This is a genomic window from Methylobacterium sp. E-016 (assembly GCF_022829745.1).
In the GTDB taxonomy this organism is placed as follows: domain Bacteria; phylum Pseudomonadota; class Alphaproteobacteria; order Rhizobiales; family Beijerinckiaceae; genus Methylobacterium.
The window spans coordinates 1-50,477 of record NZ_JAKSYF010000082.1; the positions used below are offsets into that span (position 1 = coordinate 1).

A 50,477-nucleotide genomic window follows, 5' to 3' on the forward strand; every position below is an offset into this window, starting at 1 on the left:
GCGCTGCTGGCCTTCGGCGCCACCGGCCCGGCCTTCCTCACCGCGGGCATCCCGATCGACCGCGACGCCCTCGTGGCGGAAGCCGGCCTCGACCTGCGGGTCTCGGCCGCCGCCACCCTGGGCATCGCCTACACCGGCCAAGTCGGGTCCCGCGCCGAGGACCACGCCGTCAAGGGAAACTTCACCTACCGGTTCTGAGCCATGAACCGCCTCACTGGGCCGGATCGGCGGCCTGATCCACCGGTTCGCGATGCCTATGCGTACCGTTCTTCCGGTCTTGCGCTGCGAGATTCGCCAACCGTTTTGGTGTCATACCAAGTAAATCCAATCAATGATCATCATATCTGCCTCGCATCGAAACGACGATGCTTGGCTGTTCCAGCATCCTTTGCCGCTCCGATCCATGAGATGCCACGATGAAACGTTGTGCCAAGACGGCCCTCTCCGCGGCCGCGATGCTGTCATGGCTTCCGGAACGCGCGAGCGCCCAGAGCTTCCCGGCGTTCTCGATTCCGGATCGGTCGGACCTGGCTTCGATCCGATTCCTAAGCCAAACCGACATTCCGACCGGCACGACCTTCGGCGGCACGACGATCGGCGGCCTGTCCGGGATCGACTACAACCCGATCAGCAACACGTTCATCAGCCAATCCGACCACGGCGCCGCAGGCCAGGATACGCATTACTACACGTTGGTCCCGAACTTTGCGCCGGGGCAACCCGGGTTCGGGCTCAGCATCACCGGTGTCACGCGCCTGGGACAGGACGACATCGAATCGATCCGCTACGACCCGACCGGGAATGGCGTCTGGTACACGACGGAAGGGTCGCCGCCGGGCGTGCATCACCGGCAGGCCGACGGCACGACAATCTCCGCCGCCATACCGGCCAACATCGCCGGGCGCTCCCTGGTCAACAGCAGCCTGGAAGGCTCGACCTTCACACCCTCCGGCCGCTACGCGATCTCGATGGAGAACGCGCTTTCCGGCGACGCATCCAACCTCACCCGGATCACGGTGTTCGCCAAGGACGGAACCACGACGCAATACGCCTACAAGCTGGATTCCCTGCCGGGCATCGGCAATCCGCCCGTCGGGATCGGGAGCACGAACAACGGCGTATCGGAGATCCTCTCCCTCGGCGACACGTCCTTCCTCGTGATGGAGCGCGCCTTCGACGGCACGAGCGCGACGGCCAATCCGCAGGGCGTCTCGCACAATTCCATTCGGATCTATCGGGTCGACACGGCCGGAGCCACGGACGTTCAGGCCATCGATAAGTTGAATGGCACCGGCGCCTTCGACCTGACGCGGAAGACGCTGATCTTCGACAGCGCCAGCCTTGCCGGCACGCTCAACACCTACCGAACGAAGATCGACAACGTCGAAGGCATGACCTTCGGACCGAAACTGCCGGACGGGCATGACAGCCTGGTCCTCGTCTCGGACAACAACTACAGCGCCTCACAGGGAAAAACGCAATTTCTCGTCTTCCGCGTGGCGACGCCGATCCCGGAGGTGCAGGCCTGGGATGGCGACACCGCGATGGCCGATGGCCGGGCCGGCGGGGGCGGCGGCACCTGGACCGCCGCTACCTCCGCGGAGAACTGGGCCCGGGCCGGCGGCTCGATCAACGACGAGTGGAACGGCCGGTCCGCCGTGTTCGGAACGGTCGGCGGCTCCGTGAGCCTCGACGCCTCGAGCGGTCCGATCCTCGCCTCCCGGCTTCGGTTCGACGTGGGCGGGTACGTCCTCTCCGGCGATCCGCTGACGCTTGCCGCGAATACGACCCCCATCGAGGTCGTCGCCACCGGCGACACGGCGACGATCGCCAGCCCGGTCGCCGGCACCGCCGGCCTCGTCAAGCTCGGCTCCGGCACGCTGGTCCTGACCGGCACCAACACCTACTCGGGCAACACCACGGTTGCGGCCGGCACGCTCTCGGTGTCGCGCGAAGCCAATCTCGGCGCCCCTTCCGGGGGGCTGAGCTTCGACGGCGGCATCCTGCGGGTCACCGGAACCGGCTTTGCCGCCACCGCCCGCGCCATCACCTGGGGACCGGGCGGTGGCGGCTTCGACATCGCCGAGGCGGGCCACACCTTCACCGTCGGCCAAGCGCTGTCAGGACCCGGCGGCCTGGTCAAACTGGGTGCCGGCACGCTGACGCTGTCGGGCCTCAATACCTTCACCGGGACGACCGTCGTCGCGGGCGGCACGCTCGCCAACAGCGGAAGCTTGGCCGGCGGCGTGGGCAACGCGGCGCGCTTCACCACCTCGGGCACGATCGCGGGCGGGCTGACCAACACCGGCACGGTGACGGCGTCGGCCGGGCGCATCGACGGGGCCATCGCTGCGGATGGCGACCGCGTCCTCCGCCAGCCCCAGGCGCTCCCCGAGCGTGCCGACGAGATCCGCCGGCCCGGCGACCGACAGCGTCGCGTAGCGGCCCTCCGCCGTCAGGGGAGACACGATCGCCGTCAGCTCGCGGAGAGCTTCGCGGCGCAGGCCCTCCGCCAGGAACGGCAGCAGGACGCGGGCCGTGCTTTCGGCGAGCCGGTCTTCCAGGGCGCGGATCGCTTCGGAGAAGCCGGCGGCGAGGGTCGCGGCCTCGGCCTCCGCCCAGCGGCGGCGTTCCGCCGCCAGCGCATCGACGTGGGCCTGCGCGCTGGCGGCCAGGGCCTGATCTCCGGCGAGGCGCGCGCGTGCCTCGCCTTCGCGGCGCCCCTCGGCCCGCGCCGCCGCCACGAGCGCTGCCGGATCCGGCGCCTGCTCCGGTTCGGCCACGGGCCTGTCCCTGCCCGCGAGCTTGGTGGTGAGCGGTGCGAACGGCGAGGCCGGGCGGGCGATGCGCGACGAGAAGTCCGTCCAGGCGGGTACGGCCATGGCCATCACGCGATCTCCTCGCGGGTGAGCCACTGCTTGAGGACCTTGGCGACCTGCTCCTCATCCTGCTCGACCATCTGCTCCAGTCGCCGGACGGGAGAGCGGATCACCTTCTCCGTCAGGTTCTCGAGGAGGTTCGGGGCGACCGGCGGCTCGCTGCTCGGCGCCTGCAACGCTTCGAGCACGGACACGTGGTCCGGTGCCGGGAGCGCTGCCTCGATCTCGGCTTCCGACGGGCGGGCGAGGATCGCGGTGACGGCGGGGCGCAGGCCGAACCAGATCAGAAGGCACCCGACGATCAGGATCGTCGCAGCGTTGATGAGGGTCCCGGACTGACGCATCAGGATCTCGGACGGATTCAGGGACGGAACCGGCTCCAGGGGCTGCCCATCGTTGACGAAGCCGACCGCGGCCACCTTGAGCTGGTCGCCGCGCGCCAGGTTGACGCCTGCCGCGGACGCGACGAGCTGCTCGATCTCCGTGATCTGCGCCTCGGGCTTCTTCTCCGCCGCCGCGGCGGGGCTCCCGTCTGAGAGGGCCTGGAGCCGGGCGCGGTTCACGAGCACGGCGATCGAGAGGTTCTTGACGGCGTAGCCGTCGCTCACGGTCTGGGTGGTGCGCGAGGAGATCTCGTAGTTCGTCAGCTCCTCCCGACGCTGGTTGTCCGCGCTGGAAGTCTCGCCGCCCTCCGCCCGGACCCGCTGATCCGGCAGGTTCTGCTGCGCCGTCGTCGGCTTCTGGGCACCGCGATTCTGCGTGGTCTCCGCCTCCTTCACGGCGCGGACGGACCGCTCGACCTTCTGGTCCGGATTGAAGACCGTCTCGTTGGTCTGGACCTTGTCCGTGTTCAGCCGCGCGACGACGCTCACCTCGAAGTTGTTCACGCCGAGATAGGGTGTGAGCGTGCGACGGATGTTGTCCTGGATCTCGCTGTTGACGAGATGCTCCAGCGTCGCCATCCGGCCGGCCGGCGCGCTGGAGGGATCGTCGCCCGACAGCAGCACCGTCCCGTCGGTATTGAGCACGGTCACCTTGCTCGACTTCATGCTGGGAATGGCGGTCGCGACGAGCTGTCGGATGGCCTGGGCGGAGCCGACATCGTTCGGCGGCTCGGTCCGGACCACCACCGAAGCCGTGGCCGGCTGCTGCTCGCGCCGGAACGAGCCCGGATCCGGCATGACGATGTGAACCCGGGCGGCCTTGACCCCCTTCAGTGCGCGCCGACCCCGCCGAGGAAGCGGTCGACGTCGGCGACTTTGCCGCCGTCGGCATCGAGTTTCGCGCGCCCGACGGCTCCGGCATCGATTTCGGGCGGGTTCCCGGTCTGCAGCAGACCGGGATGGACGCCCACGGTGCCTGGCTCGCCGGCCCCCTTGGTGGCTCGGCCCGCACCCTCCCCGACCTACGCCTGTGCTTCCATCTACCCGCGCCCGCGTGCCAGGTCGTCGTCACGATCCGCAGCTGGCGTAACAGCCACGTCGTCCATGTCGCCGATCCGATCCTGCGGCAGATGCCCGTCGATATGCCCGGATCCGGCGCGGAGGCCGGGACGACGCCCCCCCTCGGGCGCAATCGCATCGTCCTGGGCCGTGAGCCGACGTGGTTCCATTACGGCCTGGTGCCGGGCCGGCCGATCACGCTCAGGGGGCAGCTCGTTCGCACGGAAGCGTCGGACGGGGCCTTCGTCGCCATCGCCTACCGCGACCGGGCCGGCGCCTTGATCGCCCCGCCCTACCCCGACGTCATGGCGACGCCGTCGCTCCCGGCCTTCGTCGGCATTCCTGTCCATGGCGACGCCTACCGCTTCACCGTCGCGCTCGTCCCCCCGCCGGGGGCCGTCACCCTGGATGCCGGGTTCGCCGCCTGGGACGATTCTGCGATCCTGGCGATGCCCTCGGCGCCCGAGGTGTCGCTCGGCCACGACCTGCGCCTCGAAGCGCTCGCGAACGCGGCGGGCACGTCCGTCGAATCGGTGCTCGCGCACGCGCTGAGTCGTCTGGCTCCCGCCGACGGCACGACGCAAGGTCCGCCGTCGACCGCGCCGCTTCGGCTCGACCTCGATCACGTCGCGTCGGCGGAACCGCACGCGCCCCTCCGATCGTGCGATGTCGCCAGAGCCGGGCCCGACGCGACGGGCTGGACGGCGGAGCATCTTCGGCTGGCCCACTGGCCGGCCTGGCCCCTTCCCGAGCACCCGGATTGGCGGGCCGATCCGTTCTCGGCGCCGGCCTGGCGAATCGCCTTTCAATCCCTGTCGTGGCTGCACCCGGCGACCGCCGGCGAAGATCGCGCAATGCGCAGGCGCGCGGTCGAGCTTTGCCTCGCGTGGTCGCGTGCCAACCCATGGGGGCAGCCCGCCGATCCGCTGAGCCTGCATCCGGCCTGCCTCGCGCGACGCGCGGAAGCGCTTCTCGGCGTGCTGGCAGGTGTCCTGGCTGCCGCCGACGAAGCCGATGCGACGGGGCTCGGCATTCTCGGCGGCGAGGTCGTCCAGCACGGCCTCGCGCTGGCCGAGATCCTCGGCCAGAACACGCTGGCAGGCAATTTGCTCGAGCTCCAGGCCGCCGCCTCGCTGCTCGGGATTGCCCGTGCGCTTCCGACCTTTCCCCTGGCGGCGCATTGGGAGGCGCTGGCGATGGCCGCCCTCCGGCGCGGCTTCGACGCGCGTCTCGGACCCGACGCGCCCCTGGCGGAGCCGTCCTACCATCAGAGCCTCGAGCTGCTGACGCTCGCCCTCGCCATGGTCCCGATCCTGCGTGCCCGTCCCGCATCCATCGCCCTGGCCGATCATCTCGAGGACCGCCTCGCGCCAGCGTGGCAAGGCTTCGTCGGGTGCCTCGAGCCGGATGGGACGCTGCCGCCCTTCGGGGATGCGCCCGCACGCGTCGACTGCAAAGGGTGGATCGCGCGCCTGACCGCAGCATATGGCCGCCCTTGGATGGCGTTTCCGCCACGCGGCGCAACGAATCACGCACCGGCAGATCCGGTCGTGCAGGGCGTTCTCGCCCGCCGCCGCGGCGGCCCGACGGGCTGGGCTTCGTTCACCAGCGACTTCAGCCCGCGGCACGATCCGCAGGACCATCGCGACTGTACCTCCTTCACCTTCGGAACCGGCGCGGTTCGCTGGATCACGGAGGCCGGCGGCTCCCAGAGTCAGCAGCCGCGACGGCTCGGGCGCTACCTCGCGAGCGGGCGGGCGCACAACGTCGTGCTGCCCGACGGCCGGGAGCCGACCGCCGGGGCGGGCGTGCCGCGAACCACGGCCCGGATCGGGGACGCCTCGATCCACATCATCGACACCACGGTGCACGGCCCGGATTACCGCCACGCGCGAGCCTTCGTCCTCCTCGACGATCTGTCCGGAATCGCGGTGCTCGACGCCTTCGCCACCGCGGATCGCCCCCTGTTTCTCGAAGGGTTCCTGCATGTCCCGCCCGAGGTCGTGGTCGCGTTGACCGATCCGCAGCGCGCCTTCGGCCTGCGCGACGGGCGGCGGCTCTCGATCGTCGGGCGCATGCTGGTGGGCCGGTTCGGCGGGTTGAGCGTCACCAGCGGCTGGAACGGCCCGTCCCCGGCGGTCCAGGGCTTCGTCGCGGGACCGACGGAGGCGATGCAGCCGGCGGCCGTGCTGAGCTACGGCATGTCGGGGCAGCGGCGGGTCTGCGGCGGCGTCCTGATCGCGGCGAGCCGGCGGAGCCTCGATGCGCTCGTGCGGACGGTCGACGACGTGCGCTTCGCCCCCCTCATCGTCGGCTGAGGCGGGCGCCTCCGACGATCACGACCGATTCTTGAAGACGAAGACGAGAAGGTTGGCCACCGCGCGATAGAAGTCCGGTGGGATGGCCTGATCGATCTCGACGCTGCGGTACATCGCCTGCGCGAGCGGCTTGTCCTCGATCACGGTGATCCCGTGCTTCTCGGCGATCTCGCGGATGCGCAGGGCGATCAGATCCTGTCCCTTGGCGAGCACGATGGGGGCATCGTTCTCGCTCCGGTCGTAACGCAGGGCGATCGCGTAGTGCGTCGGATTGGCGAGCACCATCGTGGCGCGCGGCACGGCCGAAAGCATCCGCCGGCGGGCACGGTCCTGCGCGAGGGAGCGCAGCCGCCCCTTCACGAGCGGATCCCCCTCGGACTGCTTGAACTCGTCCTTGATGTCCTGGCGCGACATCATGAGGTCGCGTCGCCAGCGCACGCGGCGCCAGACCAGGTCGCCGGCGACGAGAAGGATGGTGGCCACGCTCACCGCGGAGACCAGCCGGATCGAGAGCGTCAGCAGAAGTTCCGGCAGCCCGGCGGGGTCAACGAACATGGCATCCACGATTCTCTGTCGATCGGCGTGCAGGACCAGCGCCGACATCGCGCCGATCGTCAGGAACTTGAAGACGGACTTCGCGAACTCGATGAAGCCTTGAACGCCGAAGATCCGCTTCCACCCGGCCGCCGGCGAGACGCGCGACCATTTCGGCTGAATGCGACTGCCGACGACGCGCGGCATGTTCTGGAAGGCCGAGCTGGCGAGGCCCGCGATCAGGAAGACGAGCAGCGCAGGCAGGAGCGCCGCCCCCATCTCCAGGGCGACGGCGTGGATGAGGCGGCTCGCATCCTGCGCATTGTCGAGGGAGAAGCTGCGCGGCTGCTCGATCAGGAGCGCGAGACGCTCGACGAACACGCGCGTCCGTTCGCGCGCCGAGAAGACGAGGACGACGAGCAGGCCGAGGATCGATGCGAAGATCGTCGCTTCCCGCGAGAACGGGATGTTTCCTTCCTCGATCGCATCGTGGACCTTCTTCTCGCTCGGGGCTTCGGTCTTGCTCTCCTTGTCGTCGGACATGAGGATCGGGCGTCCTGGACCACGGTTCCGGCAAGGTGGACGCCGCCGCGCGCGACGAGGATGCGATCGCGCGGCAGCGGAGGGCCGATCCCGCGGGACGCGGATCGTGCGCCCGTGGGTGGCTAGCTGATGTAGGTGCTGTCCGCCTCGGCGGCGTTCAGCTCGATCTCGCCCCTGGCCGCCATCTCGAGCGCCTGATCGGTGATCGCGCGACGCGCTTCGAGCACCTCCTTCTGCGAGGCGGGCTCGCCGCCGTCGAGCTCGTGCTCCACTAGGCGGCGGACGCGGGAGGCGAGGGCTCCCAGCACGACGTCGCGCAGGGGCTTGTCGGTGCCCTTGAGCGCCAGGATCAGGCGATCGTTGGTGATCTGGTCGAACAGGGTGGTGCGCGCGCGAGGCGTCATGTGGACGATGTCGTCGAAGGTGAAGAGCAGCCCCTTCAGGATCTCGGCGGATTTCGGGCGCGACTTCGCGAGATTGTCGAGCACTTCCTCCATGCGGTTGCGCTCCATCTTGTTGATGATGTCGGCCATGCGCGCATGCGTGTCGGTTCCGGCGTTGCGCGACACGTTGATCATGAAATCCTCGTGGATCGTCTTCTCGATGATGAGCATCGTGTCGTCGACGATCGGCTTGAATGTCAGCATGCGGCGCATGACCGAGTTGCTGAACTCCGCCGGGAGCTGCGTCATCACCTTCGCGGCGCAGGCCGGCCTGACCTTCGACAGGATCAGGGCCGCCGTCTGCGGATGCTCCCGCATCAGGTAGGCCGCGAGCGCGAGCTCGGAGCCGTTGGAGATGCGTTCCCAGATCGACTGGTTGGTGTGGCTCAGGACGTCCGCCATGATGTCGGCGACCTGATCGGCCGGGAGGATCCCTTCGAGCAGCTTCTCGACCTCCCTGGCGGTGCCGATCAAGCCGGCGCCGTCCGAGAGCGCGTCCGCGAACCGCTCGACGAGCGCCTCGATCTGCGGCCGCGAGATCGGGCCGAGCTGCGCGGCGGCGCGCGTGATCTGCTTGAGCTCACGCGTGTCGAAGTACTTGACCAGGCGGCTCGCCGAGGCCTTGCTCATCGAGATGAGGAGCGCGGCGACCTCCTCGACGGCCCTCATCGGCCTCGGAACGGCATTACCCACAGCGGTGACGGCCATCTCCTCAGCTCCCCGTCAGGCGTTGGGTTCGGTGGCCAGGGGCCCCATGATCTCCGTCAGGGAGACGCCGAAGCGGGAATTGTCGTCCTCGACGACGACGACCTCGCCGCGGGCGATGACGCGGCCGTTGACCACGACGTCGACCGGCTCGCCGACGCGGTGGTCGAGGGGCACGATGGCGCCGCGACCGAGCTTCATCAGGCTGGATACCGCCATCGTCGCCGTGCCCAGGACCACCTGGATCATCACGGGGACGCGCAGGATCGAGTCGAGGTTGCGGCCATGGCCGAGCAGCTCCTCACGGGTTCGTCCCTCGCGGGACCCCATGTCGATCTTGGAGAAGACCGCCTCGTTGTGGCCCCCGGCCGGCTCGGCGGCGGACGTCATGGTGTCGGTCATGATGGACTCCTGATGGCAAGGGGAATCGGAGCGCGTCGCCGCCCTCAGGCGGCGGCGTCGCCGGGGCCGGCAAGTGGCGGCGCGGCCGTGGCGGCCAGCCGCTCCGCCCTCAGGCGTCGGAGAGCCGCGTCAGCGAGGTCGATCTCGCGGGAGAGGCGTTCGAGGATCGACCGGCCATCCACGGAGAAGCCCTGCACGGCGTTGGCCGCCTGCGTCAGCGTGTGCGAGGTCGCGCCGATCATCTCGCCGTACTGCGCGTTGTACTGGTCCAGGCGCTTGAGCCGGAGGTACATCGGCAGGAGGCAGGCCGTCGTCACGACGAGGGCGACGAACAGGGCGCCCTCAACGAGCGAGAACATCATCGACAAACTCCTGTTCCTGATCGATGAAGCTGTCGATGCGGAGCACGACGGAGCCATCCGCCTGCCCGACGTCGCACCAGAACAGGCCCTGCTCGTTGCCCTCGAGCTTGACGAGGCTGCGGGGCGTCGCCTGCAGGTTGAGGATCTGGCCGACCTTGAGATCGGCGATCTCGCCGAGGCTCAGGTACTTCTCCTCCAGGATGGCGCGGAGCGACACGGAGGTCTTCTGGACCTCGCCGACCATCTGCTTCGTCCAGCGCGAATCCCGCGCGGAGGCTTCGCCGACGCGCACGCGCGCCAGGCTCTGGCGCATCGGGTTGAGCACGGTCTGCGGGATGATGATGAACATCTCGCCGCCGCGATTGAGCGCCTGCAACAGGAACCGGGCGACGACGGCCTGGTTGTTGCGCCGGCCGATGACGGCGAAGTCCATGCGCGTCTCGATGCGCTCGAGCGCGAACGGCGTGCTCGCGACGAGGGCGAAGGAGGCCTGCATCGCCTTGCCGATCTGATCGAAGATCAGCTGCGCCGCGCGCAGCTCGATGTTGGAGAAGTTCCGCTCCTCGTCCGACGGAGGCTCGGATCCGTCCGAGCCGAGAAGGACCTCGATGATCGTGAAGATGAAGTCCCGATCGAAGCCAACGAGGACGTGGCTGTCCCACTCCGGGGCGTGGAAGATGCCGGCGATGGCGTTCGACTCGTAGGGGTCGAGGATGTCGCCGAGCCGCTGGCTCGTGACGTCGCTCAGCGAGAAGTAGATCGGCGAGGCGGCGAAGTGCCGAAGCTGGTCGGCGCTGTACGTCGCGATGCGGTCGAGGATGACGTGCAGCATCGGCAGGCGGTCGAGCGACAGCCCGGCCGCATCGAGAAGCCGGTCGCGGATCTCGTTCGCGGGAAGGATCTTGTCCATGCTCAAGCGGCCTCTCGCTCGCGCTGCGCCGTCTCGCCACGCGAGCCGCCGGAGGTGGTGGCGTTCTCGACCTCGTCGATGGTCGGGCGCTCGGCCGACGAGATCGCCTTTCGGCCGTGCTCGACCGCGATCTGCGGCAGGGCGCCGTTCATGTAGGCGAGCAGGGTCTGCTTCACGATGATGTAGGCGCGCCACTGGGATTCGCGCGTGGCCTTCACCTTGTGCGCCAGCGGGCTGACGATGCCGTAGGAGACGAAGATCCCCGTGAAGGTCCCGATCAGAGCCGCCCCGATCAGGCTCCCGAGCAGGGCGGGCGACTGGTCGAGGGCGCCCATCGCCTTCACGATCCCGAGCACCGCCGCGACGATGCCGAGGGCGGGGAGCCCTTCCGCGACGGTCATGAGCGAGCTGTAGACCTTCAGGCGATCGCGCCGATGGGTGCCGATCTCCTCGTCCATCAGCGCCTCGATCTCATGAGGGCGCGCATTGCCGATCAGGATCAGGCGGGCATAGTCGCAGATGAAGGTCGTCAGGCCGGGATCCCGGGTGACGGACGGGAACGCCTTGAAGATCTCGGACTGCGCCGGGTTCTCGAGGTGCTGCTCGACCTCGTTCCTCGGCTTGGCCCGCAGCTCGCGCATCAGGGCGTAGAGGAGCCGGAGCAGCCCGAGGTGATCGGCGTGGCTCGGCACCCTGCCGACGAGCGCGTCGACGAGCGCCCTGCCGGAGTCGCGCACGACCTTCGCCGGATTGGCGATCACGAAGGCGCCGAAGGCGACCCCGCCGATGATCAGGAACTCGAACGGTTGCCAGATGGCACCGAGATGGCCGCCCATCCCGTAGAAGCTGCCGAGCAGGCAGCTGACCGCGATGATGAAGCCGATGATCACGCCCACGGATCGTATCCCTCCCTGCGGCAACCTCTGCCGCGGCAGGTTCTAGATCCGCTTGCTTGCGCCGGGCTGGCGCGCGATGCCCGGCCGTCCCTCGAAGCCCGGCAAGGCTCGGGCAAGCCAGCGGCGATAGATCATCGCGGGTTCCCGAGGATGCCTGCGATGTCATCGACTTTCACGGATTACCGGCGGATCTCCGCCAACATGCCGAAGGCGCTGGACCGCACGGCATCGGAGAGTTCCGTCAAGCGGGAGGTCGACTACTACAACAGCCACATCGGAGACGTGAAGTCGATCGACGATCTGCTCGCCGACACGCGCCTCTACACGTTCGCGATGAAGGCATATGGCCTCGACGACATGATCTACGCCAAGGCTTTCATGAAGAAGGCCCTCACCGGGGGCCTCACGGACGCCAACAGCTTCGCCAACCGCCTGTCGGATTCGCGCTACAAGGACTTCGTCGCCGCGTTCGACTTCAACACATACGGCGACAAGACCACCGCGCGGCCCGAGGCCGGAAAGAACACCGTCGCGGCGTACGTTCAGCAGACCCTGGAATCCGATGCCGGCGCGGACGACGAGGGCGTGCGCCTGGCGCTCTACTTCACGCGCAAGGCGCCGCAGATCAAGTCCATCTTCGGCATCCTCGCCGACAAGGCGCTCGGCGAGGTCGTCCGCACCGCGCTCGGGCTGCCGGCCGAGGTGGCCGGGTCCAACATCGATGCGCAAGCGGCCCTGATCGGGCGCAAGCTCGACGTCGCGAGCCTGAAGGACCCCGTCGCGCTCGACGCCTTCATCGGCCGCTTCACGGCGATCTGGGACGTACGGAACGACACGACGCAATCGCCGGCCCTGATGCTCTTCAATCCGTCGGGCCCGGACATGGATACCGATCTTCTGCTCAAGCTACAGAACATTCGGCTCGGAGCTCTCTGACATGCAATCCGCCCTCTACGTGACCCTCTCCGCCCAGGTCGCCCTCGAGCAGCGCCTGAACACGGTGGCGAGCAACGTCGCGAACCTCGCGACGAGCGGCTACCGGGCCGAGGAGGTGAAGTTCGAGTCGATCCTGTCGCGGGCGGGCGGGCGCGACGTCGCCTTCTCGACGCCGGGCTCGACCTTCGTCTCGCGCAAGACGGGTCCCCTGATCAAGACGGACGCGCCCCTCGACGTGGCGGTCCAGGGCGACGGCTGGCTGTCGGTCAGAGGTCCGTCCGGCCCGGTGTACACGCGCGACGGCCGGATGAAGCTCTCCGCCGCCGGCGAGCTTCAGGACCTCGAGGGGCGCGCCCTGCTGGATCCCGGCGGATCGCCGCTCTCCGTCAACCCCGAGAACGGCCCGATCGCGATCGGACGCGACGGGATGATCTCCCAAAGCCGTGACCAGATCGGCGCGCTCGGCGTGTTCCGCCTCGATCCCGGAGCGGTCCTGACGCGGGTGAATGGTGCGGCGGTCTCGTCCAGCACGCCCGGACAGGCGGTCCTCGACTTCAATCAGGTCGGCGCGACCTCCGTCTCCGTGCAGCAGGGCTTCCAGGAGGGCGCGAACGTCAATCCGGTGATGGAGATGTCCCGGCTCATCATGATCACGCGGAACTTCGAGAGCGCGGCCGCCGCGGTCGCCGAGACCGAATCCTCGATGCAGAACGCGATCCGCACCCTCGGCCCGGCCTCCTGAGGCCGGCGCCGGCCGCGCCTCCCGCCCGGGGAGTCCCGCCGGGAGCAGGCTCGACCCGGCTCCGCCGATGGCCTCCTCGCGCGGGATGCGAGCGCGGCCCGCTCGAAGCGATCACCGCCAGACACGGCCCGGAGAGGTACGGAATTGTCCATCAACGCGCTCGACAGGTTGGCGCAGGCGCTGGCCGAACGGCAGCAGCAGCCCCTGGTCCGCATCGGCGGCCCGGTGCGCGAGGTCGGCGCCGCGCATTGCCGGATCGGCATCAGCTCTCCACTGCTGAAGCTCGGGGATCGCATGCAGGTCTCGGCGGGCGATCGGCCCCAGCAGGGCGAGGTGATCCGCATCGACCGCGACGGCGTGCTGCTCAAGCTCTTCGACGCGAAGGTGGAGGTCGGCCTGGACATGCTGGCCTACCGTGTCGGCGCCCGCGACCCTCGCCCCTGCGAGGCGTGGAAGGGCCGGGTCGTCGACGCCCTCGGGCAGCCCGTCGACGGGCTGGGCGACCTGCCCGCCGGCGGGCATCCGATGCCGCTCGACGCCGACCCGCCGCCCGCGATGCAGCGGTCGCGGGTCGAGCGCCCGCTCAGGACCGGGGTACGGGCCGTCGACCTGTTCACGCCGCTCTGCGCGGCGCAGCGCATCGGCATCTTCGCCGGATCGGGCGTGGGGAAATCGACCCTGCTCGCGATGCTTGCCCGGTGCGAGGGGTTCGACACCGTCGTGGTCGCCCTGGTCGGCGAGCGCGGACGCGAGGTGCGCGAGTTTCTCGAAGGCCCGATCCAGGCGAGCCGCGCGCGATCCGTCGTCGTCGTCGCGACCGGCGACGAGAGCCCGATGATGCGTCGTCAGGCGCCGAAGACGGCCATGGCGGTCGCGGAATACTTTCGCGACCGCGGGCAATCGGTTCTGCTGATCGTGGATTCCGTCACCCGCTTCGCCCATGCCGCGCGCGATGTGGCGCTGGCGGCGGGCGAGCCCCCCGTGGCACGCGGCTATCCGCCCAGCGTGTTCGGCGATCTGCCGCGGCTCCTCGAACGGGCCGGGCCGGGCATCGAGGGCGGCGGGACGATCTCGGGCATCTTCTCGGTCCTGGTCGATGGCGACGACCACAACGACCCCGTAGCCGACAGCATCCGCGGCACGCTCGACGGCCACATCGTGCTCGACCGGGCGATCGCCGACCAGGGCCGCTATCCGGCGATCAGCCTGCTCGGCTCGATCTCCCGGCTCGCCGACCTGGTCTGGACACGGGAGCAGAGGGACCTCGTCCGCGCCCTGAAGAACCTGATCATGCGCTACGAGGACACCCGCGACCTGCGCGTGATGGGCGGCTATCACGCCGGCTCGGACCCCGAGCTCGACCAGGCCGTGATCGTCATTCCGAGGATCTACGCGGCCTTGCGGCAAGACCCCTGGCAACCCGCGAGCACCGACGCCTTCGCCGAGCTCGCAGCGGCACTTCGCGATTAGCGCCGTTCCCGTTCGATCCGCTTCCGAACCTGCGACGGCGAAGGCCTCCGCACACGCGTCGGCGACAACGTCGACGACGAGGCGGCCTTTCGCAGCGGCGAATCCTCGTCGGCCGGTGCCGTTGATGCGTCGCGTCGCAGGCCTATGAAGCTCGCGCTTCTGAAATATCTTCGGCGTTTCCCGCCCGTCGAATTGTGCACGAGAGGCGCGAAGGACGAGATGTCGCCGGTCCCATCGATCCGCATCTGAGCTCGGCGCCCTATGTCGACAGATCTCATCATGCGAGATCGCGACCATGTGGTATCTCTACGGCTTCGTGCTTCTCGCCGGCGTCGCCAACGCCGTCCAGGCCGGGCAGAACGGCGCGCTGTCGAAGGGCTTGGACGAATCGTTGACGGCGGGCCTGATCGTCGTCGCCGGCACGGCCACCTGCATCCTCGTGGTCGGCCTGCTCGCGGGCAAGCTCGCGTGGCCGACCGTGGCGCAGGCCGCGGCGATGCCGTGGTGGGCGTGGCTCGGCGGCATCCTCGGCGGATGCATCATCCTCGCGCAGTTCGTCGTCGCGCGTCAGATCGGTGCGGCTCCGTTCCTCGGCCTGCTGGTGACGGCGGGCGTGACCACCTCGATCGTCCTGGACAATTTCGGCTGGGTCGGGTTCGAGCGCCATCCCGCGAGCCTTTGGCGCATCCTCGGCGGGGTGCTGATGGTCCTCGGCGTCGGGCTCGTCGCGCTCTTCTAGATGCGAAACGACGGATGCGCGCGAACTCGTACCCGCGCGCATCCGTTCGATCGGTTTGCGCAAGGAGTCTCAGGTCGGCTGAACCTCGGTGTCCTTGACCTCGGGATCGTCTTCCGTCGGGACGTTGGGCTGGGGCTGCGGATCGGCCTCGATGTCCTCCTCGGTCGCCGGGACGACCTCGTCGAGGCGGGCGGGATCTTCGATCAGGGCGCCGGGATCCTCTCCCGGCATCGGCGTATCGGCGTGGATCATGGCAGGGCTCGTTCTTCGAGGGACGTTCTCTGGGGGAACGTTGGGGAAGCGTTCGGGGGTGAAGCCGTTCCGGGGATGCTAGGCGGCGTCGGCGTCGTCGGCATCGAGGATGCCGTCGAGGTCGCCCACGAGCGCGTCGAGCTGCTCGGACGTCGAGCGGATCTTGAACCGCGTCCCGTCCTCAGCCTCAACCGCGATCTCGACGTGGTCGCCGACCTTGGCCGCCAGTGCCTGCTTCAGGATGTACGTCGTCACGTCTGCCTTGTCAGCCATGCCAGCTCCTTCACGTTCGCCGCGGGCAACGCCGCACCACACGCTTCGTCGGTGCGGCAGAACCTCGCGGCACCGTGCCGGGGATCACTTTAGGCGGCACGGCATCTCGTCGGCGGCGATCAGGGCCTGGGCGATCGCCACCGTACGGCGGCTCTGATGACGGATGGCATCGAGATCCTCCGGCCGCGGATCGGCGTTCTCGGCTCCGACGATGGCCGACGCGCCGTAAGGGGAGCCGGCCTCGAGCATCGCCTCGTCGGTGTAGCCCGGCGGGAGGATGACCATGCCGAGATGGGCCATCGGCGCGTAGAGCGACAACGTCACCACCTCGGATCCGCCATGCGGCCACGAGGCGACGGCGAAGGCGCCACCGACCTTGCCCGACAGCGCGCCGCGCTTCCATTGCGGGCCGAGCCGATCGAGAAAGGCCTTCAGCTCCGTGGCCATCGCGCCGAAGTAGCACGGCGTGCCGAACAGGATCGCGTCCGCCCACTCCGCATCCTCATGGGTCGGCTCCGGATAGAGCGCGTTCTGTCGCGCGGCGTTCTCGGCCCAGCCGTCGACCTTCGCCATCGCATCGGCGTCGACGACCTCGCGGGCCCGGCGCAGCCGCACCTCGGCGCCGGCCGCACGCGCCGCGTCGGCTGCGGCCAGGGCCAGCGCTTCGACCGAACCGGAGCGGGAATAGAAGGCGATCAGCACGCGGGCCGGATCGAGATCGGATTGGGACACGATGATTTCCTCTTCGAGATCACTCGAAGTAGGGCCGGAAACATCCATGGAACCGAGAGCTGCCAAAGGGCCGCGCCACGATGACGTCGATCCGAACCGTCGCGGCGAATGTTGCAGAGACCCGGCGCGAGGTTTGCCCGTCGTGCCGGATCGACGGTCGATAGCGCCACAGGGGCGGACCTATCGCGCGAGCCGCAAGTTACTTGCTCGATGTCCGGCAAGATCGGACGAGCGAGGTTTCACGGTGGCAGAACAACTCTCCGGGCAGTCCGGTCGACAGGGCAAGCGCGGCAAGCCCGCACTCTACGTTCTGGTGGCCAGCGTCGGGCTGATGATCGCGGCCCTGGTCGGCCTCATGGTGTGGCAGGGAGCCAGTGCGCCGCCCGATTATGCCAGCCAGAGCCAGGCGGCCTCGCGGGCGGAGGTCACGGGATCGACGACCGGCAAGGACGGCGGCACGTCGTCCGCGAACACCGGCGCCGTGCCGGCCGGAAATCCGGCCTACCCGCAGCCCGCGAAGCGAAACGCCAACTGAACCGCACTCGGATCCGGGCGTTCCCGGTGCCGACGTCCAGCTTGGGAAAACCCGCAATGACCCTTCGTTCCGAAACGCCACCCGCCCCGGGCAACCTCGATTTCGGCGAGGCGCCGGACAGCGTGAATCCGACCTCGGCGCAGCTGAAGGCCGACATCGACAGCGGCCGGACGGGCGACAAGGCGAGCCACGGCGATGTCGGGGCGGCACCGCTCGGAACCTGCGACGAGGCCGGGGATAAGCCCCCGACCCCGCAGCGGATCAAGCTGGCCCGCGAGACCGAGGCGGCATCCGAGCAGGTTCGGGCGGCGGCCGACGTGCACGGCGAACGATCCTGGGTCATGCCGGTGTTCTACAGCGCGATCGTCGCCATCCCCGTGGTGATCGGCGGCGCACTGCTGTTGCTGCGCTGACCGACGGGATTTGTGTCGGCGCGCTTGGTGCCGAGCCCGTCTCGACCGACGATCGGCTCGGCAGGACGGACGGTGCTGGGTACGCTTGGTCGGGGAAGATTTTCGGTCGGCCAAGGACCTCGCGATCAGGAACATACGAACGTGATGCCGGAGCCTTTGTAGATTTGGCGCACCCGCCGAAACGGCATGATCCGGTCGCCCGACGCAGCCGCCGGTGTCTCGCATCACCGACCGTTGCCGCTCTCAGGTGGCGGGTACCAGCCTTCGGGTCGGTCGGCGGGCTTCGCGTGCCGCCTGCTCGACCGCTCACGGTCGACCGCGAGCGAAATTTCAGGACATCGGCCGTCATCGGTATCGCAGCCGGTGCATCGCCCTTTCCCTGTCGGGTGAGATCGACGAACTACAGGGATTGAGCTTTTCCGATTGGTGATCTCGAAAGCAGCCTTCGAATTCCAAGTGCAGCGACGATATCCATGCTTCGCGAAGCTGCGTCTGCCTTCACGCGACCATGCGGCCAATGCGAGCGAAGCCGGCAACCAAAGACGTCGACTTCTGTTGGACAACCATGCCGGTGAAGCGCGACCTCGACCACTCCTTCGTTCTCGTCGTCGAGGACGACGACCTCGTGCGCATGTACGCGGTCGAGATGCTGGAGGATGCCGGCTTCGCGGTGATCGAGGCCCGTCAAGCGGACGAGGCCTGGTTCATCCTGCACGAGCGCTCGGATATCGCGGCGATCTTCACCGACGTCGACATGCCGGGGACGATGTGCGGCGTCACCCTGGCCGAACGCGTGTCCGCGGCTTGGCCGGACATCCGGCTCGTCCTGACCTCGGGGCGGCATCGGCTCGCCGACACGGAGGTGCCGGACCACGGCCTGTTCGTGCCGAAACCCTACAAGGCAGCCCAGGTCGTCGACGCGCTGCACCACGCGGCCTGAGATCGACCGGCCGCTCGGCCGCCTGCATGGCTCTCATCTGATTCTGCGCGGGAACAGCGCCCGCGATCGTCGCATCACGCGATCCGTCGCGGCGCGCCATCCCCGGGATTCGCCCCGATCGCGGAGCGGTTCTTCAATCGATCACCTCGACGATGCGACGGGTGCCCGGCTCAACCAGCACCGGATGGTCGTTGACGATGGTATAGTTGAAGCCCACGAGCTCGAACTCGCGAGGAACGTCGTAGTAGACGATGCCATCCTCCGGCAGCACGGTCCCGACGCGAACCGGGCCGCCATAAGCGAACGACGGCCGTCGCTCGGCGTGGGCGTAGATCCGGAAGCGTTCGCGGCGGTCGATCCCGAGGATGCCGTTGGCGGTGCCGACGGCCGCACCGATCGCGCCGCCGACGACGGCTCCGAGTGGGCCGGCCATCTCCTCGCCGCGCCGCGAGCCCTCTCGTGCCCCCTGTTGCAGACCCTGCGCCTGCGCGGCCGTGCCGAGGAGGACGAGGAGTGCGGCCGAGGCCAGGGGGTGACGCATCGAATCGATCCTTAGGGGAGTGGCTTCCGACGGCGAGAGTCCGCGAACGCCGGCACGGTAGCACCGATCGCGCCGGAGCCGGTGGCGAACGTCATCGACCCGCGAGACGAAGTCGGCGTCCCGCGATCCGATGCAGCCCGGCGATGTCAACGCTGGCCGTTTCGCTCCTGGGCCGCCCGCAGCCGGTCGAGGAGGTCCATGGCCAGGGCGGCGCGTTCCGTCGGCTCGGTGACGGAGCGGCGCAGGACGACGCGTCCCTCGCGGACGACGAGGTCGTCCTCGGCCGGCATCGGCCCGGCCTTGATGCCGGGCCTGAGGTCGGCTGCGATACCCTGCGGGCCGCCGCTCAACCGGGCGACGCCTAGCGCACGGCAGGCCGCACGCAGGCGCCCGAGGGCGAACAGCGCCGAGACGGGTTCCGGCGGAGCGCCGAAGCGATCCTCGACCTCGCTCGAAAGCGCCTCGATCGCTTCGATGTCCCGGAGGCGCAGCAGGCGGGTGTAGAGGCTGAGCCTGATCTCGGGCTCGGGCACGTAATCGCCCGGGATGCCGCCGGGAAGCCCGATCTCGATCTCGGGGCACCAATCCTCGGCCTCCTCGCCCTTGGCGAGGCGGAGTGCGAGCTCGAGAAGATGCCGGTAGAGACCGAGGCCGACGAGCTTGGCGTGGCCGGCCTGATCCTCGCCCACGAGATCGCCCGCGCCGCGCAGGTCGAGGTCGCGGGCGCTGATCGCGAAGCCTGCGCCGAGACGGTCCATCGCCTCCAGCGCCCGCATGCGCTGCTCGGCGGCCGGGCTCGGGGGGGCATCGGGATCAAAGAGCAGGTGGACGACGCCGCGGCGCTGGCCGCGCCCGACCCGGCCGCGCAGCTGGTGGAGCTGCGCCAGCCCGAACTTGGCCGCCTCCCAGACCAGCATCGTGTTGGCGCGCGGCACGTCGAGCCCGCTCTCGATGATCGCGGTGGCGAGGAGCACGTCCCCGTCGCCGTCGGCGAAGCGCACCATCGCCTCGTCCATCTCCGACGGTTTCAGGCCGCCATGCGCGACGACGACCTCGAGGTCGGGAACGAGGGCGCGCAGGCGCTCGGCCATCGGCCCAATATCCTCGACGCGAGGACAGACCACGAAGCTCTGCCCGCCGCGCCGGTGCTCGCGAACGAGCGCGTCCTGCAGGGTATCGGGATTGAACGCGGCGACGATCGTGCGGACCGGCTGACGCAGCGCCGGCGGCGTCGCCAGGATGCTGAGGCTCTGAAGGCCGACGAGGGCGGATTGCAGCGTGCGCGGGATCGGCGTCGCGGTGAGCGTCAGCACGTGGCCGCCGCCTGCGAGACGACGCAGGTCCGCCTTGGTCTTTACGCCGAAGCGCTGTTCCTCGTCGATCACCGTGAGGCCGAGATCGGCGAAGGCGACGCCGCGCCCGGCCAGGGCGTGGGTGCCGACGGCCAGCCGCACCGTGCCGTCGGCGAGGCCCGCCTTCACGCGCCTGGCCTCGGCCGGGGATACCAGGCGGGAGAGTTGCGCCACCGCGATGCCGAAGCGGCCGAAGCGTCGGCGCAGCGTCTCGGCGTGCTGGCGCGCGAGCACCGTGGTCGGCGCGATGAGCACCGCCTGCCGCCCGGCGAACACCGCTGCCGCCAGCGCGCGCAGGGCCACCTCGGTCTTGCCGAAGCCGACGTCGCCGCAGACGAGCCGGTCCATCGGCACTCCGGAAGCGAGATCCGTCGACACGGCCTCGAAGGCCGCGGCCTGGTCGTGCGTCGGCGGAAAGCCGAAACCGGCCGCGAAGCGCTCCATCTCCCGAGCCGGAGGCCGGATCGCCGGGACGCCCGCCTCGCGACGTTCGCGGGCCGTCTCCAGCATGTGGCGGGCGGTCCGCGCCATCGTCGCCTCGGCCTCCAGGCGGCGGCGGGCCCACGTGCCACCGTCGAGCTTGTCCAGGGTGACGGCGCTCGGCTCGGAGCCGTAGCGCCAGATCCGGTCGGCCTGGGCGACGGGCACCATCAGGACGGCGTCGTCGGCGAACCGCAGGCGCAGGGCTTCCGTCGCCGGCCTGTCGCCGACCGCAGCGACCTGCTCCAAGCCCTCGAAGACGCACAGGCCGCGGTCGCGGTCGACCGCGACGTCGCCGGGGCGCAGATCGACCTCGCACAGCGGCAGGACGTGGCCTGCGGGACCGACCGGCGCGGCGTCCGGGCCGTAGAGGTCGGCCGCCGCGATCACGGTGGCGCCGTCGGCGTGGAAACCCGCCCCGAGGGGCGCCTGCAGGGCGAGGACCTCCCCCGGTTTGGCCGAGGCCACCTCCGCCCAACCGTCGATCAGGCGAACCGCGCGGTCGGCCACCGCGGATGCTTCGCGCACGAGCCGGCGCAGCGGAAGCGTCGGGCCGGCCAGGACGATCCGCCGCCCGGCCTTCAACTCCGCGCGGAGAACCTTGGCGAAGGCAGCCGTCGGACGCGTGGCCCCCGCCAGGCTCGGCAGGGCGATGTCCTTGGCCGCGTCCCGGGTCGCCGCGGAGAGCGTCCGCGCCTCGACCGCCTTCGTCCAGTCCGAGAGCGACAGATACAGGTCGTCTCCGCGCCCCGCGTCGCTCCGGCCGTTCCGCCCGGCGCGCTTCATCGCGCGCGCCTCGTCGATCTGTTCGAAGAAGGCGGCCATCCGCGCGGACGCTCCCTCCTCGACCACGAGGCCGGCATCGGGAAGATAGTCGAGGGGCGTCACCAGGCGTGGGTAGAATCGGGCGAGGGCGTGCTCCTGGCCGGTGAAGGGGCGCAGCCGCTCTTCCGAACCCGCGGCGAGGACGATTTCGGTGGCCGGATCGATCACGAGGCGGTCGACATCTCCGACCGATCGCTGGGTGATCGGATCGTAGACCCGGATCGCCGTGACGCGGCCGTCCGCGTGCTCGATGCGGGACGGCCTGGCCGCGTAGGCCGGGAACACCTCGATGGTGCGGCCGCGCACGGCGACCTCGCCCGGCTCGTCGACGCGCTCGTCCACGACGTAGCCGAGACGGACCATGGCGGCGGTGATCCGCTCCGAATCGATCCGGTCGCCGATCGCGAGGGGCACGTGCGCGTCGTCCCAGGTCGCTAGTGGCGGGACGCGCTGGGCGAGCGCCGGCCCCGTGGTCATGACGAAGTCCGGCGGCGCTCCCTTACCGCTCAGCCGGCGGAGCACCGCGGCGCGCGCTCCCATCGTCGCCCGGGACGGCGACGCGTGGTCGAACGGCAGGCAGTCCCATTCGGGGTAGACGAGGATCTCGGCGTTCGGAGCGAGCGCGCGCAGGACGCGGGCGAGGTCGTCGAGACGACGCGCGTCGCGCGCGACGTGCACGACCGGCTTCGACGCGTTCGACCGGCTCGATCCGACCTGCGCAGCAATGTCCAGGAGCGAAACCGCGAGCGCCCCAATCGGAACGAGGGGGGCGTCGTTCAGCTGCGCAGGTGCCGGCTCTGCCACCTTCCGTCGACGCTCGGCCATTCCGCACTCCGTCCGCAACCCTTGGGACTCCGGCAACGCGGTTCGGTCCGGACCGGTCCCATCCGAAAGGCGGCTATTCACAGCTCAAGCGTGCGGCGTGCCGCCGCTCGCACCGCCCGCCGTCGAGCCCGCGCCACGGTGGCACGGTCGCGCGGCAGGGCGTCGAACTAGCCGCAGCGTTAGGGCATCTCGGCCTCGACGTGGGCACGGAGAGGAGATGCCGCCAGAAGATCGGCACCGCTCTTGGGGAACGCACCGCACCGATCCACAAGCTATCCTATGTTAGTGCGAATCCCCTCCGAAGGTGCAGTTCTAGACCATCGCTGACCAGAATCCCGGCCGTCAGCGCCTGCGAGACGCTCGTGCTCCCGCCGTTTCCAGCGCGGCAAATCCCATGGCGGGTCCCGACAACGACGTTCGTGCGGATGGCGCGGGTCGGCGCATCGACGGTGGACGCGCCCCGATCGCCCGGGCGCGCCCATCGATCACGGGATCGGGGCCCGGCCGATGAGCGGGCCGCCGTCGGCAGAACCGGAGGGCGTGCCGTGTTACCGGGCGATGATGTTCGGCGCGGACGGCCGGATGGTCCTGCAGGCCGTGATCGCCGCGGCGGGCGACGACGACGCCAAGGCGCAGGTGCAGGCCCTGGTGGATGGTCACGGTATCGATCTATGGGATCAGCTACGCTTCATCGCTCGGTTCGAGCCGGACCCGGCGCCACCGCAAGTCCGAGACGCCGCGGCGCGATCCTCCGATCGCGCAGGGATGCAGATCAGGCCCAACGAAGATCAGTGAACGCATGGACGACGACGACGCACCGATCCCGATCGAGCAGATCCGGCAGCGGGCCTACGACCTCTGGGACCGCAATCACCGCCCCGAAGGCCAGGAGATGCGATTCTGGGTTCTGGCCGAGCGGGAATTGAAGGCGGAACGGAAGAACCGAGGCGAAAACCGGAACACCGATCCGCATCATACGTGAGGCTCCGGCGGCCCAAGGCCCCCGGACCGACCAGATCGTCCCGAGGGACGGCCCGCTAGCCCCCTGCGGCGATTTCTTCGAGGCGCTCGGCCGCGTACCGGGCGCGTGCCGCGCCGTCGCTCGCCGACCCCGTGCACACGCACCAGTCGGTGAACGCGCCCGGTTCGATCGGCACGCGAACGACGTCGACGCCGCTGCGCTGCACCTCACGCTCGACCTGCTCGGCGGAGATGCGCCACGCCTCGTACGACGCCGGCAGCTTGCCGCCGTCGACGAGGCCGTGACGGAGCGCGTCGTAGTGCTCCGGGCCGTACCAAGGCAGACCGACGCGGCGCGGGCGACTCATCGGGTACCCTGTGTGTGAAGCGGTCGACATGCGGCGTTCTCTGCGCGTCAGCTACCCGGTCACGGCCGCGGTGACCATCCGGCGCTCGCCGCATCCGCGGCAGAACCGCTCGAACGTGCTCTTGCGCTGGGAACAGGCCGAGCAGCGCTCGAACACCCCGAGCCCGCAATGCGGGCAGAAGTTCGTGGCGGGATCGTCGAGGGCGATCCCGCGCTCGCAGCCGGGACAGACTTTCCGGGCGAGGCGCGCGAGCGCTTCGTCGGTGGCGATCTCGGTGCGGCGCTCGGCATCCGGCCGCGCTTCCACCAGGGCTTGCCGCTCGCGGTAGGCGTGCAGCGCGTTGATCGCGGCGCGGCCGCCCACGAGCGTCAGGACCGCGCCGACGCCGTACTGCACGTAGCCGCCGTAGCTCGGCAGGTAGGGCACCAGCTCGACGAAGAACGCGAAGGCCGCGGCGAAGGCGAATCCCCAGACGAACGGCCAGTTGCGCGTGCGCCGGCGCTTCAACAGAAGCCAACCGGCGAGGATCAGGAGAGGCAGCGTGAGGGCGAGCCGATAGCCGAACACGCGGAGTTCCTGACCGCGCTCGGCCGAATCGAGCCGGGCCTGCGCCTCGGCCTGCAGGGCGCCGTCGGCGGCCGAGAGCGCCGCCTCCCGCTCGCCGAGCTCGAAGGCCGTGCGGTTCAGGCCTTCGAGCCGCTCCTCGACGGCGCGCTCGGCCGCCTTGAGCTGATCCAGCCCCTCGGTGCGGGCGACGAGACCCGGATCCTGGTCGACGCGCTGGGTGGCGTTGCGGGTCTTCAGCCAGTTCGCGAAGGTCTCGCGCGCCGACTCGGTCGCCGAGCGGGCGGCGTCGAGGGCCAGTTGCGCCGCCTCCGCCTGCCGCCGTGCGTCGTCCTGCTCGCGCCGGATCTGCTTGAGGGCGGCGGCCGAGGCGCGCGCCGGCTCCGGGTCGAGGAACTGATCCACGGTGTAGCGGTGCTCGACCTGCGGCAGGTCGCCGACCACGAGCGAGCCCAGACCGATCAGGAAGCCCGCAAACAGCAGGGCGACGAGCCACAGGGCGGCGTTGAACCAACGCTCGGATACGCGGGTGCCGTTGGCCACTCAGATCGGTCCTTATCTCTGGAGAAGCTTTGGGCATTCCGGCACCCCGGAGCTCGCCGTACCCCGCGCGCAGGCCCCGAGGAACGCGTCGAAGCCGTCGATCCCGACGGAGGCGACCGGCATCTCGGCCGCCGCCGGCGTTCCCATCACGACGGCAAGCCGAGCCGCGACGCGCCGAACGGCGTCCGGTCCGCCGGCAACGCGCCTCGTCGGCCGGCTCACAGGTTGCGCAGGGCCAGGAGCGGCACAAGGGCGGCGAGCGCCACGAGGACGGACCAGTATTCCATCCGGATCCAGAACAGCTTGTGGACCCTGTGCAGCAGCACGCGCTGGTTGGTGGCCGGATCGAGGAGTTCGCGGGGCGACGTGCCGTTGAGGTTTCGGCCGACGAACCAGTTGGCTGCCGCGGCGGCGAGCAGGCCGAGGCTGACGGCGAGGAACGTCAGCTCCGGATGGCCGAGTGCGCGCAGCGCCAGCCCGCCCGAGGCGCCGACGAGAAGGGCGGTGCCGAAAACCACGGGCAGGACCAAAATGCCCCAGCCGGACCAGATGAGCAGCATCACCACCGCCTGAGATTCAATCCAGGTCGCCGCCGAACAGACGACCGCGCCGGCACGATCCGGTCGATCGGTGGCCGCCCGCGCAGGACCATCGAAGTCTCTTGGGCTTGGGATTGAGGCGATGCTGTGTTCACGGTCGCGTGAGCATCGGAGCCGGATGGCAGTGGACGAGGTCAGTTCCGGGCGGCATGCTCCGTCCGCGCCAGCGCGTACACGGCTTCGCAGCGTTCCAGCCAGAGATCGCGGGTGAACAGTCGCGAGACCCGTCCATGCGGGACGGTGCGGGGAATGGCGCGTGCCTCGCCGATCGCGCGGGCGAGCACCGCCACGTCGTTCACGGGCGCGAGGCGGCCGGCCTCGCCGACGACCTCCCCGGCCGCGCCCATGGCGAAGCCCGCGACCGGCACGCCGCAGGCCATGGCCTCCACCGCCACGAGGCCGAAGGGTTCGTCCCAGCAGGGCGTGAACAGGAAGACCGAGGCGCGGCCGATCTCGCGCGCCAGCGCGGCGCCGGAGAGGTGGCCGCCGTATCGGATCGAACCGCCGATCTGGGGCGCGACCTCCGCCTCCCAGTACGCCCGGTCCTCGATCGGGCCGAACACGGTCAGCGGCATGCCGGCACGCCGTGCCGCCGCGACCGCGAGATGCGTGCCCTTGATCGGCGCGATGCGCCCGGACCAGACGGCGGTCCCGTCGCCGCGCTCACGATACGGCCAGGCGCCAGGATCGACGCCGTTGTGGAGGACGGACACGCCCGCCGGCACCGCGTCCGGCCACCACAGCGTGCGCTGCGCCTCCGACGTGACGGTGATCCGATGACCGGGCCCGAGGCTTTCGTCCACGAACCAGCGCAGCGCGTCGTAGGGCGGGACATGGAGCGACGTCACGGTCGGCACCACCGCGATGCGCCGGCGTTCCAGGGGCAGCCGGCTCAGGCTGTTGTTGTGGAGCACATCGAACCCGCCGGCCGCGATCCGGTCGCAAGCGGCGGCGTATCCGGCGTCGACATGGGCGACGAGGCCGGCGTCGCCGCGATGCTCCAGGCCGGGAAAGCTGCGCTCATGATGCACCGGGATCACGGGATCGACGGCGAAGCGCGGATCGCTGTCGCCGGCGGCGAACAGCACCACTTCGTGCCCGCGTGCCATCAACCCGTCGGCGAGGGCCCAGCTCTGGGCTTCCATCCCGCCCGCGAAGGGGCGCGCCACCGGATGCCGGAGATGGGCGAGGAGCGCGATCCTCACGCAGTCGCCGCCGGGGCGGCCTGGGCTTCGAGGAAGCGGATGACGGACGCCGCGTTGCTGTAGGGCTGGTGGCTCTGCTGGCCGGTGAGCGCGAGATCGCCGGCCTCGGGGTGGCGCAGGATGCGGATCGGCCGATCGGGGGCGTCGTCGATCAGCCCCATCACCTTGAACGCGTAGAGCCAGTGCCCCATGGTGCGGTAGCCCCACTTGGCCTCGAACAGCTCGGCATTGCGCACCACGCTGGCGAGGTGGTGGACCGGCGGCATGTGGTGCGGGTGGTACTGGTGGTAGGCCAGCCCGCCCTTCATCCAGGCGATGGGAATGCCGGCCTGATCGAGGATCTTGCCGAAATCGGTGTCCTCGCCGCCGTAGCCGACGTAGCGCTCGTCGAAGCCGCCGGTGGCGAGGAAGGTGGCGCGCCGGATGGCGAAGTTCAGCGACCAGAAGCAGCGGTAGTCGCGGCAGATCTCGATGCCGGAAGCCGGGGGGCCGCGACGGTCCGAGTGGCGCTCGGCGACCGCGGCGAAGGCCTCGCAGGTCCAGGCGCCCGCCGTGGCCTTCTCGGGCAGGTGCAGGACCTCGCCCATCAGCAGGCCGTCGAGCTCGGCGAGCCCGCGCGCGTAGTCGGCCACGAGGTCGGGGGCCGGGATGCAGTCGACGTCGAGGAAGACGACGGCGTCGCCGCTCGCGGCCGCGACGCCGCGATTGCGCGCGGCCGCGAGCGGCAGCTCGGTGCCGGGGACCAGGATCTGACGGACCGGGAAGGCCACCTCGGGGAGGTCGTAGGGGGCGTCCTGCATCACCGCGACGATGAACTCGACGGGGGCCTGCGTCTGGCGCTCGAGGCCGAGGAGCACGTTGCGCAGGTGCGCGGGCCGCCCCTTGGCGAGGGTCACGACGGAAACGGTGGACATCGGGCGGTCTGGCTCCTGGACGATCGAGCGCGGGATTGAGCGGGCGGTCAGCGAGCGACGACGGCGAGCGCCGGTCGCTCGGCCGCGCCGCTCCAGAGTTCGTCGGCGAGCCCTTCGAGCCAGCCGGCGGCGCGGGCGGCGGCGTCCGGCGCGTAGAGGCTGCCCAGCGGGGCGGGATCGAGGGTGCGGGCCCGGGCGAGGAGATCGCGCCAGCCCTGCAGATCGCCGGGCCAGACCGGGGCCTGGACCGCGGCGCCCAAACGGACCAGGGCTTCGGCCTTGCGCGTCTGCTCCCCGAAGTAGCGCCATTCCGGCATCACGATCAGGCGGCCGCCCACGCGGGCGACCTCGTGGACCGTGTTGTCGCCGGCCGAGGCCAGCACGATGTCCGCGGCGGCGAGGTAGTCGGTCACCGAGGGCACCCAGCCGAGCTCGCGCAGGTTGGAGAAGTCGGTCTCGTGGCCCTCGCGATGGGTCGGCCCGAGGGTGAGCCACAGGGTCTCGGGGGCGGCGCGCGCGGCCACCGTCAGCGGCGCGTAGGGCGTGCCGCTGCCCCCGCCGCCCGTCACGGCCACGACGATCTCGCGCGCCGGATCGAGGCCGAGCCGTGCGCGCGCCTCGGCGCGACCGGGCACGCCGTCGACGCTGGTGCAGAGGCCGCCGCTGTAGAAGGTCTTGGCCCGCAGGTACGCCGGATAGTCGTCCTGCTCCATCCGCTCGTCGAAGGGGGCGAGCATCCCGACGCAGGCCTCGTAGGCGCCGACATGGCCGATGTCGGAGCGGTCGCCGTGCATGCGGATCTGCACCGCCGGCACGCTGGCGATGCGCGCGAGCAGCGCGATCTCCGCCGAGACGTCGACCACGAAGAGGCCGACCTCGCGCTCGTCGAGGTGGTCGAGGATCCGCCGCATGGTCCGTCGCATCTCGGCGAGGCCGAGGGGCACGCAGTGCATCACCTGCGGCGTCGGCTCCGCGTAAAGCCGCGGCGTCGGCACGGACGCGCCGATCATGTTCGGCAGCGGCACGATCTCGATGTCGCGGGAGAAGCCGTCGAACAGCTGGGGGCCGGCCGTGAGCACGGAGACGGGCCGGTCGCGGGCGAATTCGGCGGCGATCGCCATGGTGCGGTTGGCATGGCCCCGTCCCTGATGATGGACGAAGAACGCGATGGGCTTCTTCATGGCTGGAGTGTTCGCAAACCGTCAGGAGAACAGGGCGTCGGGCCGCAGGGCGGCGGCGACCTCGTCGGCGCGCGGCCGGCGGACGAGCCGGATCGCCGGGGCGTCCGCGTCCCAGGCGATCAGCCCGGCGGCCCGGAACTGGTCGAGCCAGTAGGTCATGCACCAGCGTCCGTGCCTTCTGTGGAAGCGGGCGGCGTTGGCGAGGATCGCCTCGAAGTGCTGCAGCGGCGGCACGTGGACCGGGTGGTGCTGGTGGTAGGCGCAAGCCCCCGCCACCCAAAAGGTCGGCAACCCGCCGGCCGCGAGGCGGACAGCGAGGTCGGTCTCCTCCCCGCCATAGCCGGCGTAAGCCTCGTCCATGCCCCCGACGGCGTGCCAGGCGCGGGCCGGCAGAGCGAAGGACAGGCCCCAGAGCTGGCCGGGATCCGGCTCCGGGCGCAGGCCCGTTGGCGGCACCGCCGGCCGCGCCGGATGCCTCTGCCCGGCCCGCGCGAGCGCCGCATCGTCGGCGGCATTCCCCGCCTCGGACCCGGGCGGCAGATACAGCACCTCGCCGAGGAACAGGCCCTCGGCCTGCGCCGCCGCTCGGCGATAGGCCGCGACGAGGCCGGGAGACGGGATGCAGTCGACGTCGAGGAAGATCAGCAGCTCGCCGAGGGCGGCCTCGGCCGCGCGGTTGCGGGCGGCGGCGAGCGGCATCGGCTCGCCCGCCACGTGGAGGTGACGGACGGGACAGCCCGGGTCGGGCAGGTCCGGCGCGGGTTCCGGCTGCATCCAGGCGATCACCAGCTCCCGCGGGGACGCGGACTGGCGCGCCAACCCATGCATGAGGTTGCGCAGACGGTCGGCCCGGCCGCGGACCAGCGTCAGCACGCTCGCGGAGGGCACATGCGAAGGCTCAACCGGCATCGGCCAGCATCCGGCGGAAATGGCCGACGCCCTCGATGATGCCGCGGGCGTGCGAGGTGCGGGCGACGTAGGAATGCTTCAGCGCGGCATGGCTCGCCAGATCGTCGGAGTAGTTGGCCACGATGATCGCCTGCGCCTGGGCGCGCAGCATCTCGACGTCGTTCCCGGAATCGCCGGCGACGAACACGGCCCGCTCCGGCAGGCCGTAGAGCGCCCGGACGTGGGCGACCGCCGTTCCTTTCGAGGCCGCTGCGGGCAGCACGTCGAGGTAGCGTCCGTGGCTGTGGATCACGCTGGCGCGGTGCCCCGCCTGCACGAGACGGGCGCGCACCGCCCGTGCCGTCGTCGCGTCCCCGAAATAGCTGAGCTTGTGCCCGCGCTGCTCCAGCGGGCCTTGCGGCACGAGCCCGTCGAGATCGGCGAGCGCCGCGCGGACGCCGGAGCGGTCCCACCCGGTCGAGACGACCGCGCGCCAGGCCAGGTCCGCCGTGTAGGTCACGCCGTTGGGATCGAGATGGTAGATCTCCGAGCCGACCGAGGTGATCATCACCTGCGGGCGCGGGCTGGCCTGCTGCTCGAGGATCGCCATCGCGGAGTGGAAGGAACGGCCGGTGGCGACGCCGAAGGCCAGTCCCGCCTGGCGGCTGCGCCAGCGCCGAAAGATGCCGAGCGACGCCGCGCAGCCAACAAGGGTGTTGTCGATGTCGCAGACCAGCAGCTGACGCGGCACGGCCAGCGGCGGCTCGGGCGCCAGCAGCGCCCGCAGCAGATCGTGGTAGCGGGCGGCGTGCTGGTCCCAGTCGTAGGCGGCGGCCGCGCGGGCGCCGCCCGCGACGCAGGCCGCATACAGATCGGGCTCGTCGAGGATCCGCAGGCACGCGGCGGCGATCGCATCCGGCGCGCGCGGGTCGACGAGGAGGCCGTTGCCGCAGGTCTCGACGATGTCGTTGGGGCCGCCGCTGTCCGTCGCCACCAGCGGCAGGCCGGCGGCGGAGGCTTCGAGGAGCGTCAACCCGAACGGCTCGTTAAGGGCGGGGTTCACGAACACGCCGCCGCGGGTGCGAGCATAGGCGTAGATCGCCGGCACGTCCTCCGGGTCGTGGGTCTTCGGATAGGCGACGCGGCCGTAGAGATCGTAGCGGTCGATCAGCACCAGGATCTCGCGCAGGGTCGCGGGCATGTCGCCGTCGAGCGCATCGATATCCTCGCGCATGCCAGCCATCAGGACGAGGTTGGCGCGGGCCTGAAGCTCCGGGCTCTCCCCATAGGCCCGCAACAGCGCCGCGAGGTTCTTGCGCGCCACCGGCCGGGCGAGGGCCAGCAGCGCAGGCTTGCTCGGATCGTGCAGGAAACGGTCGATGGTGGCGTCGACCCGAGGAAGGGGCTCGGCCGCGGTAAATCGCGCCAGATCGCTGCCCGGCGGCAGGACACGGATGCGGCCGGGATCGTAGGCCGCGTAGCCGGCATACTGCACTTCCGCCTCGTCGCGGGACGAGGCGATGATCAGGCTGGCGCGGGCCAGGGCCCCTTCCTCGGCGGCGATGCGAGGCGCGAGATCGGGGCCGTTCTCGGCGCCTGCGCCGAGGATCGACGCCTTGACCCGTCCGAGCGAGTGGGCGGTGAACACGAAGGGGATCCCGAGCGCGTCCTCGACCAGCCGCGCGACCGAGGCCGCTTCGGCGTAGTGGGCGTGGATCAGGTCGGGCGCCCGCGCCTGCCGGCCGATCCAGCCCGTGAGGTTCCGGGCGAAGCTCGCGACCTCCGCGTGCATCTCCTCCTTCGACCGGTAGGCCGGCGACGCGCTCGCGAGCCGCACGAGCTCGACCTTGTCGGAGATCCGCTCTTCGGGCACGGCGTAGTCCGGGCCATGGATGCCGTCGAACAGCCGCGTCGCCATCACGATCCGCTCGATGCCGGCATCCTGAGACGAGGCCGCGACGAGGTCGAGCAGATAGCGGATGTGGCCGCCGGTGTCGGCGGTCAGCCCGAACGCGACGCTGCCGCCGCGAAGGCAGCCCTGCAAGGCGACATGCAGGACGAACATCAGGCCGCCGGCGTCTCGGGCGTGCCGGGACGAGAGAACGCTGCAGGTGAGGTACCCATCGTGATCCGCGTCGCCCAAGTCGCCCCGAACATCTTCCCCGTTCCCCCTGAGCATCACGGCGGCACGGAGCGGGTCATCCACGACCTCGGCACGGCGCTCAGTGGCTTGGGGGTGGAGGTAACACTGTTCGCCCCCTCCGACAGTGCGACAGACTTGCCGCACGTGGGCGATCACCCGAGTCTTTCGGCCCTCGAACGCCGGCATGGACGCGTCGCGCCCGGCGTCCCGGCGGCGCTGGACGCCCTGCAGCTCGAGGCGTTGCGGCTGCGGCTCGACCGGTTCGACATCGTGCATTGCCATGGCGAGTTCGCGCATGCGGCGCTTCTCGGCGCGCGACGGCGCCACAGCCTCACGACGGTGCACTGGCGCGTGGACGAGCTCGACCGGGCATTGTTCTTCGCGGGCTTCCCCGACTTGCCGGTCGCGGCGATCTCGGCGGCGCAGGAGGCCGGCATCCCGGCCGCGAACCGGGCGGGGATCGTGCATCACGGCATCGCGCGGGACCGCTACGCCCTGCAGACGCAGCCCGGCGCGCACGTCGCCTTCGTCGGCCGGATGACCGACCAGAAGCGGCCGGACACCGCGATCCGCGTCGCGCGCGCCGCCGGCGTCCCGATCCGGCTCGGCGGCACGGTCGACGTCGGCAACCCGGACTACTTCGAGCACAGGGTCCGCCCGTTGCTGGGTGACGACGCGACCTATCTCGGACCCGTCGACGATCGCCGGAAGGGGGAACTGCTGGGCGGCGCGCGGGCGCTGCTGTTCCCGATCGACTGGCCGGAGCCCTTCGGCCTCGTGATGATCGAGGCGATGGCCTGCGGCACGCCGGTGGTGGCCTGGAACCGCGGCTCCGTGCCGGAGATCGTCGAGGACGGCGTGACGGGCTTCATCGTGTCTTCCGAAGCGGAGGCGCTCGCCGCGCTCGGGCGGATCGAGCAGATCGACCGGGCCCAGGTCCGCGCGCGCTTCGAGGCGCGCTTCACCGCCGAGCGCATGGCGGCCGACTACCTCGCCCTGTATCGCCGCCTGCTCGCCGCCTGATGCGGGTCGCCTACCTCGCCTGGGACTACCCGCCGGCCCCGAGCGGCCTCTCGACCGCGGCGCGCGAGATCGCGGAGAGCCTCGCCATGGCCGGCGCCGACGTGACGGTCTTCGCCCTCGACCGCACCGGCCGCGAGCGCATGGGCGGCGTGACCGTTGTCGGGATCGCCCTGCCGCCGGGCGGCGCGCTGGCGCGCCTTCGCCGCTGGGGCTCGGCCGGCCACCTCGCGGCCCCCCTCGCCTTCCGCCGCGCGGTGCGCGCGGTCCACGCGCACGCACCGTTCGACGTGGCGGAGGCGACGAACTGGTACGCCCCCGCCGTGCTGCTGGCCCAGCGCCGGGACCTGCCGCTGGTGACGCGAAGCTCGACGCCGGCGGCCTTTACGCGCGACGCCCCCGCCTCGCTGCGCGACGGGTTCGACGGCCGCACCGCCGACGCGCTGGAGCGTGCCCAGGCGCGCGGCAGCGCCGGCTTGATCGCCAACACGGCCGAGCACGGGGCGGTGATCGCCCGGGCCTACGCTCTGTCCGGCCGGCAGCCGGAAGCGGTGATCGGCCTCAGCCTGCCGCCGGAGATCACGGCGGCCGCGCGGGGCGCGGCCTATCCGGACCATTCCGAGCCGGTGCGCCTGCTCTTCGTGGGACGGGCGGAGGCGCGAAAGGGCTTCGACGCCCTGCTCGGAGCGATCGCGATCCTCGCCGACGAGGCCGCGTTCGGATCGGTTCCGCCCTTCGTGCTCGATCTCGTCGGCATGCCGCCGTCGGACCTCCCGGGCGATCTGCCCGGTGGGGCGCGGGCCCGCATCCGCGCGCGCGGGCGGGTTCCCGCCGACGAGCTCGCCGAAGCCTACGCCGCCGCCCATGCGGTGCTCGCACCTTCCCGCTACGAGAGCTTCGGCCTCGTCTACCAGGAGGCCCTGGCCTATGGACGCCCGGTGGTGGCCTGCGCGCTGGATGCCAGCGCCCGCGCCTTCGTCGGCGACCCCGGCGCGGGGCCCTTGGCACGGGACGCGACCGGCCCGGCGCTCGCCGACGCCCTCCGCCCGCTGCTCGCCGACCCGGGCCTTCGCCTGGCCTACCGAACTCGTGCGCTCGCGGCGGCCGGACGCTTCAACCGGGCGGCCCTCGGCCGCGAGACCCTCGATCTGTACGCGCGCGCCATCGCGGCGAGCCGCGCTCGGGCGGCGCGCTAAGCCGAGCCCCGAACCGGGCGCTCAGTCGCGAAACGGCCGCAGCAGCGCCGCCTCTTCCTCCGGGCGCCCGCGTCCGGGGGCGAGGCTCTCGTAGCGCCGCGAGCGCGCCAGGACGTGCGCGCGGCCGAGATGATGCTCGATCGCCCCGTGCAGCGCGATGACGCTGCGTGGCCAGCCGCCGTCGAGCACCGGCCGCTCGTGCACGCGGCCGCCATAGCGCACGCTCCTGCGGTTCAGCCGGTACTGGACGTCCGGGTAGACGTCGGAGAGGACGCCGTCGACGCGGTTCCGGCGCGGCAGCCCGACCGAGAGAACATCGCCGGCCTCGGCCAGGCCCGCAAGCGCCGGGAGGCGGCGGCCCGCGGCGGCGGCGAGGGTTTCGTCGGCGTCGAGCTGCAGCATCCAGGGATGGCGGGCGAGGTCCTGGAGGGCGTTGCGCTGTGCGCCGAAATCGCCGTCCAACGGCCGCGCGGCCACGCGCACTGCACCGTGCGCGAAGCCGGCGGCGGCCATGGCGCGCGGCGGACCGGCCGACGCATCGAGCAGGACGACCACGTCGTCGGTCCAGGCTGCGTGGGGCTCGACGCCGGCCAGGACGCGCTCGAGATCCGCATGGCGACAGAGCAGGCCGAGGGAGACCGGCATCGTTTCCCCCACGTCGAGGGCGTAGAGGTCCGCCTGCGCGGCGCGGATGCTGTGCGGCCGGCGCAGATCCGCACGGCCATCCCCGTCGCACGCGCGAATTCCGAGACCGGCTCCGGTCGCGGCGCTGCGTAGGGTGTAGAGGTCGAGCCCGTAGGCGCCGTCCGGGTCCGGAACGAAGGCCGGTGCGGCGAGGCGTTCCGCGAGATCGGCACGGCAGCGGTCGGGATCGGCATCCGCCGTCAGCAGGAGCCCGCAGGAGGCGCAGGTGAGCGGGAAATCACGGCGACGACCGCCCGGATACGTGAGATGCCGTTCGGTCGGCTGCAGCATGTCTGCGGCGCAGACGAAGCATCGGCGCATCATCGGTCCAACCCTCCCGCTCCGCCGCCGCACCTTGCCGCGTGGGGCCGACGCCATACCTCCGCTGCTCCTCGAACCCCAGCCGCATGTGAACGCACCGGTCGATCCCTCACGCGCCCCCGATGCGCCCCGGACCGGTGCGCTCCGGATCTCGGGTTCCCGGCTCGCCATCGTCGGCAACGCGCCGGGGATCGAGGCCGCCGCCGCGATCGACGCGGCGCCCTCGGTGGTGCGCTTCAACAACGCGGCGGGCTTTCGCGGACGCACCGGCTCGCGTGTCACCCACCTCGCCCTGGTCAATCGCGGCGGCCAGATGCGGGAATGGCTGGCCGATCCGGGCTTCCTCGACCGCCCGGTGGTTCGCGCGGCCGAGGCCTTCATCCTGCCGTTCCCGATGCTTCCGGCGGAGCACAACCGACCCGAGCAGGTGTGCTGGACCCGTGAGGCGCTGGCGCTGCTGGCTCCGCTCGGCAAGCCGGTTCACGTCCTGCCGGAAGACCTGCACCGCGAGGGTGGCCTGCGCCTCGGCGCCGGCACCATGGGACGGCCGAACCCGAGCACCGGCTTCCTCGTGACCCTGGCGCTCCTGCTCGGCCGGCCCTCGTGGTCCGGGCCGGTCGACGCCTACGGCTTCGGCTTCGCCGGCTGGCCCGGTCATCCCTGGGCGGCCGAGCGTGCTTGGTTCGCCGAAGCCGAGGCGTCCGGCCAGCTCCGCCTTCACCCGTCCGGATGACCGGCCCTACCGGGACCGTCCCCGCAACGTGATCGAGTTCCGCGCATGACCACCCTCGTCACCGTCCTGAAGGGCGGCGGCCGCTACGACGCGACCTGGGTCGAGCGCCTCGCCCGCGGCGTGCGCCGCCACGCCCCGGCGTTCGAGCGGATCCTCTGCCTCACGGACCTTCCGCTCGCCGTCGCCGGCGTCGAGCGGGTTCCGCTACGGCACGATTGGCCGGCCTGGTGGGCGAAGATGGAGGCGTTCCGCCCCGGCCTGACGCGGGGACCGACGCTGCTGTGCGACCTCGACACGGTCCTCACCGGGCCATGCGATGCGCTGGCCGAGCCAGGGCTCGCCGCGATGGAGGATTACTTCCACGAGGGGCGGCTCTCCAGCGCCCTGCTGCGCTGGGACGGGGGCGAGCTGGATTTTCTCCACGCCGCGTTCGCGGCCGAGCCCGAACGCTGGATGCGGGCCGGTTCGTGCGGCCGGGTCCCCAACGGGGTGCACGGCGATCAGGTCGTGATCGACCACCTGCTGCGCCGCGCGGGCCTGCGCCCGGACTTCATCCAGCACCGTTACCCCGACCTCCTCGACTTCTACGATCCGCGGCGGGCCGAGCACGGCCCGGTGGTGATCTTCATCGGCGATGCCAAGCCCGATACCGCAACCGGGCCGGTGCGGGCGGCGTGGGCCGGGTCCTGACCGCGCCGCGCGCCCTTACCTCAACGCGGCCGGCCTCAGCGCGGCCGGTCGTCGCCTGCGAGGCTGCCGACGCGCTCCGCGGCGAAGCGCTCGCGCAGCCAGGCCGCGGCGGGGCCGCAAGGCCGCTGCTTGTGCCAGACCAGCTCGAGGGCGATCGGCCAGTCGCCCTTGTCGAACTGCAGGTCCGGCGTGACGAGGTCCGGCGCGGTCTGCGAGGCGGCGATGACGTGGTCGGTGACGAAGGCCCAGCCGATCCCGTGCTTGACCATCTCCAGGATCACCCAGTGGCTCTCGACCCACCAGACCTCGGCGGCCACGCGAAGGCGGCGCTTCTCCGGCCCGTCGCCGCGCGCGGCGACGAGGATCTGGCGGTGGCGCTTCAGCTCCTCCCAAGCGACCCGCGCCTTCGCCAGCGGGTGATCGCGCCCGCAGACGAGCTTGAGCGGCACCCAGCCGATGGTCTGGAAGCCGAGCTCCGTCGGCAAGACCTCCTGGCGCCACATCACTCCGAGGTCGGCGGCGCCGGACTGCACCATGCGGCTGACGTCCTCCATCAGCGGGAAGAGCAGCTCCAGTTCCACCGATGGGAAGTGCCGGGCGAAGTCGGCGAAGAGCGCGCCGAGCGCGTGCTCGGGATAGAGCTCGTCGATGGCGACCACGAGCCGGTTCTCCACCCCCTGCTCGAGGCTGCTCGCGACTCCGATCAGGTGCTCCCGCCGGTCGAGCACCACCCGCGCCTCCAGCAACAGCCGTTCCCCCGCCGGCGTGAGCACCGGGTTCCGGCCCGCCCGGCTGAACAAGGCGAGGCCGAGATCCGTTTCGAGGTTCGCCACCTGCGTGCTGACCGCCGACTGCGCCTTCCGCAGCACGCGGGCGGCGCCGGAGAAGGACCCGGCCTCGGCCGCCGCCACGAAGGCCTGAAGCTGATCGAGCGAGACCGCCATCCATCGGCTTCCGAGATACGTACCAACTTGCCGGGCCGGATATCGCAGATAGAACGCGGTCGACCAACGAGGTTTTTTCGGGCCAGACCATGCGAACCACCCGCGACCGCATCCGCCATGCCATCCTGTTCGAGGTGATCGGGCTCGCGCTCATCATCCCGCTCGGGACCCTGCTGTTCGGGCTGCACGCCGCCGACATGGGCGTGATCGGCGTCGGAAGCGCGCTGGTCGCGATGGCGTGGAACTACGCCTACAACCTCGGCTTCGACCGCGCGATGCAGCGGCTGGTCGGGCATACGCGCAAGAGCCTCCCCCTGCGGGTGGCGCACGCCGTGCTGTTCGAGGCCGGGCTGCTCGTGATCCTGCTGCCGCCGATCGCCTGGTATCTCGGCATCGGCCTCGTCGAGGCCCTTGTGATGGATCTTGCGATCGCGGGCTTCTACGTGGCCTACGCCTTCCTGTTCAATCTGGCCTACGACCGGACGTTTCCGCTGCAGAGCTGGGCCGACGCCGCGGCGGAGCCCTCGGCTTGAGCCGCGGCGACGCTACGCGACCACGAGGGTCAGGGCGCGGTCGGCCGGGCCGAGCTCGACCCGCCGGCCCCAGTCGAAGGCGATGAAATCCTGCTCGATCCCGTCGGCGAAGACCACGCCGCCCTCGTTCATCCGCGAGGTCACCGCCAGCGCCGTGCCTGTCAGCTTGCCCGCCCGCACGGCGGTGCCGGTGGCGACGCTCGGGAACGGCTCGCGCACCCAGTAGCCGACCGCCGCCTCCTCGGTCCCGATACCGACCGTGAGGTGCGTCGCCTCCCCAATCGAGCGGGCCCAGCCGGTCAGGCCGGTCCCCGAGACGACGATGAGACCGCTCGACGATTGGTCCTCGGCCATGCCCGCCGCCTCGATCCGGTAGCGCGCCGATTGATGGCTGCGATGGCCGACGAAGATCTCGTTGAGCGCCAGCAGCCGCTCGCCGGTGTCGAGCACGCCCTGAACCATGGTGCGGCGCTCCACTGGGGCCGCCCCGGCGACGCTCGCCGGGAGCAGCGCGGGCAGGCGCCCGACCGCGATCCGCGCCAAGGCGCCGTCGTAGAGATCCGGGTCCGGGTTGACGCCGATCACCGGCTGATCGCGCAGGTACTTCGCCACGTTGGCGACGAGCCCGTCCTGGCCCACCGTCACGACGACGTCCTCGGGGGCGAACAGGAAGCGATCGAGGTCGACGCGCCGGGTCAGAGCCTGCCGCCAGTCCCCTGGCACCGCCGCCCGCGCCTGCCCTAGCACGGTGTGGAACCTGAGGTGGCGCGCCTCGACCTCGGCCAGGCTCTGGCCGCGGCTCTCCAGGAAGAAGCGGGCCTGCCCGCGGGTGGCGTGGCGGGCGAGCAGGGCCTCGTAATCGGTGTCGCGGATAACGAACACCGCCCGCGGGGTGATCACCGGCATGGCACGACGCCTAGCGCGAGGCGGCCGCGAGCGGCGGCACCAGCTTTCGGAACTCGCCCAAGGCGGCGGCCAGCAGGTCGGGCGTCACGTTGACGTGCTCGATCGTCTCGAGCTTGCCCGCGAGTTCGCGCGCGGCCAGCCCGAGCAGCACGGCCGGCGGGAGATCGCGATAGATCGCGGCGCGGCGCTGCTCTGCCTCCGCCCGGGCGCCTTCCACGAGGCGGATGCGCTCGGCTTCCGCCGCCGCTTCCAGCCCCTGCGCCTCGGCGAGGCCGGCGGCACGGTCGCGGGCGTTCTCAGCCTCCCGCGCGATGAGCAGCGCCTCGCGCCGGGCCAGTTCCGTCCGCGTCTCGAGCTCGTTCTCCGCGATGGCCCGCTCCTTCTCCACCGCGAGGGCGCGCCGCGCGAAGGTCGCCGCGTCCGCCTTCTGCTGAAGGGATTCGAAGGTCGGCGTCTGAAGCGCGCGCTCCAGCTCGCTCGACGGCGCCAGGTTGGTGAGCCGCACCGAGACCACCGCGATGCCGATCTCCGCCAGGGCCGGCGCCGCCTCCAGGACCGATTGGAGGGCGACGCGCAGGGGCTCGGGGCCGGCATCGAGGAGGGCGCCGACTGGGTTCCCGCCGATCGCCTGCAGGACCGCTTGGCCGGCGATGCCGCCGAGACGCGCCTCGATGCGCTCGATCGGCTCGCCCTGAGGCCTGCCGGTGCGCAGCCCGAGTGAGAAGTCGACCCGGCTCGCCAGCAGTTCCGGGTCGACCACGCGCCAGCCGATCGTCCCCTGCACCACGATGGTCTGGAAGTCCCGGCTGCGGCCGCGCACGAACAGCGTCATCTCGCGGTCGTCCATCGGCACCTCGCTGATGCTCGCGGTCTCCGGCCGGAACCAGAAGACGAGGCCGCGCCCGCTCTGCCGGATGCGGCCGTTGCGGTAGCGGATGACGTGGCTGCTCGCCTCGCTCTTCAGCTGCGCGACCGGACCGATGTTGCGGATCGTAGCCATGGGACCCTCCTCGTGGGGGCGGAGCCGCAGATCAGAGCGGCTTCCGGTAGCGATAGAGTTCGGCGGGACGGAACGAGGTGCCGGTCTCCCGGGCACCCGTCGGCACGAGCCAGCCCCGATCGAGCATCCGGCGGCGGAAGGCCGGCTTGTTCAGGGTCGTGCCGAGGATCGCCTCGTGCACGTCCTGCAGCTGCCGCAGGGTGAAGGTCTCCGGCAGCAGCGCGAAGCCGACGTCGGAATAATCGAGCTTCCCCCGCAGCCGCAGGATCGCCAGAGCCAGGATGTCGGCGTGGTCGAAGGCGAGCGGCAGAGCCGTGCGCGCCGCCCGATCCCGTGCGGCGAAGACCGCGACGGGGCGGCCCGCCTCGCTCTCCCCGGGCACCGCCATCCGGGCTGCCGACAACCCGGCGTCGCCCATCAGCACCTGCGTGAACAGCGCCTTGGGCAGGAGGGCGAGGTAGGCGACCGAGACGATGCGCATGCGCGGGTCCCGGTCGACGGCGCCGAAGGTGTAGAGCTGCTCGAGATGCGTCCGGGCGGCCTCGTCCGCGCCGAAGCCGGCCTTCTCGCGCAGGATCCGCCCGGCCGCCGCGTCGAGCGGCTCGTCGATCGCGACGAAGCTGCCGGGCAGCGCCCACCGGCCGGCATGCGGGTGCTGCGAGCGCTCGATCAGGAGCACGGCCGGGCGGCCCTCGCTCAGCCCCAGCAGGACGAGATCCACGGTGAGCGCCGGCCGCGCGAACGCGGCGGGATCGTACGCCTCCAGGAATTCGGTCTCGCTCACGGCAGCACCATATATCTTTTATGCATCTAACTAATATCCAAGATAGATCTATGTCAAGCGCGGGGGGTGATGCGCCGTCCTTGCCGGCCGAATTGCCCGTGCGGCAAGGGCGGCTTCGGCGTGCGGCGCGTCGCGTACGGCTGCGGAAAGCAAAATTTGATCGCAACCGCGGGTTTCGCGTTGATGACGCTGAACGGCAGCGTCTTCGGCGTTTGCCTCCCGGAACCACCGAGAGACGTGTCATGATGTTCATCCGATCCGCCTGCGCCCGAACCCTGATGGCTTCGACCGTCATCGTGGTGGGGTGGACGAGCACCGCCTCGGCGGACTGCCTGAGGCGGGTCTACAATCGCTCCGCCGCCGTTCTGGTCGCCAGCCAGGATGGTGGGCCCGCCTTCGTCGTGAAGCCGGGGCGTTTCGCCACCGTGCGGCTGTCGCAGCCGGGGCACGTCGATCTGACGGCCTACTGCGCACCGCTCGGCCGCCTCGGGCAGCCGGTCGCGGGCGGGCGGGAAGCCGCGAAGATCCACCTCGAATACGAGGCGGTCCTCGACCGTTGCTACATGAAGTTCGGCGACGGCTTCTTCCAGCCGGATCTCGGCCCCGGTTTCGTCGGCACGAAGGACACCGCGCCCTTCACCGTCAACAACCCGAACCAGGGCGATATCGTCCTCGGGCCGTTCAACGCGGAATGTACGGGACAGAACTGAGGACGCAGCGTCCTCGGCTTCGCGGCATTCTCTTCCGGAGCTTGGCTCCGAACCCGGCGTGCGTCGACCTCGAGTGGAATGTGGATCATGGCGGGCGAACAGGGAGACACCGCGCAGATGTCCGAAGTCCTGCGCCTGATCGGAATCTTGTCCGATGCGGTGCTCGACGCGCAGATCATGAATCGCCCGGTTCCGGAGGCGCAGGTCAAGGCACTGAACGATGCGGCGCTCCTGCTGCAGGAGCATCGCATCGCCCTGCCGCCGATGCTGCTTCAGGCGCTGCACGGCCTGGACAGCACGCACGGTCTCGATCGAGCGATCAGGGGTCGCGGCGACGATGCGGCGACGGAGATCGTTCGCGAAGCGGAGGAACAGGACGAGACAAGAGGTCTTTCCCGATTCCTGCGGCCGTTCCGGAACTATCGTTCGTAGGCCGGCTTCTCTCGGCATATCTCCGGAGGAAACATGACCAAGTTCACGACCCTTTCTGGCGCTGCCGCCATCCTGATGCTCACGGCCGGCGCGTCCGTCGCAGCCCCCTGTGCGGTGGGCACGACCACCAACAACCAGGGCACGTCGTCCTCGGCCGACAAGAGCTCGATGGCCGACGGGACCTCGACGGCGAAGACGACCCCCGGCGCCAAGGCCGAGACCCCCGGAACGGTCGGTGCCCTGAACAACGTCGGTGCCGGCACCAAGCCCGCCGACGGCGAGCAGAAGCCGGCCGAGGGCCAAGTGGTGAAGCCGGGCAGCAACGACTGCTGAAGCCCGAAACCGATTCCAGACCCTCGATCCGATGGCCCTGCAGCATCTGGCCTGCAGGGCCATTTTCATGCGTCGACTTCCCGTTCCTTAATCAACTCCGAAATCGACCCAATCTCCGCCCCGCGGCGTGGAGAGGGTCTGCGGGTTCGCGAAGCCGATGCTTCATGAGCGGGTCATGGTGGACGGGTATGCGTTCCGGCGCCTGCCGTGCGATCGACGGAAAGCTTCTGAGATCGGCTTCGTTCGGGACGGTCAGATCGCCGCGCGGCAGCCGTTCTCGCTGCACCGCAGCACTGCGAGCCCCATCTATGGTGCAACGCAAGCGCTGACAGCTACACCGTCGGTGTCGCCGAACCGGAGATCCGCCATGTCGAACCTCGAACACCGCGCCGCTGCCCGGCTCACCTCCGCCGATCTGAAGGCATTGCCGCTCGTCCCGGAGCACATCCGCGCTCAGTACGGGGACGCTCTCACCCGCATTCCGCACGTTCGCGTCGTCGCCCGCAGGGTCGAAGCCAGCGCGGCCCTGCCGTCCGTGGGATCGTTCTTCGGCTGACGGCGCGTCTTCGGGCTCGGCCGCATCGTCGGTGGCGCCGCGAGGATCGGTGAGGTCCGATCCACTTCCGTCCCTGCTCCTGCGGATCCGCCGAGCCGTCGATCCCGTCGGCGACCGAAGTTCGGGATCGGCGTGAACTCGGTTTCCTCGTCGATTTCCCGCCCCTCGGGCTGGCACGTCGACGCCGGTGAGGAGCCCAGGGATGAAGACGAGCCGGTGCTGGACGATCTTTCCGCATCGTCGGCGTCGCCCGGAGGTGCATGATGTCGTTTCCGCGACGGTCTCCGTCTTCGTGAGCCAGGAAGGTCGCCACGCCCGTGATCGTGGCGAGCCGATCGGCGCCGCCCCCTACCCGGAGGGCTCCGACGAGCACGCGACCTGGGAGCGCGGCTGAAAGGTTCCGGATTGCGAGATCCGCGGCACGATCGCCAACCGCGATCCGGCTCTGACGGCCGAAGCGTCGAGCGACCTAGCCGGCGCGCCTGGCGCTCCACCGTCCGCTGCAACCGACGATGCCGCCGGTGGTGCGCCAAGTTCCGCTGCCGCTGCCCGCGGCGTCGAGGGTTCCCGCGATCGGCACCCGGTTCGCGCCCTTGACGATCGTGGCCTGCACGGTTCCGCCCTGCGAGACGCCGCCGTCGACGTCGATCTCGTCGCCTGGGATCGAAGCGTCGCTGTCCTTGATCTGAACCTGATAGCGCGTGCTCGCCGGGCACGGCCCTTCCTCGGTCACGGCCGTGATGGTCCACGAGCCGTCGAACCGATCGGGGACCCGGACCTTCTTCCGCGCGGCCTCGGCCGGAACGAGCAGCGCTGCGAGCACGCAGCCTGCGAGAACGGTGACGGAGATGCGAGACATGAGCCGCTTTTCGCGTGAGGGCGGCCGAGGGAAGGCCGGAAACCAGGGATACGGCGGAGCCGGCCGAAGGGTTTCCGCGCTCGTCATCCGTGCTCGCCATCTCTCGACGAGCCGGCAACCATGGCGTTAGGGCCGCGGACCTTTTCGGCGCTTGGGCCGGTTGATCCCCCGCCGCACCTGTCAGCGGTGTGGAGTGTCCCGTGTACAATCCCTTCTTCTCGTCGATGATGCTCGCCTTCGAATCCCAGAAGGTGATCGAGCTGCGCCTCGTGCGGCTAGCCTGGGGCGGCCGCGAGGGTATGGCCGAGATGCACTCGATGGTGGCCGAGAAGATTCAGGCGAGCATCGAGGCCGCCGGCACCCTGATGATGGGCGGCTCGCCCGAAGTCGTCGTGGCACGATACCGCGAGCACGTCGCCGAGAACACGAAGCGGCTGTCGGCCGTTTAGCCGTCCACCTGCCCGCGCCAAAGCGCGGACGCCCGGTCGGTGATCGCCTCGACCGACGGGCAGGCATCGGGAGGGTCGGCGAGGATCGCCGCCCAGGGGATCGAGGGCTGCGCGTCGTCCTCGGGTCTCTGAGCGAGGGCCGCGCCGCCATGCTCCTCGATGATCGGGAGGCCTTCAGCGCCGGCGCCGGCGTAGCCGCGGAGCACGATGCCGACGGCGTGCTCGCCGTGGCTTTCGGCTGCCGCGATGAACAACGGGTCCGCGGTCGAGCCGGATTCAGTACTCGGGACCGGGCGTGCGCCGACGACTTGCCGAAGCGGAGCGAGACCGCCCGTCGAGGCGGCGATGATGCCGACCGAGCCCATCGCGTCGAGCCTGCATCAACTCAGCATTGCGCGATTTAACTTATGATGGAGTGAAAGCGCGTCGCCTTCGCTATGCGGCTCGTAGGCGCCCCGATCGCCAGCCATGGCTTGCCGATCGGGTCGCCTGCCTCCCGTCCATCGGAGACGACGTTGCACGCTACTTTTTCGACATCGCGGACGGCGACCTTCGGATCGACGAGACCGGAACCGAATGTGCCGACCTCGACGCGGTTCGAAGTGCCGCCATGCAGATCCTTCCCGAGATCGCACGGTTCGAGATCGGGAACGGTGACCGGCACACCTTCACCGTGATCGCCAGGGATGTGGGCCGGCGTCCGGTGTTCACGACGACGTTGAGCCTGACCGGCCTCTGGTTGGTCGATCGGTGAGCGACGCCCCCGACCCGGGCCTCCCATCGGTCGCCCCAGCGTCATGGCTGATCCGCAAGCTGAAGAGCACGGCGCAGATTTCGGCTCGGGATCGCGCCGACATCGAGAACCTGTCGTTCACGGTTCGAACCTTCGGCGGACGCACCAGCATCGTTCACGAAGGCGACGTGCCCAAGCAGTGCTGCCTGGTGATGGACGGATGGGCGTATCGCTGCCGCAGCCTCGCCAACGGACAGCGCCAGATCTTCGCCTTCTACGTGCCCGGCGACATCCCGGACATCGAGAGCCTGCACCTGCACGTGATGGACCAGGGGCTCGTGGCGATCGCCCAGACCACGGTCGCCTTCGTCGCGCACAGCGACATGCGCGCGCTGATCGAGCGGAACACCTCCCTCGCGATGGCCCTGTGGCGCGATACGCTGATCGATGCGACGCGCTGCCGCGAGCGGGTTATCAGCCTCGGGCGGCGCCAGGCGGTCGGCCGGATGGCGCACCTGTTCTGCGAGATGTACATCCGGCTCAGGACGGTCGGCGTGGCGGACGACTTCCGGTACGTGCTGCCGCTGACCCAGGCCGAACTCGCCGACGCTTTGGGCCTGTCTTCCGTGCACGCGAACCGCTCGTTGCAGGAACTCAGGAAGCTCGGCTTCGTGACGCTTCACCGTCGCGAGCTGATCATCCACGACTGGGACGGCCTCGAGACGGTCGCCGAGTTCGATCCCGCCTACCTTCACATCGTCTGACTGCACATCGTCTGATCGGTCGGACGCCGGCACGCCGGAGCGGTCGCCGTCGCGCGTCGGAGAGGCGCGTCCGAGACCTGGCCCGAGAGGATGGCGCACGACGATGCCGGCAATGCCGTCACGGGGGGCGGCAAGCTGAGACTGAAGACGGCACGCAGACGATGTGAAAGGCGAAGCATCGTCGGCCACGATGCAGGGTTCGGCAAGCAAAAGACGGCGGGACGCCGCGGCTTTAACAAAGCGTTCACCACCACACGGGACACCTAGGACAACTCACGATTGTGGTCGGTCCATGTATCTGCCGTTGATCGCCGCACTGATCATGCCCTGCGCCCTGATGGTCGCCGTGGCCTCTGTCGCCAGCCGCGGCGACCCCGACGATCGCTGGACCCGTTCGCCCCACCGGATCCGCCGGCTCCTGAGCTTTTAAGGCGACCTTGCGGCCTTCCGCCGACGCGACGCCGTCCGCTTATGGTGTCCTGCCGCTCTCGACAGAACCGACGGCACGTTCACCACTTGTTAACCATTACAATCGAAAGTTGCGTCAGTAGATCGACGAGAACGGGTGCCGACGTGATTGGTCTTGCGCAATCCGAGGAACAGGCAGTCGAGCGCCTCACGCTCCGTCTCATCGAGGACGCCTATTACGACCTCGCGGCGGTGGTGCAGGGGGCGCAGCCGCAGGCGGCCGCCGCCTTGCTGGCCGTGATGGAGCAGCGCGTCACCGACGTCCTCACGGGGGTCTGCCGCACCCGCGCCGAAGGCGAACGCTCGGACGCCATCGCTCTGGCGGTCGGCGAGCGCGTCGCCGAGATCATGGACCAGGCGCATGGTCGCCGGTCGTCGGCGCGCGCTGCCTAGAGCATTTTCGAGCGAGACGGATGCCGGCTCGCGTGAAGACAATGCCATCTCACAACAAGATGAAGCATCGTCCGTGAACCAGTGATCACGGACGATGCTTCGGGAGATCGAACCATGACCGTTGACCGTAGCGCCACCTTCGAGAAGCGGGCGATCGAGGGCTTTCTCGGCGTCGCCCTGCAGGTCGCCCTGGTGCGGCTCGGAGAGCTGTCGGGAAGCCGCGCCGAAGAGGCACTGGACCATTTCGAGCATTCGCTCGTGCGCGCCCTGCGAACGTTGACCGGCCCGGAAGGGGCGAAACTGTCGACCCAGACCGCGGTCGAGGACACGATCGTCATCCTTCGCAAGACGATCGATGCCGCGAGCCGGAAGGTGGCCGAGGGCCAATCCGCGACGATGACGTCCCCGGCCATCGCAGCGTGACGCTGCCTTCGGAGGGAAGTCCAGCATCGCGCCGGTGCTTGGCTCGATATGCGCCAGAGCAGGCAGCCGGACTTGCTGAAGACCGTCGATCGGACCTTGCCTGATCCGACGACCACCGCCGCGGAGACAGGCTTGTCGCTGCAGACGTCGGCTTGAGCTTGTCGTCAGTGCCGAGCGTCGTCGCCTCATGCAGATCTCACCCGCGATAGAGGGTTGCTATTCCGGCCATCTCTATGTGACGTTGAGCCGACATTACGTATGCCAACCACGGGTGTGGGTACCCGCGTGCTCGACATCGCCTACGGTGATTGCGATCTCGCCGACGACCGCGGCGGGTTCGGATGCTGGCCGGTCTACCCCGAGATCGCCGCGCTCGATGGGGTGCCGGGAAGCGCGCCGTTCCTCAAGGCGGCGACGCCGCGAACCGACCCGGCCCGTACCATGACGCGCTCGACCTTCATCGCGAGGAGCTACGCGGCCTCTGCCCGGCAGGCGCCGGAGAAACCGACGTCCCGCCCCGTCGACGCGTGGCTGTCCGATGGCGCGGTGTCCGCGTTCCTTCGGGAGATCGCAGGCACATCGTCGTCGCGAGCCGGGCGTGAAAGGATGCGCGCGTCCCGTGCGGCCGGACCGATGCGGCAGGCGGCGACCGCATGACGCGCGCGTGGGAAAAGCTCAAGTCGCTGCTCTCCGGAGCACGGCCGCAGCACCTTGTCGAGCACGCCGAGCTTCGGACACGGCACCCGCCGCGGACCGTCGCGGACCGCGTCGAGCCGACGACGGTGGCCGGGAAGCAGGCCGCGCCGACAGACGACGGCATGGCTCTGGTCTACGAGGCCGTTGAGCGGGAACTTCGCGCGGCCGGCCTGAGACCGTGATCCGTGGCGGCCGGCCCGGGGGCGGTCGAGCCGCCGGACGCCTCGGTCGAACGGGGCACAGGTCCGCCCCCGCGGATGCGGAGGCGGACCGTTCTTGGGAAGCCTTACGCGGCGTCGGCGTCGTCGGCATCGAGGATGCCGTCGAGGTCGCCCACCAGCGCGTCGAGCTGCTCGGACGTCGAGCGGATCTTGAACCGCGTCCCGTCCTCCGCCTCCACCGCGATCTCGACGTGGTCGCCGACCTTGGCCGCCAGCGCCTGCTTCAAAATGTAGGTCGTCACGTCTGCCTTGTCGGCCATGCCAGCTCCTTCACGTTCGCCGCGGGCAACGCCGCACCGCTCGCTTCGTCGGTGCGGCAGAACCTCGCGGCACCGTGCATGGCGCACGGCCTCCACGGGGCCGGCACGCGATCCGCTCGGCCGTTCGTCACAAAGCCAAGCTATGACATTTCTGCAACCCAGGATTGATCGCAGCTGCGAAACTCAATCGCGCGCAATGCGTATTGGGATGTGCTCGGAACAGCAGCGACGCTGGTCGAGGCGTCTCCAACCTGAAAGCGAATGCCCGAATGACCTCCATCCATGCGCCGAAGCTCGCGACCAGCGGCGACCGATCGATCGGAAGCCGCATCGCGGCGTATCGGACCGCTCAAGGTCTGAGCCAGACCGCGCTCGGGCAGGCTCTCGGGGTCACGTTCCAGCAGGTCCAGAAATACGAGAAGGGACGCAACCGTGTCGGTGCTGCCCGGCTTCAGGCGATCGCGGATTTCCTGGGCGTCCCGGTCTCGACCTTCTTCGACGCTCCGGCAGAGATCGGCGATGGCCGCGAGTCGATTCAGCAGCTGTTGCAGGATTCCGAGGTGATGGACCTGATCAGGACGTTTGCCGGCATCTCCGACAAGGCGACGCGCCAAGGTGTCCTTGCCATCGTCAAATCCGCCGCAACCCTCGACGCCGAATTCACGAAGAGGGTGGATTCAGCGATCGTCGATTGAATGCGCGACCGATGGCGCCGCGCGCAAGGTCAGTCATCGACCGGGGCCGCCTGTGATGCCCTGAAGAGAAAGAGCGGGCTCGGGAGCGACTGAACGTATCGCGACATTATTGGTAAAATTGTTTTTTCGGGCGCCGAAAAGATAATTTGACGTCGTGATACCGATTTAATGCCGTATGCGCCGAGTGCATGGCGAAGTGTTGCGATGGACAGATGAGTGCGTCCGGGGGCGGAATTATAAAAGAAGAACTGGCCTTTGCTCGCATTATGTTGCGTTGCAAAATGCACATGTCGCAACGCACAAATTCTGTGGTTCAATCTCTCGGTCGGTCGGCTCTGCAAGCGACCCAACCGGAGATCCGTCATGCGCTTCACCCACGCCCTCGCCCTCATCGCGTTCGCCTCGGCATCCGTCTCCGCCGGCGCGGCGATGGCCGACGAGTCCTTGAACCTCACCCCGCCGCTCTACCGCGAGCAGGCCCGGACGTCTCAGCAGACGCGTTCCGTCAGCGATATGACCACGACGCCTCAGCCCGTGGCCGCCACGAAGCCGGTCGCGCCGCGCCGCGTTGTCGAGGTGGTCGCCGAGGCCGTGCCCGCTCGCTGAGTCCGCGCTCCCGTGGCGTCACGATCTGCGTTCGGCGGCCCGCCCGCCGGCGCAGCCGATACGGTCGCCGGCGGATCGCGATCGCGGGTCGGTGAGCCGAGGCGCGCCGCCGATGACCGTGACGCGCATCGCGACATCCCCGAACGCGGCATGGACGGCGTCTCGATTTCGACCTGAACCACCCTGTCGTGCGCAGCCTGTCTCCTCGTGACGGAGGCCGCACGATGAGCGAGACCGAATCATCGAGCCTTGGGCGATCGGATCTTCTGCAGCGGCAGTCGGATCGACGACGAAATCGCCGATCGTCGCGCTGACCGTCAGCTCGCGCACCGAGGCCACGCCTGAAGCGAACCCACCACACGACGTCGGCTCGGGCGTCGACCGGGCAGGAGGTCGTCGACCCGCATCGCCTACGGTACCGAGGACGACATCGAGATGGTGCCCGGCCAGCCGCGCTATCCCCGATGCATCATCGCGGACGAACGCACGGCCTTCGCATGGTCACCCGAGAGGTGGCGCGCGCGTGCATCATCATCCCGAGCGGGCGGCATCACGGCTCTTCGCCTCGCTGAGCGATGTCGCGGATTTCTCGTCACCACCGATCCCGCGACCATCAGGGCGGCGGAGGCAGGGTTTTTGAGATTCCGAGGCGTCGGCACCCGGAAGGGTGCGACCAACCGGCAAGGCGCGAACGCGCGACGGACCGAAGCGGGCGACCGGGGTCGGTGCCGCGTCCTCGGAAGCCGCCATTACCCCGGATGCGGCAGGCGAGGCGATCCCGACGCGGGATGCCGGGGCGAAATGTCCGTGCCGAGCACCGGACCGAAGCCGGTGGCACTTTGGAGCTTATCCAGCCTGCCGGAGTTGCCCTGGGCATTCCGCTTCCGACAGACGGCCTTCGGGCGCGTCGTCGCCCCCCGCAACAGGTTCGGAGACCATGATGGCACCGCCTGGAGAATTCGACATGAGCCGACGAGACGTGGTCGCCAGCGCGACCGCCGCCGCGGCCCTTTCCACCCTGCCCGCGGGCGCCCGCGCCGACGCTGCGTCCGGCGACCGCCCTGTCCTGGCGCGGGTGTGGTTCACGATCAACGGCCAGCGGCGCGAGCTCGAGCTCGACACCCGCACCAGCCTGCTCGATGCGGCGCGCGAGCATCTGCACCTGACCGGCTCGAAGAAGGGCTGCGACCACGGCCAGTGCGGCGCCTGCACGA

General features: G+C 70.1%; 60 protein-coding genes and 2 pseudogenes. 33 read left to right on the forward strand and 29 right to left on the reverse strand.

Annotated elements, in window-relative coordinates:
* Both MKK68_RS10180 and MKK68_RS10185 read left to right on the forward strand, forming a co-directional pair.
* Positions 1–198, forward strand: a 198-nt coding sequence (locus MKK68_RS10180; protein ID WP_244030142.1) for a hypothetical protein, incomplete at its 5' end; no start/stop codon positions are given.
* Positions 199–455: 257 nt separating this feature from the next.
* A pseudogene (locus MKK68_RS10185) lies at positions 456–2,210 on the forward strand (esterase-like activity of phytase family protein); the annotation flags it as partial.
* 677 nt (positions 2,211–2,887) lie between these two features.
* On the opposite strand, the pseudogene fliF reads toward MKK68_RS10185, so the two are convergent.
* Positions 2,888–4,102 (reverse strand): annotated as a pseudogene (gene fliF, locus MKK68_RS10190) (flagellar basal-body MS-ring/collar protein FliF); the annotation flags it as partial.
* A 1,718-nt stretch (positions 4,103–5,820) separates the two neighbouring features.
* Between fliF and MKK68_RS29915 the strand changes: the two are divergent.
* Complete coding sequence (locus MKK68_RS29915) at positions 5,821–6,639, forward strand: heparinase II/III family protein (protein WP_279605291.1); 819 nt, start codon at positions 5,821–5,823, stop codon at positions 6,637–6,639.
* Positions 6,640–6,657: 18 nt separating this feature from the next.
* On the opposite strand, the gene flhB is transcribed toward MKK68_RS29915, so the two are convergent.
* The 6 genes from flhB to motA all read right to left on the reverse strand — a co-directional run bounded on the left by flhB (position 6,658) and on the right by motA (position 11,434).
* Complete coding sequence (gene flhB / locus MKK68_RS10200) at positions 6,658–7,716, reverse strand: flagellar biosynthesis protein FlhB (protein WP_244030146.1); 1,059 nt, start codon at positions 7,714–7,716, stop codon at positions 6,658–6,660.
* 122 nt (positions 7,717–7,838) lie between these two features.
* A complete protein-coding gene (locus MKK68_RS10205) occupies positions 7,839–8,867 on the reverse strand; it encodes a flagellar motor switch protein FliG (protein WP_409567213.1) in 1,029 nt (342 codons plus the stop codon).
* 15 nt (positions 8,868–8,882) lie between these two features.
* Positions 8,883–9,194: a flagellar motor switch protein FliN gene (gene fliN / locus MKK68_RS10210; protein WP_243947554.1), complete on the reverse strand. Its 312-nt coding sequence runs from the start codon at positions 9,192–9,194 to the stop codon at positions 8,883–8,885.
* Between the two features lie 116 nt (positions 9,195–9,310).
* Positions 9,311–9,628 carry a hypothetical protein gene (locus MKK68_RS10215; RefSeq protein WP_243947548.1) on the reverse strand — a complete coding sequence of 106 codons (318 nt, stop codon included), beginning with the start codon at positions 9,626–9,628 and terminating at the stop codon, positions 9,311–9,313.
* The gene (locus MKK68_RS10220) at positions 9,609–10,538 is read right to left on the reverse strand and encodes a flagellar motor switch protein FliM (RefSeq protein WP_243947546.1); all 930 of its coding nucleotides are present in this window, start codon (positions 10,536–10,538) and stop codon (positions 9,609–9,611) included. Before MKK68_RS10220 ends, MKK68_RS10215 begins: the two co-directional genes overlap by 20 nt.
* Before the next feature lie 2 nt (positions 10,539–10,540).
* Complete coding sequence (gene motA / locus MKK68_RS10225; RefSeq protein ID WP_244030151.1) at positions 10,541–11,434, reverse strand: flagellar motor stator protein MotA; 894 nt, start codon at positions 11,432–11,434, stop codon at positions 10,541–10,543.
* On the opposite strand from motA, the gene MKK68_RS10230 reads away from it, so the two are divergent.
* From MKK68_RS10230 to MKK68_RS10245, 4 genes are all read left to right on the forward strand, one after another.
* Positions 11,363–12,370 carry a DUF1217 domain-containing protein gene (locus MKK68_RS10230; RefSeq protein ID WP_244030153.1) on the forward strand — a complete coding sequence of 336 codons (1,008 nt, stop codon included), beginning with the start codon at positions 11,363–11,365 and terminating at the stop codon, positions 12,368–12,370. The genes motA and MKK68_RS10230 overlap by 72 nt on opposite strands.
* A 1-nt stretch (position 12,371) precedes the next feature.
* Positions 12,372–13,112, forward strand: a complete 741-nt coding sequence (gene flgF, locus MKK68_RS10235) for a flagellar basal-body rod protein FlgF (protein ID WP_244030155.1) — start codon at positions 12,372–12,374, stop codon at positions 13,110–13,112.
* Positions 13,113–13,256: 144 nt separating this feature from the next.
* The gene (gene fliI / locus MKK68_RS10240) at positions 13,257–14,582 is read left to right on the forward strand and encodes a flagellar protein export ATPase FliI (RefSeq protein ID WP_244030157.1); all 1,326 of its coding nucleotides are present in this window, start codon (positions 13,257–13,259) and stop codon (positions 14,580–14,582) included.
* Positions 14,583–14,877: 295 nt separating this feature from the next.
* On the forward strand, positions 14,878–15,321 hold the full coding sequence (locus tag MKK68_RS10245) for a DMT family transporter (RefSeq protein ID WP_147726122.1): 444 nt from the start codon (positions 14,878–14,880) through the stop codon (positions 15,319–15,321).
* Positions 15,322–15,390: 69 nt separating this feature from the next.
* Here the strand turns inward: MKK68_RS10245 and MKK68_RS10250 are convergent, their stop codons facing one another.
* From MKK68_RS10250 to wrbA, 3 genes are all read right to left on the reverse strand, one after another.
* Positions 15,391–15,573 carry a hypothetical protein gene (locus MKK68_RS10250; protein WP_147726123.1) on the reverse strand — a complete coding sequence of 61 codons (183 nt, stop codon included), beginning with the start codon at positions 15,571–15,573 and terminating at the stop codon, positions 15,391–15,393.
* A 78-nt stretch (positions 15,574–15,651) separates the two neighbouring features.
* Complete coding sequence (locus MKK68_RS10255) at positions 15,652–15,846, reverse strand: hypothetical protein (RefSeq protein WP_147726124.1); 195 nt, start codon at positions 15,844–15,846, stop codon at positions 15,652–15,654.
* Between the two features lie 84 nt (positions 15,847–15,930).
* Positions 15,931–16,578: an NAD(P)H:quinone oxidoreductase gene (wrbA, locus tag MKK68_RS10260; protein WP_244030160.1), complete on the reverse strand. Its 648-nt coding sequence runs from the start codon at positions 16,576–16,578 to the stop codon at positions 15,931–15,933.
* 244 nt (positions 16,579–16,822) lie between these two features.
* Here wrbA and MKK68_RS10265 point away from each other — a divergent pair, with 244 nt between their 5' ends.
* From MKK68_RS10265 to MKK68_RS10275, 3 genes are all read left to right on the forward strand, one after another.
* On the forward strand, positions 16,823–17,113 hold the full coding sequence (locus MKK68_RS10265; RefSeq protein WP_147727702.1) for a hypothetical protein: 291 nt from the start codon (positions 16,823–16,825) through the stop codon (positions 17,111–17,113).
* A gap of 56 nt (positions 17,114–17,169) precedes the next feature.
* Entirely contained in the window at positions 17,170–17,526 is a 357-nt protein-coding gene (locus tag MKK68_RS10270) for a hypothetical protein (protein WP_244030162.1), read from the forward strand.
* Positions 17,527–18,091: 565 nt separating this feature from the next.
* The gene (locus MKK68_RS10275) at positions 18,092–18,466 is read left to right on the forward strand and encodes a response regulator (protein WP_244030164.1); all 375 of its coding nucleotides are present in this window, start codon (positions 18,092–18,094) and stop codon (positions 18,464–18,466) included.
* Positions 18,467–18,599: 133 nt separating this feature from the next.
* Here MKK68_RS10275 and MKK68_RS10280 read toward each other — a convergent pair whose 3' ends face one another.
* Together MKK68_RS10280 and MKK68_RS10285 are read right to left on the reverse strand one after the other, a co-directional pair.
* The gene (locus tag MKK68_RS10280; RefSeq protein WP_147727699.1) at positions 18,600–19,007 is read right to left on the reverse strand and encodes a DUF1236 domain-containing protein; all 408 of its coding nucleotides are present in this window, start codon (positions 19,005–19,007) and stop codon (positions 18,600–18,602) included.
* Between the two features lie 146 nt (positions 19,008–19,153).
* Entirely contained in the window at positions 19,154–22,489 is a 3,336-nt protein-coding gene (locus tag MKK68_RS10285) for a helicase-related protein (protein WP_244030166.1), read from the reverse strand.
* Positions 22,490–22,996: 507 nt separating this feature from the next.
* Between MKK68_RS10285 and MKK68_RS10290 the strand changes: the two genes are divergently transcribed.
* Positions 22,997–23,284 carry a hypothetical protein gene (locus MKK68_RS10290; protein WP_147727697.1) on the forward strand — a complete coding sequence of 96 codons (288 nt, stop codon included), beginning with the start codon at positions 22,997–22,999 and terminating at the stop codon, positions 23,282–23,284.
* Positions 23,285–23,288: 4 nt separating this feature from the next.
* Positions 23,289–23,471, forward strand: coding sequence for a DUF2934 domain-containing protein (locus MKK68_RS10295; protein WP_243989279.1), 183 nt, complete (start codon positions 23,289–23,291; stop codon positions 23,469–23,471).
* Positions 23,472–23,526: 55 nt separating this feature from the next.
* On the opposite strand, the gene MKK68_RS10300 is transcribed toward MKK68_RS10295, so the two are convergent.
* From MKK68_RS10300 to MKK68_RS10335, 8 genes are all read right to left on the reverse strand, one after another.
* The gene (locus MKK68_RS10300; protein WP_244030168.1) at positions 23,527–23,817 is read right to left on the reverse strand and encodes a hypothetical protein; all 291 of its coding nucleotides are present in this window, start codon (positions 23,815–23,817) and stop codon (positions 23,527–23,529) included.
* 51 nt (positions 23,818–23,868) lie between these two features.
* Complete coding sequence (locus tag MKK68_RS10305; protein ID WP_243945400.1) at positions 23,869–24,924, reverse strand: serine endopeptidase; 1,056 nt, start codon at positions 24,922–24,924, stop codon at positions 23,869–23,871.
* A 218-nt stretch (positions 24,925–25,142) separates the two neighbouring features.
* Positions 25,143–25,484 carry a hypothetical protein gene (locus tag MKK68_RS10310; RefSeq protein ID WP_244030170.1) on the reverse strand — a complete coding sequence of 114 codons (342 nt, stop codon included), beginning with the start codon at positions 25,482–25,484 and terminating at the stop codon, positions 25,143–25,145.
* Positions 25,485–25,657: 173 nt separating this feature from the next.
* Positions 25,658–26,728: a glycosyltransferase gene (locus tag MKK68_RS10315; protein WP_244030172.1), complete on the reverse strand. Its 1,071-nt coding sequence runs from the start codon at positions 26,726–26,728 to the stop codon at positions 25,658–25,660.
* On the reverse strand, positions 26,725–27,642 hold the full coding sequence (locus MKK68_RS10320; protein ID WP_147859078.1) for a galactosyltransferase-related protein: 918 nt from the start codon (positions 27,640–27,642) through the stop codon (positions 26,725–26,727). Before MKK68_RS10320 ends, MKK68_RS10315 begins: the two co-directional genes overlap by 4 nt.
* Positions 27,643–27,689: 47 nt before the next feature.
* Positions 27,690–28,823 carry a glycosyltransferase gene (locus MKK68_RS10325; RefSeq protein ID WP_243933622.1) on the reverse strand — a complete coding sequence of 378 codons (1,134 nt, stop codon included), beginning with the start codon at positions 28,821–28,823 and terminating at the stop codon, positions 27,690–27,692.
* Positions 28,824–28,844: 21 nt separating this feature from the next.
* The gene (locus tag MKK68_RS10330; protein WP_244030174.1) at positions 28,845–29,732 is read right to left on the reverse strand and encodes a glycosyltransferase family 2 protein; all 888 of its coding nucleotides are present in this window, start codon (positions 29,730–29,732) and stop codon (positions 28,845–28,847) included.
* On the reverse strand, positions 29,722–31,776 hold the full coding sequence (locus tag MKK68_RS10335; protein WP_244030176.1) for an HAD-IIB family hydrolase: 2,055 nt from the start codon (positions 31,774–31,776) through the stop codon (positions 29,722–29,724). Before MKK68_RS10335 ends, MKK68_RS10330 begins: the two co-directional genes overlap by 11 nt.
* A gap of 60 nt (positions 31,777–31,836) precedes the next feature.
* On the opposite strand from MKK68_RS10335, the gene MKK68_RS10340 reads away from it, so the two are divergent.
* Entirely contained in the window at positions 31,837–32,877 is a 1,041-nt protein-coding gene (locus tag MKK68_RS10340) for a glycosyltransferase family 4 protein (protein ID WP_313899223.1), read from the forward strand.
* Entirely contained in the window at positions 32,877–34,070 is a 1,194-nt protein-coding gene (locus MKK68_RS10345; protein WP_244030180.1) for a glycosyltransferase family 4 protein, read from the forward strand. The genes MKK68_RS10340 and MKK68_RS10345 overlap by 1 nt, the downstream gene beginning before the upstream one ends.
* Positions 34,071–34,091: 21 nt before the next feature.
* Here the strand turns inward: MKK68_RS10345 and MKK68_RS10350 are convergent, their stop codons facing one another.
* Complete coding sequence (locus tag MKK68_RS10350; protein ID WP_244030210.1) at positions 34,092–35,075, reverse strand: hypothetical protein; 984 nt, start codon at positions 35,073–35,075, stop codon at positions 34,092–34,094.
* Positions 35,076–35,223: 148 nt separating this feature from the next.
* Between MKK68_RS10350 and MKK68_RS10355 the strand changes: the two genes are divergently transcribed.
* Complete coding sequence (locus tag MKK68_RS10355) at positions 35,224–35,808, forward strand: hypothetical protein (protein ID WP_147859099.1); 585 nt, start codon at positions 35,224–35,226, stop codon at positions 35,806–35,808.
* A gap of 45 nt (positions 35,809–35,853) precedes the next feature.
* Complete coding sequence (locus MKK68_RS10360) at positions 35,854–36,498, forward strand: hypothetical protein (protein WP_244030183.1); 645 nt, start codon at positions 35,854–35,856, stop codon at positions 36,496–36,498.
* A 35-nt stretch (positions 36,499–36,533) separates the two neighbouring features.
* Here the strand turns inward: MKK68_RS10360 and MKK68_RS10365 are convergent, their stop codons facing one another.
* A complete protein-coding gene (locus MKK68_RS10365) occupies positions 36,534–37,442 on the reverse strand; it encodes a LysR family transcriptional regulator (protein WP_147842448.1) in 909 nt (302 codons plus the stop codon).
* A gap of 89 nt (positions 37,443–37,531) precedes the next feature.
* On the opposite strand from MKK68_RS10365, the gene MKK68_RS10370 reads away from it, so the two are divergent.
* Positions 37,532–37,975, forward strand: coding sequence for a PACE efflux transporter (locus MKK68_RS10370; RefSeq protein ID WP_147842447.1), 444 nt, complete (start codon positions 37,532–37,534; stop codon positions 37,973–37,975).
* A 12-nt stretch (positions 37,976–37,987) separates the two neighbouring features.
* Here the strand turns inward: MKK68_RS10370 and MKK68_RS10375 are convergent, their stop codons facing one another.
* From MKK68_RS10375 to MKK68_RS10385, 3 genes are read right to left on the reverse strand one after another with little or no spacing between them, the layout of a single operon-like run.
* Positions 37,988–38,881: a hypothetical protein gene (locus MKK68_RS10375; protein ID WP_244030185.1), complete on the reverse strand. Its 894-nt coding sequence runs from the start codon at positions 38,879–38,881 to the stop codon at positions 37,988–37,990.
* A gap of 10 nt (positions 38,882–38,891) precedes the next feature.
* Positions 38,892–39,881 (reverse strand): SPFH domain-containing protein, encoded by a 990-nt coding sequence (locus MKK68_RS10380; protein WP_244030187.1) that lies wholly within the window; start codon positions 39,879–39,881, stop codon positions 38,892–38,894.
* Between the two features lie 31 nt (positions 39,882–39,912).
* Complete coding sequence (locus MKK68_RS10385) at positions 39,913–40,665, reverse strand: NUDIX hydrolase (RefSeq protein WP_244030189.1); 753 nt, start codon at positions 40,663–40,665, stop codon at positions 39,913–39,915.
* A 242-nt stretch (positions 40,666–40,907) separates the two neighbouring features.
* On the opposite strand from MKK68_RS10385, the gene MKK68_RS10390 reads away from it, so the two are divergent.
* From MKK68_RS10390 to MKK68_RS10405, 4 genes are all read left to right on the forward strand, one after another.
* On the forward strand, positions 40,908–41,375 hold the full coding sequence (locus tag MKK68_RS10390; protein WP_244030191.1) for a hypothetical protein: 468 nt from the start codon (positions 40,908–40,910) through the stop codon (positions 41,373–41,375).
* Positions 41,376–41,462: 87 nt separating this feature from the next.
* The gene (locus MKK68_RS10395) at positions 41,463–41,807 is read left to right on the forward strand and encodes a hypothetical protein (RefSeq protein ID WP_243936563.1); all 345 of its coding nucleotides are present in this window, start codon (positions 41,463–41,465) and stop codon (positions 41,805–41,807) included.
* Between the two features lie 33 nt (positions 41,808–41,840).
* The gene (locus MKK68_RS10400; RefSeq protein WP_147859067.1) at positions 41,841–42,140 is read left to right on the forward strand and encodes a hypothetical protein; all 300 of its coding nucleotides are present in this window, start codon (positions 41,841–41,843) and stop codon (positions 42,138–42,140) included.
* Between the two features lie 367 nt (positions 42,141–42,507).
* Complete coding sequence (locus MKK68_RS10405) at positions 42,508–42,696, forward strand: hypothetical protein (RefSeq protein WP_244030193.1); 189 nt, start codon at positions 42,508–42,510, stop codon at positions 42,694–42,696.
* A gap of 469 nt (positions 42,697–43,165) precedes the next feature.
* Here the strand turns inward: MKK68_RS10405 and MKK68_RS10410 are convergent, their stop codons facing one another.
* Entirely contained in the window at positions 43,166–43,642 is a 477-nt protein-coding gene (locus tag MKK68_RS10410) for a heme utilization protein (protein WP_243989253.1), read from the reverse strand.
* Positions 43,643–43,755: 113 nt separating this feature from the next.
* On the opposite strand from MKK68_RS10410, the gene MKK68_RS10415 reads away from it, so the two are divergent.
* On the forward strand, positions 43,756–44,004 hold the full coding sequence (locus MKK68_RS10415; RefSeq protein WP_243989252.1) for a hypothetical protein: 249 nt from the start codon (positions 43,756–43,758) through the stop codon (positions 44,002–44,004).
* Here MKK68_RS10415 and MKK68_RS10420 read toward each other — a convergent pair.
* On the reverse strand, positions 44,001–44,258 hold the full coding sequence (locus tag MKK68_RS10420; protein WP_244030195.1) for a chemotaxis protein CheB: 258 nt from the start codon (positions 44,256–44,258) through the stop codon (positions 44,001–44,003). The genes MKK68_RS10415 and MKK68_RS10420 overlap by 4 nt on opposite strands.
* 161 nt (positions 44,259–44,419) lie before the next feature.
* Between MKK68_RS10420 and MKK68_RS29920 the strand changes: the two genes are divergently transcribed.
* From MKK68_RS29920 to MKK68_RS10460, 8 genes are all read left to right on the forward strand, one after another.
* The gene (locus tag MKK68_RS29920; RefSeq protein ID WP_409567214.1) at positions 44,420–44,758 is read left to right on the forward strand and encodes a DUF6894 family protein; all 339 of its coding nucleotides are present in this window, start codon (positions 44,420–44,422) and stop codon (positions 44,756–44,758) included.
* Positions 44,755–45,501, forward strand: a complete 747-nt coding sequence (locus MKK68_RS10430; RefSeq protein WP_147842437.1) for a Crp/Fnr family transcriptional regulator — start codon at positions 44,755–44,757, stop codon at positions 45,499–45,501. The genes MKK68_RS29920 and MKK68_RS10430 overlap by 4 nt, the downstream gene beginning before the upstream one ends.
* 90 nt (positions 45,502–45,591) lie before the next feature.
* Positions 45,592–45,768 (forward strand): hypothetical protein, encoded by a 177-nt coding sequence (locus MKK68_RS10435; RefSeq protein WP_244030199.1) that lies wholly within the window; start codon positions 45,592–45,594, stop codon positions 45,766–45,768.
* 25 nt (positions 45,769–45,793) lie between these two features.
* Positions 45,794–45,931 carry a hypothetical protein gene (locus tag MKK68_RS10440; protein ID WP_187274779.1) on the forward strand — a complete coding sequence of 46 codons (138 nt, stop codon included), beginning with the start codon at positions 45,794–45,796 and terminating at the stop codon, positions 45,929–45,931.
* 143 nt (positions 45,932–46,074) lie between these two features.
* On the forward strand, positions 46,075–46,362 hold the full coding sequence (locus MKK68_RS10445; RefSeq protein ID WP_243945430.1) for a hypothetical protein: 288 nt from the start codon (positions 46,075–46,077) through the stop codon (positions 46,360–46,362).
* An 81-nt stretch (positions 46,363–46,443) separates the two neighbouring features.
* Positions 46,444–46,785, forward strand: a complete 342-nt coding sequence (locus MKK68_RS10450; RefSeq protein ID WP_244030201.1) for a hypothetical protein — start codon at positions 46,444–46,446, stop codon at positions 46,783–46,785.
* Between the two features lie 285 nt (positions 46,786–47,070).
* Positions 47,071–47,442 carry a hypothetical protein gene (locus tag MKK68_RS10455; RefSeq protein WP_244030203.1) on the forward strand — a complete coding sequence of 124 codons (372 nt, stop codon included), beginning with the start codon at positions 47,071–47,073 and terminating at the stop codon, positions 47,440–47,442.
* Positions 47,439–47,663, forward strand: a complete 225-nt coding sequence (locus MKK68_RS10460) for a hypothetical protein (protein WP_244030205.1) — start codon at positions 47,439–47,441, stop codon at positions 47,661–47,663. The genes MKK68_RS10455 and MKK68_RS10460 overlap by 4 nt, the downstream gene beginning before the upstream one ends.
* Before the next feature lie 104 nt (positions 47,664–47,767).
* Here the strand turns inward: MKK68_RS10460 and MKK68_RS10465 are convergent, their stop codons facing one another.
* Positions 47,768–47,962: a hypothetical protein gene (locus MKK68_RS10465; protein WP_147726124.1), complete on the reverse strand. Its 195-nt coding sequence runs from the start codon at positions 47,960–47,962 to the stop codon at positions 47,768–47,770.
* A gap of 269 nt (positions 47,963–48,231) precedes the next feature.
* On the opposite strand from MKK68_RS10465, the gene MKK68_RS10470 reads away from it, so the two are divergent.
* On the forward strand, positions 48,232–48,657 hold the full coding sequence (locus MKK68_RS10470) for a helix-turn-helix domain-containing protein (protein ID WP_244030207.1): 426 nt from the start codon (positions 48,232–48,234) through the stop codon (positions 48,655–48,657).
* 363 nt (positions 48,658–49,020) lie between these two features.
* Positions 49,021–49,263 carry a hypothetical protein gene (locus MKK68_RS10475; RefSeq protein WP_147726322.1) on the forward strand — a complete coding sequence of 81 codons (243 nt, stop codon included), beginning with the start codon at positions 49,021–49,023 and terminating at the stop codon, positions 49,261–49,263.
* Between the two features lie 18 nt (positions 49,264–49,281).
* Here the strand turns inward: MKK68_RS10475 and MKK68_RS10480 are convergent, their stop codons facing one another.
* Positions 49,282–49,593, reverse strand: a complete 312-nt coding sequence (locus tag MKK68_RS10480) for a hypothetical protein (RefSeq protein ID WP_243936569.1) — start codon at positions 49,591–49,593, stop codon at positions 49,282–49,284.
* Positions 49,594–50,227: 634 nt separating this feature from the next.
* On the opposite strand from MKK68_RS10480, the gene MKK68_RS10485 reads away from it, so the two are divergent.
* Positions 50,228–50,477: 2Fe-2S iron-sulfur cluster-binding protein (locus MKK68_RS10485; protein ID WP_244030209.1), on the forward strand; the 250-nt coding region annotated here is incomplete at its 3' end.

Bases quoted from the DNA above. Each gene is read 5' to 3' on its own strand.
- MKK68_RS29915 (WP_279605291.1), top strand. From the start codon at position 5,821: ATGGCGTTTCCGCCACGCGGCGCAACGAATCACGCACCGGCAGATCCG.
- flhB (WP_244030146.1), bottom strand. From the start codon at position 7,716: ATGTCCGACGACAAGGAGAGCAAGACCGAAGCCCCGAGCGAGAAGAAG.
- MKK68_RS10205 (WP_409567213.1), bottom strand. From the start codon at position 8,867: ATGGCCGTCACCGCTGTGGGTAATGCCGTTCCGAGGCCGATGAGGGCC.
- fliN (WP_243947554.1), bottom strand. From the start codon at position 9,194: ATGGGGTCCCGCGAGGGACGAACCCGTGAGGAGCTGCTCGGCCATGGC.
- MKK68_RS10215 (WP_243947548.1), bottom strand. From the start codon at position 9,628: ATGATGTTCTCGCTCGTTGAGGGCGCCCTGTTCGTCGCCCTCGTCGTG.
- MKK68_RS10220 (WP_243947546.1), bottom strand. From the start codon at position 10,538: ATGGACAAGATCCTTCCCGCGAACGAGATCCGCGACCGGCTTCTCGAT.
- MKK68_RS10230 (WP_244030153.1), top strand. From the start codon at position 11,363: ATGGCCGCCCATCCCGTAGAAGCTGCCGAGCAGGCAGCTGACCGCGAT.
- flgF (WP_244030155.1), top strand. From the start codon at position 12,372: ATGCAATCCGCCCTCTACGTGACCCTCTCCGCCCAGGTCGCCCTCGAG.
- MKK68_RS10245 (WP_147726122.1), top strand. From the start codon at position 14,878: ATGTGGTATCTCTACGGCTTCGTGCTTCTCGCCGGCGTCGCCAACGCC.
- MKK68_RS10250 (WP_147726123.1), bottom strand. From the start codon at position 15,573: ATGATCCACGCCGATACGCCGATGCCGGGAGAGGATCCCGGCGCCCTG.
- MKK68_RS10255 (WP_147726124.1), bottom strand. From the start codon at position 15,846: ATGGCTGACAAGGCAGACGTGACGACGTACATCCTGAAGCAGGCACTG.
- MKK68_RS10270 (WP_244030162.1), top strand. From the start codon at position 17,170: ATGACCCTTCGTTCCGAAACGCCACCCGCCCCGGGCAACCTCGATTTC.
- MKK68_RS10275 (WP_244030164.1), top strand. From the start codon at position 18,092: ATGCCGGTGAAGCGCGACCTCGACCACTCCTTCGTTCTCGTCGTCGAG.
- MKK68_RS10280 (WP_147727699.1), bottom strand. From the start codon at position 19,007: ATGCGTCACCCCCTGGCCTCGGCCGCACTCCTCGTCCTCCTCGGCACG.
- MKK68_RS10285 (WP_244030166.1), bottom strand. From the start codon at position 22,489: ATGGCCGAGCGTCGACGGAAGGTGGCAGAGCCGGCACCTGCGCAGCTG.
- MKK68_RS10290 (WP_147727697.1), top strand. From the start codon at position 22,997: ATGAGCGGGCCGCCGTCGGCAGAACCGGAGGGCGTGCCGTGTTACCGG.
- MKK68_RS10295 (WP_243989279.1), top strand. From the start codon at position 23,289: ATGGACGACGACGACGCACCGATCCCGATCGAGCAGATCCGGCAGCGG.
- MKK68_RS10300 (WP_244030168.1), bottom strand. From the start codon at position 23,817: ATGAGTCGCCCGCGCCGCGTCGGTCTGCCTTGGTACGGCCCGGAGCAC.
- MKK68_RS10310 (WP_244030170.1), bottom strand. From the start codon at position 25,484: ATGCTGCTCATCTGGTCCGGCTGGGGCATTTTGGTCCTGCCCGTGGTT.
- MKK68_RS10320 (WP_147859078.1), bottom strand. From the start codon at position 27,642: ATGTCCACCGTTTCCGTCGTGACCCTCGCCAAGGGGCGGCCCGCGCAC.
- MKK68_RS10325 (WP_243933622.1), bottom strand. From the start codon at position 28,823: ATGAAGAAGCCCATCGCGTTCTTCGTCCATCATCAGGGACGGGGCCAT.
- MKK68_RS10330 (WP_244030174.1), bottom strand. From the start codon at position 29,732: ATGCCGGTTGAGCCTTCGCATGTGCCCTCCGCGAGCGTGCTGACGCTG.
- MKK68_RS10335 (WP_244030176.1), bottom strand. From the start codon at position 31,776: ATGTTCGTCCTGCATGTCGCCTTGCAGGGCTGCCTTCGCGGCGGCAGC.
- MKK68_RS10345 (WP_244030180.1), top strand. From the start codon at position 32,877: ATGCGGGTCGCCTACCTCGCCTGGGACTACCCGCCGGCCCCGAGCGGC.
- MKK68_RS10350 (WP_244030210.1), bottom strand. From the start codon at position 35,075: ATGCGCCGATGCTTCGTCTGCGCCGCAGACATGCTGCAGCCGACCGAA.
- MKK68_RS10360 (WP_244030183.1), top strand. From the start codon at position 35,854: ATGACCACCCTCGTCACCGTCCTGAAGGGCGGCGGCCGCTACGACGCG.
- MKK68_RS10365 (WP_147842448.1), bottom strand. From the start codon at position 37,442: ATGGCGGTCTCGCTCGATCAGCTTCAGGCCTTCGTGGCGGCGGCCGAG.
- MKK68_RS10370 (WP_147842447.1), top strand. From the start codon at position 37,532: ATGCGAACCACCCGCGACCGCATCCGCCATGCCATCCTGTTCGAGGTG.
- MKK68_RS10375 (WP_244030185.1), bottom strand. From the start codon at position 38,881: ATGCCGGTGATCACCCCGCGGGCGGTGTTCGTTATCCGCGACACCGAT.
- MKK68_RS10380 (WP_244030187.1), bottom strand. From the start codon at position 39,881: ATGGCTACGATCCGCAACATCGGTCCGGTCGCGCAGCTGAAGAGCGAG.
- MKK68_RS10390 (WP_244030191.1), top strand. From the start codon at position 40,908: ATGATGTTCATCCGATCCGCCTGCGCCCGAACCCTGATGGCTTCGACC.
- MKK68_RS10395 (WP_243936563.1), top strand. From the start codon at position 41,463: ATGGCGGGCGAACAGGGAGACACCGCGCAGATGTCCGAAGTCCTGCGC.
- MKK68_RS10400 (WP_147859067.1), top strand. From the start codon at position 41,841: ATGACCAAGTTCACGACCCTTTCTGGCGCTGCCGCCATCCTGATGCTC.
- MKK68_RS10405 (WP_244030193.1), top strand. From the start codon at position 42,508: ATGTCGAACCTCGAACACCGCGCCGCTGCCCGGCTCACCTCCGCCGAT.
- MKK68_RS10410 (WP_243989253.1), bottom strand. From the start codon at position 43,642: ATGACGAGCGCGGAAACCCTTCGGCCGGCTCCGCCGTATCCCTGGTTT.
- MKK68_RS10435 (WP_244030199.1), top strand. From the start codon at position 45,592: ATGGCGCACGACGATGCCGGCAATGCCGTCACGGGGGGCGGCAAGCTG.
- MKK68_RS10440 (WP_187274779.1), top strand. From the start codon at position 45,794: ATGTATCTGCCGTTGATCGCCGCACTGATCATGCCCTGCGCCCTGATG.
- MKK68_RS10460 (WP_244030205.1), top strand. From the start codon at position 47,439: ATGACGCGCGCGTGGGAAAAGCTCAAGTCGCTGCTCTCCGGAGCACGG.
- MKK68_RS10465 (WP_147726124.1), bottom strand. From the start codon at position 47,962: ATGGCCGACAAGGCAGACGTGACGACCTACATTTTGAAGCAGGCGCTG.
- MKK68_RS10470 (WP_244030207.1), top strand. From the start codon at position 48,232: ATGACCTCCATCCATGCGCCGAAGCTCGCGACCAGCGGCGACCGATCG.
- MKK68_RS10475 (WP_147726322.1), top strand. From the start codon at position 49,021: ATGCGCTTCACCCACGCCCTCGCCCTCATCGCGTTCGCCTCGGCATCC.